The 54,519-nt window shown below is 63.4% G+C and carries 70 protein-coding genes, 1 tRNA gene, 1 other RNA gene and 1 pseudogene (1 of these 73 only partly in view); 14 read left to right on the top strand and 59 right to left on the bottom strand.

Annotation, left to right across the window (positions count from 1 at the left end):
• On the bottom strand, positions 1-398 hold the 5' portion of the coding sequence (locus VKT51_03030; protein ID HLJ83135.1) for a zinc-dependent metalloprotease. The gene continues 2,272 nt to the left of window position 1, outside the view; 398 of the gene's 2,670 nt are visible here — the first part of the coding sequence; the start codon lies at positions 396-398; its stop codon lies beyond the left edge, outside the window.
• Positions 399-492: 94 nt separating this feature from the next.
• Between VKT51_03030 and rnpB the strand changes: the two genes are divergently transcribed.
• An RNA gene (gene rnpB, locus VKT51_03025) (RNase P RNA component class A) lies at positions 493-872 on the top strand.
• Positions 873-1,207: 335 nt separating this feature from the next.
• Here rnpB and VKT51_03020 read toward each other — a convergent pair.
• Positions 1,208-1,606, bottom strand: a complete 399-nt coding sequence (locus tag VKT51_03020) for a DUF2203 domain-containing protein (GenBank protein HLJ83134.1) — start codon at positions 1,604-1,606, stop codon at positions 1,208-1,210.
• Between the two features lie 85 nt (positions 1,607-1,691).
• Between VKT51_03020 and rapZ the strand changes: the two genes are divergently transcribed.
• Both rapZ and VKT51_03010 read left to right on the top strand, forming a co-directional pair.
• Positions 1,692-2,567: an RNase adapter RapZ gene (rapZ, locus tag VKT51_03015; GenBank protein HLJ83133.1), complete on the top strand. Its 876-nt coding sequence runs from the start codon at positions 1,692-1,694 to the stop codon at positions 2,565-2,567.
• A complete protein-coding gene (locus tag VKT51_03010; protein HLJ83132.1) occupies positions 2,554-3,915 on the top strand; it encodes a gluconeogenesis factor YvcK family protein in 1,362 nt (453 codons plus the stop codon). The genes rapZ and VKT51_03010 overlap by 14 nt, the downstream gene beginning before the upstream one ends.
• Here the strand turns inward: VKT51_03010 and VKT51_03005 are convergent.
• The 5 genes from VKT51_03005 to VKT51_02985 form a co-directional block, all read right to left on the bottom strand.
• Positions 3,910-5,040, bottom strand: a complete 1,131-nt coding sequence (locus VKT51_03005; protein ID HLJ83131.1) for a glycerate kinase — start codon at positions 5,038-5,040, stop codon at positions 3,910-3,912. The two genes, VKT51_03010 and VKT51_03005, sit on opposite strands and share 6 nt — an antisense overlap.
• 26 nt (positions 5,041-5,066) lie before the next feature.
• The gene (locus tag VKT51_03000) at positions 5,067-5,897 is read right to left on the bottom strand and encodes an IclR family transcriptional regulator (protein HLJ83130.1); all 831 of its coding nucleotides are present in this window, start codon (positions 5,895-5,897) and stop codon (positions 5,067-5,069) included.
• Positions 5,898-6,001: 104 nt separating this feature from the next.
• A complete protein-coding gene (locus VKT51_02995) occupies positions 6,002-6,364 on the bottom strand; it encodes a carboxypeptidase-like regulatory domain-containing protein (GenBank protein HLJ83129.1) in 363 nt (120 codons plus the stop codon).
• Positions 6,365-6,447: 83 nt separating this feature from the next.
• Entirely contained in the window at positions 6,448-6,612 is a 165-nt protein-coding gene (locus tag VKT51_02990; protein ID HLJ83128.1) for a hypothetical protein, read from the bottom strand.
• A 28-nt stretch (positions 6,613-6,640) separates the two neighbouring features.
• Positions 6,641-7,477, bottom strand: a complete 837-nt coding sequence (locus VKT51_02985) for an SCO family protein (GenBank protein HLJ83127.1) — start codon at positions 7,475-7,477, stop codon at positions 6,641-6,643.
• Between VKT51_02985 and VKT51_02980 the strand changes: the two genes are divergently transcribed.
• Positions 7,470-8,072, top strand: coding sequence for a hypothetical protein (locus VKT51_02980; GenBank protein ID HLJ83126.1), 603 nt, complete (start codon positions 7,470-7,472; stop codon positions 8,070-8,072). The two genes, VKT51_02985 and VKT51_02980, sit on opposite strands and share 8 nt — an antisense overlap.
• Before the next feature lie 366 nt (positions 8,073-8,438).
• On the opposite strand, the gene VKT51_02975 is transcribed toward VKT51_02980, so the two are convergent.
• From VKT51_02975 to VKT51_02930, 10 genes are all read right to left on the bottom strand, one after another.
• Positions 8,439-8,621: a hypothetical protein gene (locus VKT51_02975; GenBank protein HLJ83125.1), complete on the bottom strand. Its 183-nt coding sequence runs from the start codon at positions 8,619-8,621 to the stop codon at positions 8,439-8,441.
• 9 nt (positions 8,622-8,630) lie between these two features.
• On the bottom strand, positions 8,631-8,831 hold the full coding sequence (locus tag VKT51_02970; protein ID HLJ83124.1) for a hypothetical protein: 201 nt from the start codon (positions 8,829-8,831) through the stop codon (positions 8,631-8,633).
• A gap of 11 nt (positions 8,832-8,842) precedes the next feature.
• The gene (locus VKT51_02965; protein HLJ83123.1) at positions 8,843-9,439 is read right to left on the bottom strand and encodes a heme-copper oxidase subunit III; all 597 of its coding nucleotides are present in this window, start codon (positions 9,437-9,439) and stop codon (positions 8,843-8,845) included.
• Positions 9,440-9,459: 20 nt separating this feature from the next.
• A complete protein-coding gene (gene ctaD, locus VKT51_02960; GenBank protein HLJ83122.1) occupies positions 9,460-11,118 on the bottom strand; it encodes a cytochrome c oxidase subunit I in 1,659 nt (552 codons plus the stop codon).
• 19 nt (positions 11,119-11,137) lie between these two features.
• Positions 11,138-12,223, bottom strand: coding sequence for a cytochrome c oxidase subunit II (gene coxB / locus VKT51_02955; protein HLJ83121.1), 1,086 nt, complete (start codon positions 12,221-12,223; stop codon positions 11,138-11,140).
• A gap of 113 nt (positions 12,224-12,336) precedes the next feature.
• A tRNA-Leu gene (locus tag VKT51_02950) sits at positions 12,337-12,421 on the bottom strand.
• 40 nt (positions 12,422-12,461) lie between these two features.
• Positions 12,462-14,444, bottom strand: coding sequence for a S9 family peptidase (locus VKT51_02945; GenBank protein ID HLJ83120.1), 1,983 nt, complete (start codon positions 14,442-14,444; stop codon positions 12,462-12,464).
• A complete protein-coding gene (locus VKT51_02940; protein ID HLJ83119.1) occupies positions 14,444-15,916 on the bottom strand; it encodes an MFS transporter in 1,473 nt (490 codons plus the stop codon). The genes VKT51_02945 and VKT51_02940 overlap by 1 nt, the downstream gene beginning before the upstream one ends.
• Positions 15,917-16,789 carry a heme o synthase gene (locus VKT51_02935; protein HLJ83118.1) on the bottom strand — a complete coding sequence of 291 codons (873 nt, stop codon included), beginning with the start codon at positions 16,787-16,789 and terminating at the stop codon, positions 15,917-15,919.
• Complete coding sequence (locus VKT51_02930; GenBank protein ID HLJ83117.1) at positions 16,786-17,682, bottom strand: COX15/CtaA family protein; 897 nt, start codon at positions 17,680-17,682, stop codon at positions 16,786-16,788. Before VKT51_02930 ends, VKT51_02935 begins: the two co-directional genes overlap by 4 nt.
• 200 nt (positions 17,683-17,882) lie before the next feature.
• Between VKT51_02930 and aroA the strand changes: the two genes are divergently transcribed.
• Positions 17,883-19,178, top strand: a complete 1,296-nt coding sequence (gene aroA / locus VKT51_02925; GenBank protein HLJ83116.1) for a 3-phosphoshikimate 1-carboxyvinyltransferase — start codon at positions 17,883-17,885, stop codon at positions 19,176-19,178.
• Here the strand turns inward: aroA and VKT51_02920 are convergent.
• Positions 19,175-19,525, bottom strand: a complete 351-nt coding sequence (locus VKT51_02920; protein ID HLJ83115.1) for a hypothetical protein — start codon at positions 19,523-19,525, stop codon at positions 19,175-19,177. The two genes, aroA and VKT51_02920, sit on opposite strands and share 4 nt — an antisense overlap.
• Between VKT51_02920 and VKT51_02915 the strand changes: the two genes are divergently transcribed.
• The gene (locus tag VKT51_02915; protein ID HLJ83114.1) at positions 19,526-19,720 is read left to right on the top strand and encodes a hypothetical protein; all 195 of its coding nucleotides are present in this window, start codon (positions 19,526-19,528) and stop codon (positions 19,718-19,720) included.
• Between the two features lie 177 nt (positions 19,721-19,897).
• Here VKT51_02915 and VKT51_02910 read toward each other — a convergent pair whose 3' ends face one another.
• A complete protein-coding gene (locus VKT51_02910; protein HLJ83113.1) occupies positions 19,898-20,443 on the bottom strand; it encodes an SRPBCC family protein in 546 nt (181 codons plus the stop codon).
• A gap of 142 nt (positions 20,444-20,585) precedes the next feature.
• On the opposite strand from VKT51_02910, the gene VKT51_02905 reads away from it, so the two are divergent.
• A complete protein-coding gene (locus VKT51_02905) occupies positions 20,586-21,035 on the top strand; it encodes an NUDIX domain-containing protein (GenBank protein HLJ83112.1) in 450 nt (149 codons plus the stop codon).
• Positions 21,036-21,074: 39 nt separating this feature from the next.
• Here VKT51_02905 and ftsZ read toward each other — a convergent pair whose 3' ends face one another.
• From ftsZ to VKT51_02880, 5 genes are all read right to left on the bottom strand, one after another.
• The gene (ftsZ, locus tag VKT51_02900) at positions 21,075-22,136 is read right to left on the bottom strand and encodes a cell division protein FtsZ (protein ID HLJ83111.1); all 1,062 of its coding nucleotides are present in this window, start codon (positions 22,134-22,136) and stop codon (positions 21,075-21,077) included.
• Positions 22,137-22,203: 67 nt separating this feature from the next.
• Positions 22,204-23,430 (bottom strand): cell division protein FtsA, encoded by a 1,227-nt coding sequence (gene ftsA / locus VKT51_02895; GenBank protein HLJ83110.1) that lies wholly within the window; start codon positions 23,428-23,430, stop codon positions 22,204-22,206.
• A gap of 132 nt (positions 23,431-23,562) precedes the next feature.
• Positions 23,563-24,309, bottom strand: a complete 747-nt coding sequence (locus tag VKT51_02890) for an FtsQ-type POTRA domain-containing protein (protein HLJ83109.1) — start codon at positions 24,307-24,309, stop codon at positions 23,563-23,565.
• 37 nt (positions 24,310-24,346) lie between these two features.
• Entirely contained in the window at positions 24,347-25,180 is an 834-nt protein-coding gene (locus tag VKT51_02885; GenBank protein HLJ83108.1) for a Cof-type HAD-IIB family hydrolase, read from the bottom strand.
• Positions 25,177-28,740: a DNA polymerase III subunit alpha gene (locus tag VKT51_02880; GenBank protein HLJ83107.1), complete on the bottom strand. Its 3,564-nt coding sequence runs from the start codon at positions 28,738-28,740 to the stop codon at positions 25,177-25,179. The genes VKT51_02885 and VKT51_02880 overlap by 4 nt, the downstream gene beginning before the upstream one ends.
• Before the next feature lie 283 nt (positions 28,741-29,023).
• Between VKT51_02880 and VKT51_02875 the strand changes: the two genes are divergently transcribed.
• Genes VKT51_02875 through VKT51_02860 form a run of 4 tightly spaced genes read left to right on the top strand, consistent with a single transcriptional unit; the run spans position 29,024 to position 33,668 of the window.
• On the top strand, positions 29,024-30,703 hold the full coding sequence (locus VKT51_02875; protein ID HLJ83106.1) for an FAD-binding protein: 1,680 nt from the start codon (positions 29,024-29,026) through the stop codon (positions 30,701-30,703).
• A gap of 9 nt (positions 30,704-30,712) precedes the next feature.
• Positions 30,713-31,828: a succinate dehydrogenase/fumarate reductase iron-sulfur subunit gene (locus VKT51_02870; GenBank protein ID HLJ83105.1), complete on the top strand. Its 1,116-nt coding sequence runs from the start codon at positions 30,713-30,715 to the stop codon at positions 31,826-31,828.
• Positions 31,828-32,721: a CoB--CoM heterodisulfide reductase iron-sulfur subunit B family protein gene (locus tag VKT51_02865; GenBank protein ID HLJ83104.1), complete on the top strand. Its 894-nt coding sequence runs from the start codon at positions 31,828-31,830 to the stop codon at positions 32,719-32,721. Before VKT51_02870 ends, VKT51_02865 begins: the two co-directional genes overlap by 1 nt.
• A complete protein-coding gene (locus tag VKT51_02860) occupies positions 32,718-33,668 on the top strand; it encodes a threonine/serine dehydratase (GenBank protein ID HLJ83103.1) in 951 nt (316 codons plus the stop codon). The genes VKT51_02865 and VKT51_02860 overlap by 4 nt, the downstream gene beginning before the upstream one ends.
• A 110-nt stretch (positions 33,669-33,778) precedes the next feature.
• On the opposite strand, the gene VKT51_02855 is transcribed toward VKT51_02860, so the two are convergent.
• Positions 33,779-33,964 carry a hypothetical protein gene (locus VKT51_02855; protein ID HLJ83102.1) on the bottom strand — a complete coding sequence of 62 codons (186 nt, stop codon included), beginning with the start codon at positions 33,962-33,964 and terminating at the stop codon, positions 33,779-33,781.
• Between the two features lie 156 nt (positions 33,965-34,120).
• Between VKT51_02855 and pckA the strand changes: the two genes are divergently transcribed.
• Entirely contained in the window at positions 34,121-35,716 is a 1,596-nt protein-coding gene (gene pckA / locus VKT51_02850) for a phosphoenolpyruvate carboxykinase (ATP) (protein HLJ83101.1), read from the top strand.
• Between the two features lie 121 nt (positions 35,717-35,837).
• Here pckA and VKT51_02845 read toward each other — a convergent pair whose 3' ends face one another.
• Both VKT51_02845 and VKT51_02840 read right to left on the bottom strand, forming a co-directional pair.
• Complete coding sequence (locus VKT51_02845) at positions 35,838-36,224, bottom strand: hypothetical protein (protein HLJ83100.1); 387 nt, start codon at positions 36,222-36,224, stop codon at positions 35,838-35,840.
• Positions 36,225-36,314: 90 nt separating this feature from the next.
• Entirely contained in the window at positions 36,315-37,127 is an 813-nt protein-coding gene (locus VKT51_02840) for a hypothetical protein (GenBank protein HLJ83099.1), read from the bottom strand.
• Here VKT51_02840 and VKT51_02835 point away from each other — a divergent pair.
• The gene (locus tag VKT51_02835; GenBank protein HLJ83098.1) at positions 37,126-37,821 is read left to right on the top strand and encodes a hypothetical protein; all 696 of its coding nucleotides are present in this window, start codon (positions 37,126-37,128) and stop codon (positions 37,819-37,821) included. The two genes, VKT51_02840 and VKT51_02835, sit on opposite strands and share 2 nt — an antisense overlap.
• Here VKT51_02835 and VKT51_02830 read toward each other — a convergent pair.
• Positions 37,743-38,723, bottom strand: coding sequence for a 2-hydroxyacid dehydrogenase (locus tag VKT51_02830; GenBank protein ID HLJ83097.1), 981 nt, complete (start codon positions 38,721-38,723; stop codon positions 37,743-37,745). The two genes, VKT51_02835 and VKT51_02830, sit on opposite strands and share 79 nt — an antisense overlap.
• 183 nt (positions 38,724-38,906) lie before the next feature.
• On the opposite strand from VKT51_02830, the gene VKT51_02825 reads away from it, so the two are divergent.
• Complete coding sequence (locus tag VKT51_02825) at positions 38,907-39,290, top strand: DUF4383 domain-containing protein (protein HLJ83096.1); 384 nt, start codon at positions 38,907-38,909, stop codon at positions 39,288-39,290.
• 143 nt (positions 39,291-39,433) lie between these two features.
• Here the strand turns inward: VKT51_02825 and rplQ are convergent, their stop codons facing one another.
• From rplQ to tuf, 31 genes and pseudogenes are all read right to left on the bottom strand, one after another.
• Entirely contained in the window at positions 39,434-39,790 is a 357-nt protein-coding gene (gene rplQ, locus VKT51_02820; protein ID HLJ83095.1) for a 50S ribosomal protein L17, read from the bottom strand.
• An 8-nt stretch (positions 39,791-39,798) separates the two neighbouring features.
• Positions 39,799-40,734, bottom strand: coding sequence for a DNA-directed RNA polymerase subunit alpha (locus VKT51_02815; GenBank protein ID HLJ83094.1), 936 nt, complete (start codon positions 40,732-40,734; stop codon positions 39,799-39,801).
• Between the two features lie 24 nt (positions 40,735-40,758).
• On the bottom strand, positions 40,759-41,418 hold the full coding sequence (gene rpsD, locus VKT51_02810) for a 30S ribosomal protein S4 (GenBank protein ID HLJ83093.1): 660 nt from the start codon (positions 41,416-41,418) through the stop codon (positions 40,759-40,761).
• An 18-nt stretch (positions 41,419-41,436) separates the two neighbouring features.
• On the bottom strand, positions 41,437-41,835 hold the full coding sequence (gene rpsK / locus VKT51_02805) for a 30S ribosomal protein S11 (GenBank protein HLJ83092.1): 399 nt from the start codon (positions 41,833-41,835) through the stop codon (positions 41,437-41,439).
• A gap of 4 nt (positions 41,836-41,839) precedes the next feature.
• The gene (rpsM, locus tag VKT51_02800) at positions 41,840-42,229 is read right to left on the bottom strand and encodes a 30S ribosomal protein S13 (protein ID HLJ83091.1); all 390 of its coding nucleotides are present in this window, start codon (positions 42,227-42,229) and stop codon (positions 41,840-41,842) included.
• Positions 42,230-42,233: 4 nt separating this feature from the next.
• Positions 42,234-42,347, bottom strand: coding sequence for a 50S ribosomal protein L36 (gene rpmJ / locus VKT51_02795; protein HLJ83090.1), 114 nt, complete (start codon positions 42,345-42,347; stop codon positions 42,234-42,236).
• On the bottom strand, positions 42,347-42,616 hold the full coding sequence (infA, locus tag VKT51_02790; GenBank protein HLJ83089.1) for a translation initiation factor IF-1: 270 nt from the start codon (positions 42,614-42,616) through the stop codon (positions 42,347-42,349). Before infA ends, rpmJ begins: the two co-directional genes overlap by 1 nt.
• Positions 42,597-43,409, bottom strand: a complete 813-nt coding sequence (map, locus tag VKT51_02785) for a type I methionyl aminopeptidase (protein HLJ83088.1) — start codon at positions 43,407-43,409, stop codon at positions 42,597-42,599. The genes infA and map overlap by 20 nt, the downstream gene beginning before the upstream one ends.
• Positions 43,406-44,086: an adenylate kinase gene (locus tag VKT51_02780; protein HLJ83087.1), complete on the bottom strand. Its 681-nt coding sequence runs from the start codon at positions 44,084-44,086 to the stop codon at positions 43,406-43,408. Before VKT51_02780 ends, map begins: the two co-directional genes overlap by 4 nt.
• On the bottom strand, positions 44,083-45,378 hold the full coding sequence (gene secY, locus VKT51_02775) for a preprotein translocase subunit SecY (protein HLJ83086.1): 1,296 nt from the start codon (positions 45,376-45,378) through the stop codon (positions 44,083-44,085). Before secY ends, VKT51_02780 begins: the two co-directional genes overlap by 4 nt.
• 10 nt (positions 45,379-45,388) lie before the next feature.
• A complete protein-coding gene (gene rplO, locus VKT51_02770; protein ID HLJ83085.1) occupies positions 45,389-45,847 on the bottom strand; it encodes a 50S ribosomal protein L15 in 459 nt (152 codons plus the stop codon).
• A complete protein-coding gene (gene rpsE / locus VKT51_02765; protein ID HLJ83084.1) occupies positions 45,828-46,355 on the bottom strand; it encodes a 30S ribosomal protein S5 in 528 nt (175 codons plus the stop codon). The genes rplO and rpsE overlap by 20 nt, the downstream gene beginning before the upstream one ends.
• Positions 46,356-46,358: 3 nt before the next feature.
• Positions 46,359-46,721, bottom strand: coding sequence for a 50S ribosomal protein L18 (gene rplR / locus VKT51_02760; GenBank protein ID HLJ83083.1), 363 nt, complete (start codon positions 46,719-46,721; stop codon positions 46,359-46,361).
• Entirely contained in the window at positions 46,721-47,272 is a 552-nt protein-coding gene (gene rplF / locus VKT51_02755) for a 50S ribosomal protein L6 (GenBank protein ID HLJ83082.1), read from the bottom strand. Before rplF ends, rplR begins: the two co-directional genes overlap by 1 nt.
• A 10-nt stretch (positions 47,273-47,282) precedes the next feature.
• The gene (gene rpsH, locus VKT51_02750; GenBank protein ID HLJ83081.1) at positions 47,283-47,678 is read right to left on the bottom strand and encodes a 30S ribosomal protein S8; all 396 of its coding nucleotides are present in this window, start codon (positions 47,676-47,678) and stop codon (positions 47,283-47,285) included.
• Positions 47,679-47,706: 28 nt separating this feature from the next.
• Positions 47,707-47,892: a type Z 30S ribosomal protein S14 gene (locus tag VKT51_02745; GenBank protein HLJ83080.1), complete on the bottom strand. Its 186-nt coding sequence runs from the start codon at positions 47,890-47,892 to the stop codon at positions 47,707-47,709.
• The gene (gene rplE, locus VKT51_02740; GenBank protein ID HLJ83079.1) at positions 47,892-48,446 is read right to left on the bottom strand and encodes a 50S ribosomal protein L5; all 555 of its coding nucleotides are present in this window, start codon (positions 48,444-48,446) and stop codon (positions 47,892-47,894) included. The genes VKT51_02745 and rplE overlap by 1 nt, the downstream gene beginning before the upstream one ends.
• A gap of 10 nt (positions 48,447-48,456) precedes the next feature.
• Positions 48,457-48,780, bottom strand: a complete 324-nt coding sequence (rplX, locus tag VKT51_02735) for a 50S ribosomal protein L24 (GenBank protein ID HLJ83078.1) — start codon at positions 48,778-48,780, stop codon at positions 48,457-48,459.
• A gap of 8 nt (positions 48,781-48,788) precedes the next feature.
• A complete protein-coding gene (rplN, locus tag VKT51_02730; GenBank protein ID HLJ83077.1) occupies positions 48,789-49,157 on the bottom strand; it encodes a 50S ribosomal protein L14 in 369 nt (122 codons plus the stop codon).
• On the bottom strand, positions 49,154-49,426 hold the full coding sequence (rpsQ, locus tag VKT51_02725; GenBank protein HLJ83076.1) for a 30S ribosomal protein S17: 273 nt from the start codon (positions 49,424-49,426) through the stop codon (positions 49,154-49,156). The genes rplN and rpsQ overlap by 4 nt, the downstream gene beginning before the upstream one ends.
• Before the next feature lie 3 nt (positions 49,427-49,429).
• Positions 49,430-49,618: a 50S ribosomal protein L29 gene (rpmC, locus tag VKT51_02720; protein ID HLJ83075.1), complete on the bottom strand. Its 189-nt coding sequence runs from the start codon at positions 49,616-49,618 to the stop codon at positions 49,430-49,432.
• A gap of 4 nt (positions 49,619-49,622) precedes the next feature.
• Positions 49,623-50,054: a 50S ribosomal protein L16 gene (gene rplP, locus VKT51_02715; protein HLJ83074.1), complete on the bottom strand. Its 432-nt coding sequence runs from the start codon at positions 50,052-50,054 to the stop codon at positions 49,623-49,625.
• A 339-nt stretch (positions 50,055-50,393) separates the two neighbouring features.
• A pseudogene (gene rpsC, locus VKT51_02710) lies at positions 50,394-51,020 on the bottom strand (30S ribosomal protein S3).
• 1 nt (position 51,021) lies between these two features.
• Complete coding sequence (rplV, locus tag VKT51_02705; protein HLJ83073.1) at positions 51,022-51,363, bottom strand: 50S ribosomal protein L22; 342 nt, start codon at positions 51,361-51,363, stop codon at positions 51,022-51,024.
• A 1-nt stretch (position 51,364) separates the two neighbouring features.
• Positions 51,365-51,646, bottom strand: coding sequence for a 30S ribosomal protein S19 (gene rpsS, locus VKT51_02700; GenBank protein ID HLJ83072.1), 282 nt, complete (start codon positions 51,644-51,646; stop codon positions 51,365-51,367).
• 3 nt (positions 51,647-51,649) lie between these two features.
• Entirely contained in the window at positions 51,650-52,474 is an 825-nt protein-coding gene (gene rplB / locus VKT51_02695; protein HLJ83071.1) for a 50S ribosomal protein L2, read from the bottom strand.
• 20 nt (positions 52,475-52,494) lie between these two features.
• Complete coding sequence (gene rplW / locus VKT51_02690; protein HLJ83070.1) at positions 52,495-52,809, bottom strand: 50S ribosomal protein L23; 315 nt, start codon at positions 52,807-52,809, stop codon at positions 52,495-52,497.
• A complete protein-coding gene (gene rplD / locus VKT51_02685) occupies positions 52,802-53,446 on the bottom strand; it encodes a 50S ribosomal protein L4 (protein ID HLJ83069.1) in 645 nt (214 codons plus the stop codon). The genes rplW and rplD overlap by 8 nt, the downstream gene beginning before the upstream one ends.
• A complete protein-coding gene (gene rplC, locus VKT51_02680; GenBank protein HLJ83068.1) occupies positions 53,436-54,071 on the bottom strand; it encodes a 50S ribosomal protein L3 in 636 nt (211 codons plus the stop codon). The genes rplD and rplC overlap by 11 nt, the downstream gene beginning before the upstream one ends.
• A 7-nt stretch (positions 54,072-54,078) precedes the next feature.
• The gene (rpsJ, locus tag VKT51_02675; GenBank protein ID HLJ83067.1) at positions 54,079-54,387 is read right to left on the bottom strand and encodes a 30S ribosomal protein S10; all 309 of its coding nucleotides are present in this window, start codon (positions 54,385-54,387) and stop codon (positions 54,079-54,081) included.
• 1 nt (position 54,388) lies between these two features.
• Positions 54,389-54,519: elongation factor Tu (gene tuf, locus VKT51_02670; protein HLJ83066.1), on the bottom strand; the 131-nt coding region annotated here is incomplete at its 5' end.

Below are 54,519 nucleotides of genomic sequence, written 5' to 3'. Positions count from 1 at the left end.
TGCAGAATCACGTTGTCGCCGACGCGACGGAAGCTGATGAGGATCGGGTCGAACTCGATGCCGGCAAAGAGCGCTTCGCCTAATCCGCTCGCCAGGATCGGTGCAATCATGTACGTGTGGTCGAGTTGGGTGGGGGCCAATTGCAGAAAGACGCGCCCGTGTTTGCGCCAGACGGTGAAGAGCCCCGACTGAGACGTCGCACCATCGGCGAACCGCTCGTACGGCATCTGGCCTTCGCTGGGCGGTCGTGTGGGCGCGGGTGTCGCGGTCGCGCTCGAGACCGGGGTCGGAGTCGCCTGCGGTACAGCGACTGCGGGAGCGCCGGCGGCTGCGCCGATGACGACTACCGACACAATAACGCCGGCAATGATCGCCGGCATGAGACGCGACGCGTGCATGCAAACCCTCCGGTTCGCCGTCCTACGACGGGCCGGCGAGAAACTCATTGAGACGGCGCGGCATAGCGCGAAAGTGTGCTATACTGCGATGTGCCGAGCGCGCCGGGTGATCGCGAGCCTTCGCAAGGAGGCTTGAGGAAAGTCCGGGCTCCATAGGGCAACGGTGCTGGCTAACGGCCTGTCGGGGTGACCCGAAGGAAAGTGCCACAGAAACAAACCGCCGCGCGCTTGCGCGCGGTAAGGGTGAAATGGTGCGGTAAGAGCGCACCGGCCGCGGTGAGAATCGCGGGCCGGGCAAACCCCACCGGGAGCAAGACGGAAAGGGATTCGCCGCGTTCGCGCGGCGCGAGCTGCCCGCTCGATTCCCAAACAGCGTCGCATCAGCCGCCTGGCGACAGGCGTCGCAGAGAGATGGTCGCCGCCGCACCCACGCGGTGCGTGCACAGAACCCGGCTTACAGGCGCGTCTCGGCAACATCGCTCGATCAAACAACTCACATCACGGCGTGCCCCGCGACACCGGCGATGTCTGCGCCGGGGACGCGGCGGAACATCGGGATAGTTGAGCTCCGCCGCTCGACTTAGGCGGCTCTCGCCGCCTCAGACGCCCCGGCTATCGACATCGCCGGTGTCGCCGTGTCGCTCCGTTCCGACTCGCCATGTCCGCACGGCATGCCCAAGCGAGGCGTTGAACGAGGAGCGAAGCCATGGATGGCGAGAGCGACGAAGTGAACCGAGCGACGGAGCGAGCTGGATGCGAGCGAGGGAGCGTCCTCGCGCGGCATGCCGTGCGGTATATTGGGGGGCCGACTAGCGGCGGCGGCGAGAGATGGGTTTGCGGGCGGCGAATCCTTCATCGACGCCGTGCCAAAACGTGATGGATTGTTCGCCGGCTTTCCAACACAGGTTCACGAGCTGACCGCTGCGCAGCGCCGGAAAATCGAGCAGACCCATCCCCACATCTTTGACGATGCAGCCATGCGACTCGATCCGTTCGATGAGCGCGACGAGCGCGGCTTGCAATTCATGCGCTTGACGTTCTTGCAGCGAAGCGCGATGCGCACCCGTCGCATCCGAAACCATCGTCTTCGCCGTCTGCGCCTCTAGCAATTTGATCGCGGCGTCGCGCCGCATGCAGATCAGCTCGTCGACCAGAGGCCGCACGACGTCGAGGAGCGCCGTGGCCTCGTCCAACCGGAAAACCTTCACGCGCGTGCCCCTTTACTGCTCGCTGTTGCGCCGCGCAGTTCGCCTGAGGCGGGGCAAACTCCGGCATTGGGCCAATATGTGGAGCGTGACACACACACAGGCGCCGGCGACGCAGTTCGTCATCGTCACGGGCCTCTCGGGAGCGGGCAAGAGCCAGGCCGCGAAGTGCCTCGAAGATCTCGGATATTTCTGCGTTGACAACTTGCCGCCTGGATTGATCCCGAAGTTCGCCGAGCTTGTCGGCGGCAGCCGGGGTCTGCGCAAGGCCGCGCTCGTGCTCGATATCCGCGGCGAAGAGATCTTCGGCGATCTCCTCGGCCAGCTTCAGCTGCTGAAGGATAACGGCGTCGGATACCGCCTCATCTTCCTCGATGCAAGCGATGAAGTGCTCGTGCGGCGATTTTCGGAGACGCGCCGGAAACATCCGTTGGCCGACGGCGGCCGCCTCATCGATAGCATCATCCATGAGCGCACGGAACTAAAACCGGTACGCGATGCGGCGGATGTCATCATCGACACGTCCGCGCTGACGCTCTCGGCCCTCAAAGAAAAACTCGGTCACGCGGTTGCCGGTTCGACCGGCGAGGGCTCGATGACCGTCTCCGTCGTCGCCTTCGGCTTCAAGCACGGCGTCCCGCTCGATGCGGATCTCGTCTTCGACGTGCGCTTTCTTCCGAATCCGAACTATGTCAATGAACTTCAGCCGCTCGATGGAACGCACCCGAAGGTGATAGCGTTCTTAGCGGACGTCGAAGAGGTGCGCGATTTCAAGCGCGAGCTCTACCGCTTTGTCGACTTTCTCCTGCCTCGTTTCATCCGCGAAGGAAAAGCGCATCTGACCATCGCCATCGGCTGCACGGGCGGACGACATCGTTCTGTCTACCTCGCCAATGAACTCGTCGCGCACCTGAGCCAGGCCGGAATCCAAGCGTTCGTGGAGCGGCGCGATGCAAAAGAGTAAGGCATCCGCAGCTCTAGGCCGGTTCGGTCGCTGGCTCTCGCCGGGCATGAAGCTCAAGCGCTGGCTCATACTGGCGATCATCGGCGGCTTCTTCTTTCTCGACGGATTTGGACGCGTCCTAAATGCCCACTTCTACAACTTTCACATCAATGAGACGATCGACCAAGTGCTGCTGCCGTGGCTCGGCGGCCCCGCACTGCAGTGGATCTTCATGTGCATCGGCATCGTGCTTGTCTACTACGGCCTGCGGCAATGGATGCGCTCCATCGTCGCCGCGCTCTCGCCCGAAGCCGGTACGCGTCTCATCGAGACTATCTATGAGGCACGCAGATTGGACCGCGGCCTTCGGATAGCGGTGGTGGGCGGAGGAACCGGTCTCTCGACCGTGCTCCGCGGCCTGAAACCGTACACGTCGAATCTCTCGGCGATCGTCACTGTGACCGACGACGGCGGCTCGAGCGGGCGCTTGCGCCAGGAACTGGGCGTCTTGCCGCCCGGCGATATCCGAAACTGCCTCGTGGCGCTCGCCGACAGCGAATCGATGATGGCCGATCTCTTCCAATACCGTTTCCACGAGGGCGACGGATTGTCGGGCCACTCGTTCGGCAATCTCTTCATCGCCGCCATGTGCGGTATCGCCGGCGATTTCGATCGCGCGATCAAAGAGAGCAGCCGCGTATTGGCGATCAAAGGGCGCGTTCTACCGGCAACACTTGCCAACGTGGGGCTTGAAGCCGATCTCGACGATGGCACCACAGTGCGCGGCGAGTCGTCGATATCTAGGGCGACCGCTCGAATCCAGCGAGTCCGCCTCGTTCCAGCCGGGTGCACCGGACTGCCGGAGGCGATCCAAGCGATCGAAGACGCGGATGCGATCATCCTCGGCCCGGGCAGTCTCTACACGAGCGTCATGCCGAACTTGCTGGTGCAGGGCATCACGGAAGCGATCGTCGCGTCCTCGGCTGTGAAAGTCTACGTCTGCAACATCATGACGCAGCCCGGAGAGACCGACGGCATGACGGCGAGCGAGCACGTCAATACGCTTTTGCGGGGGACTCACGCACGACTCGTCGACTATGCGCTTGTCAACGTCCAGCAGCCGCATAAGCTTGCGCGCGCGTACGAACGCGAGCGCGCTTTTGCCGTCTCGCCGGACTTCGATGCGATCGCGCCGCTCGGGGTCACGCCCGTGCCGGGAAGATTCCTGTCAGAGACTCACGTGCTGCGTCACGATCCCGAACGTCTCGGGCGCGCTATCGTCAAGCTGATCAACGACGTCCACGGCGCCTCGATGAACGGCTGGATCGAAGGCAGACAGAAGCCCGGCAACGCCGAGATCGGCTTATAGCGTCAGGGCGATCGCACGGCCCAAACGCTCGGCGGCATCTTCCGCCAGCGGCGCGGCACGCACCAACGCCTCCTCCAAGGTGATCGGAGCCACGACGATGCTCATCGCCGTCGCGAGGCCGAGTTCCGCGAGATCTGCCGCCGAACAGTCGAGAGATCCGGCGATGGCAACCGCCGGGATGTGCCGCTTGCCGGCGGCTCTCGCAACCGCGTAGGGCGCCTTCCCTTCGAGCGTCTGCCGGTCGATCCGCCCTTCGCCTGTGATCACGAGGTCTGCGCCGGCGACTCGTCCGGCAAAATTGATGGCATCCAGGACAAGATCCGCGCCCGGCTGCAGCCGCGCGCCGGCAAGCGCCAAGAATCCGAAGCCGATGCCGCCGGCTGCGCCCGCACCCGGCACATCGCGCATGCGGGCACCGGTATGGCGCTCGACGACGTCTGCGAACTTCGTGAGCGCGCCCTCCAGCGCCGCGACATCGGCCGGACTCGCGCCCTTCTGCGGCGCAAAGACTGCGGCCGCGCCCCGCCTGCCCAGAAGCGGGTTGTCGACATCTGAGGCGATGAGGATCTCGACATCCTTCAACCGTTGATCGAGCTCGGTCGTCTGAATCGTCTCCAGCTTCGTCAGCGCGGCGCCTCCCGAACCGATTTCCTTGCCGCTCGCGTCGAGGAAACGCGCTCCCAGCGCGGCGAGCGCGCCGGCTCCTCCGTCAGTCGTCGCAGAACCGCCGATCGCGAGGATCAGCCGCTTGCAGCCGCCCTCCAACGCTGCTGCGATCAGCTGCCCCGTGCCAAATGTGCTCGCCTGAAGCGCATCGTTCTTGCCTTGTGCCACGAGCGCGAGGCCGCTTGCGCGCGCCAGTTCGACGACTGCCCGGCCGTCCGGCAGCGCACCGTATGCCGCGCGGACATCCTTTCCGTCCGGGCCGCGGACCGTCGACTCGACGAAGTTCCCGCCGAGCGCATCAACAAGCGCCTGCGCGGTGCCATCTCCGCCGTCGGCGACCGGCACGACATCGATAGTCGCGCCCGGGAACGCGCGCGCGAGACCGCGCGCCATCGCGTTGCCGGCTTCGCGAGCGGTTAGCGAACCTTTGAATTTATCCGGAGCGATGACGATGCGCATGAGTCAGACGACTTCGCGACTTAGCGTCAGCCGATTGTGGACGTCTTCGGTCTGCCCGTGTAGCCAAGCTTTGCGGAGATCTCTTGCGCTGCTTGAACGACGTGCTTGACGATGCGATCGCGCTGCACGTTCTGTGCGCCGATCTTCGGCACGGATACGGAGATGGCTGCCACCGGCCGGCCCGAATAATTGAAGAGCGGCGCGCCGGCGCAGTAGAGACCTTCTTCTATCTCTTCGTTGTCTTCGGCGTAGCCCTGCCGGCGGATCTTCTCCAACTCTTGGCGCAGCAGATCCGGGTCGGTTATCGTGTTCTTCGTGTATCGAGCGAGGGGCTTTGCAGCGAGGATCCGATCCACGTCCGCGCGCTCCAAATGGGCGAGCAGCGCTTTGCCGATGCCCGTGCAGTGCAACGGACGCCGCGCGCCGATGTCGGCGTACATCCGCACCGACCGCCGGCCGTCGATCTTGTCGATGTAGACCAATTCAGCGTCGTCCAAAACGCCCAAGAACGCCGTCTCACCGAGCGCGTTGACGAGCTGCTCGAGATGCGGTTTCGCCACCGTATGGGCTTCCATCGATCGCAGGATACCGCAGCCGACCTCGAACGCGCGCATGCCGAGCGAATACCGAGCGTTGTCGGGATTCCATTTGACAAAGCCTCGTGCGCGGAGGGTCTGCAGAATGCGGTGGACGCTGCTCTTTGAGAGACCGATTGCTTGCCCGAGTTCCCGGACGCCGATCTCCTTGGTCTGCGTCCCCAAGTACTCCAGGATGACGAGGGCGCGGTCGACCGAGTTGACCTTGGATTCACCACGCTGCTTCGCGCCAGCGGGGATATCGCCGGAAGATAACGCCACGGTGTCCTCCATGCCAATTCCCAACGCTGTACGCGACGCGCCGGGTTCTAGGAACGGGACAGAGGTTCAGGGGTATTTGGAACGGTTCCTTCTGGCGAAACGCCTCACGGAGAGGGTTGGAGCTGGAAATCTGCCTCGTATTGCTGGCCGGCGAGGACGTGAACCGACTTGGGAGCAGGCAGCTGGAAGCCCGTCGCCTGGGTCACCGCTACCGTCTCATCGACACCCGGCGAATCGACGGGAACGTTCGTGATCCGATACTGGCCGTTCGCGTCTGTCGGCACGGAGACGACCACGGAAACCGTGACGATCGCGCCTTGGATAGGCTTACCGTTCGAAGCGTTCGTCACCGTTCCGAAAATGGTACCGTAATTGCCTTGGCCGACCGGACCGGGCCCCGTGCCGCACGCGGCTGCGGCGAGGCACGCCGCGACGAGAGCCGTACCGACAATTTTCTGACCTATCAAAATCGCGCTCCTAGACCGACTCTATCTGGATCATCTTGTTCAACGATTGAGGCTTCAGCAGCGTTCCGGGCAACCCTTCGCGGTCACTCCTTCCGGCGTCGGATGATCGCGATGTTATTGCTCTGGTTGTATGGCCCGAAGTGGACAAGTTCCCAGCCATCGTTCAGCACTTGTTGCAACTCGTCAAGCCAGGCTTTCGTCTTGCTCTCTCCGGCGAGCACGCCGTACTCCCACAGTGCTTCTGCCATGAGCTATGTCACCTCCCTCGAACGTGCATTAAGATCCGGTGGTAAAGAACTTGCGCGAAACCCAGACCATCGCCCAGGCGGACAGGCCGAAGATCGCGATCACGGCGACGAGGTCCGTAAGACCGGTTCTCCCGTTGACGACCCCGCCGCAGACGTATGCGACAGCTTGGCCAAGCGCTAAATCCATTCGATCCAGCGGGTTCGCCGCCAGGCCGGCGACGTTGCGTGCGTCCGAAGCGATGTCGTCCGGCGTCCATCCCGCTTCATCTATGACGTCCGCGATAGTCCCTTGTCCGTCGACGATAATCGTGCGATCGTTGTGCACGATCGTCCCACGGCCGTCGTCGATCGCCGAAACGCCGAGCGCGCGCTCGAAAAGTGCGATCGCCGTCGCGCTGCCGGTCAAGAGCGTCCAGCGCGCGGCGTCGACGTGGTGCGTCTTCGCGTACGCCGCCAGGACGCGGGGCGTATCCCGCTCCGGATCGACCGTGACTTCGATGAGATGAAAGCCCGCTTGCGGCAAACGCGATTCGAGGGCGCTGAACTTAGCGGTGACGAGCGGACACTCGTCTTTGCAGCTCGTGTAGATGAAACCGATCACGAGCGTATCGCCGCGAAAATCTCTGAGCGAGCGATGAGCGCCGGTCTGGTCGACGAGCGACGTGTCGGGGATGAGATCCCCGCGACCGAGCACGCGCTCGGGCGGTAAGCTGAACGGATTCGGCGGCGCCGCGAAAGCCGGCAGTGAAATGCCCGTAGCGGCGACGAACGATGCGAGCGCAAATGCCGCCAGGCCGCCTGGACGGGACGTAGCGCACTCCCGGGGAGTCTCGCGTCCCGCCCCGAATTTTACCATCGTGGACATCACGTTCACTCCCATCGCTCTGACTCCCGCCGAACGCCGCTCGACGCTCGTTCGCCGCGCATGGTTACCTTCGGAGCGCCGCGTCGTCGCGCGCGGGCTCGCCGGACGCGCCTTAACCGCTCTCGAGCCGGCCGCCATCGGCGCACTCTTGGCGTGGGCAGCCGTCGCGCTCGCGAATCGCGTGACGCCCAACGTCAGCCCGCCGGCTCACGATGCCCTGCCGATCGCCATCATCTTCGCGCCGGTCGCCGTCGCGTTCTTCGTCTACGCCGCGTGGCTCGTCCGCGATCCGATCATCGCGCTGCGCAAGACGTACGAACCTATCTTCATCGTAGACGGATACGTCCGCACTCGCGGCTGCGACGATCTCTCCGCGCGAGGATCCTGCGGCTATGTCGCCGTGCTAACCGCGGACGGCAGGATCGCCGGAGAGTGGCCCGCGATCGGTCCGGCGGAGTTCACGATGACCATGCGTCCGGCAATCGCCGAGTTCAGTGAGTTCGGCGGCATCCACGCGATCGACGGTCGATCCACCGGCATCCTCCCGCGCTCGTTCCCCGCGCTCGGCGTCGGCGCCAACCGCCCCCCAGCCTAACAGCCCCGCTCCGGCTCCGCAAACGCCGCACGCTACCGCCGCGCGGCACGCTCCGTCATCAGCGGTCGATGTCTGCGCCGGGGACGCGGCGGAACATCGGGATAGTTTAGCTCCGCCGCTCGACTTCGGCGGCTCTCGCCGCCTCAGACGCCCCGGCTATCGACATCGACCGCTGATGCCCTACGCGCGAGCCGCCCGATGACGTCCGCGCGGCATGTCCAAGCGAGGCGTTGAACGAGGAGCGGAGCCATGGATGGCGAGAGCGACGAAGTGAACCGAGCGACAGAGCGAGCCGGATGCGAGCGAAGGAGCGTCCTCGCTGGACATGCCGCGCGGCGGGGTAGTAGGGCGGCTGGCGTCGGGCCCTCAGTTATGGAGTTGGATCTTTGCCGAATCCGATGCCGGCCAGATGTGAAACTCCTTGGAATTGAACGCGGAAATCGCACCCATGAATAAGATCAAGAGAACACCGATCGCGAAGAAGATCTGCACCGTCACGGGCATGCCCCGGCTCTGTGGGATATCGCCATGCATCCAATCGTCCGCCATGCCGTTCTCCTATGCTATGCCGTGCAGGACACGCGTCGCCACGAGGATCACGATGCAGCAGCCAAGAGCCAGCAAACCCAACATGATCTTCGCCACATGATCGTCGAGCCCGGTCTTCGGCCACTCGAGCTTCAACGACCAGAGCGCGGCGGTTCCCACGACGATTGCGCCGACGAGAGCGATGGTCCGTTCGATGGCGGCTGCGTCCACGTCGTTCTCCTTTAGCGCCACACGTAGAGTATGCTGAACAACGCCACCCAGATCACGTCGACGAAGTGCCAATACAGCGACGCCGCGGTGAGACCGAAATAGCGAGTCTTCGTGTACGTGCCCGAGAGCGTCTGGTTCAGCACCACGACGAGGAAGCAGACGCCGATCAAAACGTGGAAACCGTGGAGCCCCGTCAGTGAGAAGAACGAGGATCCGTAGATGCTCGTCGTCCACATGGTGTTCTCATGGATGAGGTTGGTATACTCGATCGCTTGGCCGCCCAAGAACATCGAACCGAGCAGGATCGTGGCCATCATCCACCAGTAGAATCGCAGATGTTTGTCGTGCTTGAAAGATTCCATCGCGAAGTGCATCGTGGCACCGCTTCCGAACAGCACGATCGAGTTCACGCCGGCCATGTACAGGTCTGCCGGTGTCACGCCCGCGGGCGGCCATACCGGCGCCGCGCTTCGCAAATACAGATACGTGAAGATGAACGACGAAAATATGATGCAGTCGCTGATCAGGAAAAAAAGAAACCCGAGCAGCCGGTGATCCCGCTGTTCTTCGTACTGCGCGTCGTCAAGTGTGAGCGCGTGACTCGCCATCGTGCCTGTGCTCTTCTCCTTTAGAACCGAGGAACCGCAGCGAGATACTCGGGCGCCACTTCGCGATATGGCAGCGGTTGGCCATAGTCATAGGGCGCGGCGAGCACGATCGGTATGCGGTCGAAATTGTAGTACGGCGGAGGCGACGGTATCATCCATTCGAGCGTGCGCGCACCCCATGGGTTCGGACCCGCGAGCTCGCCGCGTCTCGCGCTGCGAAGCGCGTTATAGGCAAAGATCAGCATGGATGCGCCGAGCACGAACGCCGAGATCGAGATGAACAGATTTGTATCGCCGTAGACCGGATCGTACGTTGCGACGCGGCGCGGCATGCCGAACAATCCGATCCAGTGCATGGGCAAAAAGGTGGCGTTGAAGCTGATGAACATCGTCCAAAAATGCAGCTTCGCCAATCCCTCATCGAGCATGCGGCCCGTCATCTTGGGCCACCAATAATATAGGCCCGCGAATATCCCGAACACGCTGCCGCCGAACAACACGTAATGAAGATGGGCGACGACGAAATAGGTCGCGTGCTCGTGGATATCCGCCGGCACGGACGCCAAGAATATCCCTGTGATGCCGCCGAACGTGAACGTGCTCAGGAAGCCGAGGACGAAGAGCAGCGGCGATGCCAACCGGATCTTCCCGGCCCACAGCGTGGCCACCCAGCTGAACACCTTGACCCCGGTCGGTACGGCGATCGCCATGGTCAAGATCATGAACGGCAACTGGACCCACTGCGCGAGGCCGCTCGTGAACATGTGGTGCGCCCAGACCATGAACGACATCAATCCGATCGCGGTGGACGAATAGGCGATGGCCTTGTATCCGAAGATCGGCCTTCTCGCAAATGTCGGAATGATCTCCGATATGATGCCGAAGGCCGGCAAGACCATGATGTAGACGGCAGGGTGCGAGTAGAACCAGAAAACGTGTTGCCAGACGACTGGACTGCCGCCGCGCGACGGATCGTAGTACGGCACGTTGAACGTGCGTTCTATGAAGAGCGCCAGCAGGGCCGCGGACAGGTTCGCCGTTGCGATGAACGACAAGAACGCCGTGACCGCCGTGGCCCACACGAAGAGAGGCATACGCGTCCACGTCATGCCGGGCGCGCGCATCTTGATGATGGTGACCAAGAAGTTTAGTCCGGTGATCGTGCTCGACACACCCACGAGAAAGATGGCCGCGCACCACATGCTCGTTCCGGCCGGTTCTTGCAGGCTGATCGGGGGGTATTCGGTCCAACCGGCTTCTGGCGCTCCGAGGAGAAAACTTCCGAAGAGCAGGATGCCGGCCGGCGGGAACAGCCAGAAGCTGAACATGTTGAGCCACGGGAACGCGACGTCGCGAGCGCCGATCTGCAGCGGCATGATCAAGTTGCCGAACGCGCCCGTCAGCACCGGAATGATGACGAGCCACACCATCGCCGACCCGTGCACGCTGTACGCCTGATTGTACATCGTCACGCTCAGCACGTGATTGTTAGGGCCGGCGAGCTGCGCACGCATGAGCTCCGCGAGCAACCCGGCCAAGACGAAGAACAACCCGGTGGTGATGAAATACTGCACCGCGATCACTTTGTGATCGAAGCTGAACACGTATTTCTGGACGAACGTCTCCGGCGGCGGATGGATGTGGTCGCTCGTTGCGTGGGAGACTTCGACGACAGCCATGTACTTTAGTTCGTCCTCTTCATTTGTGAAGCGTCTTCAAGTAGGCTATGAGATTTGCGATGTCCGTGCTCGATAATCCGTTGGCCTGCATGTTCGGCATCGATCCCATGCTGCCCGTGTACCCCTTTTCCAAAATCTCGGCCACATCGGCGGGGTTAGCCTTCTTCGCGTCGACGAGCGTCGGGTGTTGCGGATCGTCGAAAATATCTGCCAGGCCCGGCCCGACTTTGCGCTGGTCGAACGGCGCCGCATTGTGACATACTGAGCACTTCTGTTGGAAAAGCGCTTGGCCGGCGCCGGCATCGCCGGTCGCGACGTTGATGCGCGGACCGCCGCTCGCACCCTGCTTCTGTTGCGCCGCGAACCAGGCGTCGAATTCCGCTTGCGAGACGATGTGAACGCTCCCCCACATATGCGAATGCCCGACCCCGCAGAACTCGGTGCAGATGATTCGGTACGTTCCGGGGCGATTGGGCGTGAAATGAATCGGCACGACCATGCCCGGCACCATGTCTTGTTTGATGCGGAATTCCGGAACCCAGAAGGAATGGATGACCGCGTCATCTGCGCGCGCTTCGGCCGACGTTATGTCGATGGTGACGGGGACGTTTATCGGAAGATAGAGATCGTTGTAGACCGATTGCGTGAGCCCAGGGTAGCGAAATTCGTAATCCCACTTGTGGCCGATCGCTTCCATCGTGACGGTTGCCGCCTGCGCGCCGTAGTATTTCGGCAGCACATTGTAGCTCAGCAGACCGAGCGCCAGCATGAGCGCCGCCGGAATGATGGTCCACCACGTCTCCAGACCGGCATGATCGTGGATCGGCGAGCCGGTCGCCTGAATCGAATCCGACGCCCGCTTGCGGTATCGGACCACGAAATAGATGATGAAACCGTTCACGTAGACGAGGATCGGCACGCTGAAGAACGCCATGAACTTGAACAGCCAATCGATGTCGGCGGCCTGCTGCGCGGCTTCCTTCAGATAGTCTTCAATAGGAAATACGACAATGCCCCACATCCCGAGGGCGCTGATGATTCCCATGACGATGACGGCTCGCCAAAAGCCGCCATCTAACTTGTTCTGATCCTGATCGTGACTCAAAGCTGCCGCTCTCTCTTCTCTCTCTTCGAACGCGCTCGTGCCGCGAACGTTATACGAGGCACGCGGTCACACCTCGGATTGCGAGTCGAAACGCCTGTTGAAATTGTCGCACTTGCCGAAGGTGGGAATCGAACCCACATGAGGGGTTGCCTCGCGCGATTTTGAGTCGCGTGCGTCTGCCAGTTCCGCCACTTCGGCCGAAGGAGTGTCAACGTATTCGCAGGCGCCCCTCAATACCCTAGTGCGCATACTTCGTCAGCCACTCGACCCAGCGCCGGTAGACATCGGACACGAGAACGGGGTCATCCGGGAAATGCGACTGCACCGGGTATGCGACGAACTGCACGGTCACGCCGTAGTCGGCCAGCGCGTGGTACATCATATACGAGTTCACGATCGGCACGTTCGCGTCGCCCGTATCGGCGAGGATCAGCGTGGGCGCCTTGACGTACTTCGCGTAGGTGAGCGGCGATTGTTCGATCCACATCGCCGCGGTTTTCGGATCGTACGGGCCGCCGCCGAAGAAATCTTGCGCGTCACCTCGCTGATACCAGGCGATCGTGTAGTCGAGCGGATAGTAGTCGAGTGCCGCTCCTTCTATCGCAGCCTTCCAGACCGGGTAGTGACCGCTCAGCCAAGAGGTCATGTATCCGCCGTAGGACCAGCCGGAGACCGATAGGCGGGTAGAATCCACAAATCCCAACCGCTCCACCGCTGCCACGCCGGCCATGACGTCCTTTCCAGGCCCGTCACCGCCGTCGCGATAGATCGCGTGCTGATACGCATCGCCGAGATTCGTGCTGCCGCGGTAGTTCGGCTGGAACACGACGAAGCCGCCGGCGGCCAAGAGCTGATCGAGCTCATCGAATGCAAGGCCGTCAGCGCCTTGAGGGCCGCCGTGTACGTTGACGACCATCGGATACCGCCTCGATGGTGAAAATCCCGGGGGCGTCGTCAAGATGCCATCTTCGGCAAATCCGTTCGGCCCCTTCCAGGTGATCTCTCGCATCGCACCAAGCGTGAGCGACGCGATCGGAGCGTTCAGCGCGGTCAATTTCCGCGGACGCGCACCTGCCGAAGAAAGGTAGTACAGTTCGACGGGATCGCGTGGTGTGGTCCCGACGAACGCTACCGCGCCGTTTGATGCCACGTCGGCATCGTTGCCGAAAACGACGTCGCCCAGATCTACCTTTCGAACACTCCCGCTCGACGATGCGAACCACAGCGAGACGCGCGGGCCGTCGTCGCCGCTCGCATAGAGCCCGCCGCCGGCTGCCGGCTGCCAGCGGTACCAATCGATGTTGCGGTCCACGGCCGGCATCAAGAGACGGCCGGCGCCGCCGCGGACCGGCATCGCGACGAGAGACGCATCGCTGTTGAACGTGCCGTGTCGATACCACTGCACGGCGAGCCGCGTGCCGTCGGGCGAGTACTCCGGCCCAACATCAAACGCGCGCTGGCCGGGCACGTCGCGTGTAGCGCCGGTTTTGGCGTCCACGAGTGCCACCGTCGCGGGATCGCTATCGCCGTACACAGCGTTCGGAAGGCGTGTGATCGCGATCGTCCGGCCATCCGGCGACCACGAGAACCCCGAACCCGCGCCGCCGTCGAGCGACGAGATGCTCCAGGTGCCGCTCGTCAGGCGCTTGCTCCAAGAGCCGTCGGGGGCGGCCAGCCAAAGATGCGACGGCGGCGAGCTCGATTTGATCATGTAATCGTTGTCACCGACGTCGAATGCATCGAGATGCGTCGTAGACGAATCGTTATCGGGCACGTCGCGCGTGACGAATGCGATGCGCGCGCCGTCCGGACGCCACGCGAACTGCTCGACGTCGTCGTGAGACTTGGTGACTTGGACGGCGTCGCCGCCGGCCATCGGCATCGCGTAGATCTGCGCCGTGCCGTCGGCGTCATCCGCGATGAATGCGATCCGGTCGCCGGATGGCGACCAGAGCGGTGACGAAACGCCTTCCCGATCGCGCGTCAGCGTGCGCTGCGCGCCGCTCGCCACGTCGAACAGCACGAGCGAGTCGTCCCGCCGGTCCTGCGACCAATTCACGCGGGCGACGACGGCGGCGATCTGAGCGCCGTTCGGAGAGAGAACAGGATTGGAGATGTCGACAACACGGCGCATATCGGTCAGCTCGAACGGACGCGCGACCGCCGGAGCGCCAAACGCGATCATGATGGCGAGACAGAACGCGCCGTTACGGACATTCATTAAGGATGCATTCCTCGGACAAATTCCACGCCACGGCTTCGGTTGTCCGGAGAGCCGGTTCTTTCCTCGACGTCGTCCGGCTCCGGCAGTGTCGCCGCAAGCGCCGCACAGAGTGCCGCGACAATCGCGCACGCATAAAGCGCCGCACGCATCGCGTCGATCGCGTCGCCGCTCCTCCAGTGCGCGAGGAACGTGCCGATGAGGGCCGGTGCTGTGATCGCTCCCGACGTCGCAAGCATGCTTGCAACGCCGGTCGCCGATCCCGCGCGATCGCGTTTCACATAACGCAAGAGCAGCGCATTCGGCGGCGCGGATGCAAGACCGAGACCGATGCCTCCTACAGCCATCGCGATGATCGCGATGAGCATCGACGTCGAGATCGCGAGCCAAAATACGCCGAGCGCGACGACGCACGCAGCGCAGACCAGGAGTGCGCGAAAATTCACACGCGATATCAGCGCTCCGCCGGCGATCGCGCTCGCCACATAGGCGGCGGCCAGGGCAAACAACGCCACGCCGGCCTGTTCGGGCGACGCGTTATAGCGCATGATGAGGAATGTGGCCGAATAGATGGTCAGCGTGAAGCTCGGTACGCCGAAGCCAAGCGCGATCCAATATACGAGTGCTGGTCCGCGCGAAGCGAAGAGCGCCGGATCGATCACCGGCGCGCGGCTGCGACGCTCTACGATGACGAACAAGGCGGCCAACGCAATCGTCGCGGCGATACCCCACGCCCCGATTCCGTCGGGATTCGTCGCGGCGACCATCAATGCTGCGGCGATGGCGACGATGAGCGCGATGCCGGAAGGGTCGTTACCGCGTGGTCGGAGGTCTGCGCGAGGGCGATCGCCCGGCAGGGAGCGTGCCAGCGCGGCGGCAGCGATCGCGAGCAGCACGTTCAGCCAGAAGACGAGGTGCCACGGAAAACCGCGCAGGTCATCCGAGATCCAACCCGTCGTCCGCGGTGCGAGGGCGACCGCAGCGGCCACGAGCCCGCCGCCGCAGAGCGCGCCGGCCATCGTGCCGAGTCCGAATGCGCCGTAGAGCGCGCCGATCGCGCCGCCCTGGCGCTGCGGCTCGAGCCGGCTCGCGATGATCGCGGTTGCAACCGGTTGGATTCCACCCGCACCGAGCGCCTGGACGATGCGGCCGATGATCAGCAATGGAAGCGATGTGGCAAGGGCGCTCGCGAGCGATCCCGCGCCGAACAGCGCTATGCACACGAAGAAAATGCGTTTTCTGCCGCGCTCGTCCGCCAAACGGCCCATGATCGGCTGGGCTATCAGAGAACCGGTCGCGTACGTGGCGACGATCCAGCCGACTTGCGCAAGCGTCGCTCCGAGCGATGTCGCGATGCCCGGCAGAAGCGGACCGAGCATCGTCAGCGGCAGAGCCCGCGCGAAGACGCCGAAGAGGAGCGGCCGCATGAGCGGTGCGCGCGCCTGCGTCGCGGCGCGGGCCGCGTCGCTCATCTAAAGGCCTGGTCCGTGGCCGAACCGGTCCGCCGCCATCGCGACGAAAAGCAGCGCGAGGTAGAGCATCGAGAAGCGATACATGAGGCCCTCGCTCTGTCGTGACCCCGTCCTCGCGACCCAGACGGCAAAGGCGAAAAAGATAGCGTCCAATACGAGGGCGCAGGCCAGATACAGAAGCCCCATCACGTGCATCGGCACAAGGATCAGCGTGATGACGGTCAACGCCGCGGTATAGAGCAATATCTGTTTCTTCGTCTCGGCATCGCCGCGCACCGACGGCAGCATCGGAATCCCGACGCGCGCGTACTCGTCCTTCTTCATCAGCGCGAGCGCCCAGAAATGGGGCGGAGTCCAGACGAAGACGATGAGGAAAAGGAGCAACGCTGTGAGGCCGAGATGATTGGTCACGGCTGCCCACCCGACGACCGGCGGAATGGCGCCCGCCGCACCGCCGATGACGATATTATTCGGCGTCGAGCGCTTGAGCCACATCGTATAGACGAAGACATAGTAAAGGATACCGATCGCCGACAGAGTTGCTGCGAGGATGTTCACGGTCACGCTGAGTTCGACAAACGCGCAGATGCCGAGGATGATCCCGAAGACGAGCGCATTTCGCGGGGCTATGCGGCCGCTGGGAATAGGTCGCTTCATCGTGCGCTTCATCACCGCATCGATATCGCGATCGAAATACATGTTGATCGCCGCCGATGAGGCGGATGCCAGCGCGCCGCCGAGCAGCGTCCACAACGCCAGACCTATCGTCGGCCAACCGCCGACCGCCATCATCATGGCGGTGAACGTCGTGAACAACAGCAGCGACATCACGTTCGGCTTGGTGAGGCCGAGATAGTCGCGAATCGTGTTCATGCGAGCACCGGCCTACGTAAAGCGCCGTACGTCAGCAGCACGAGCGACCCGGCAAGCAACGCGCCGTTCGCCTCATGCGCGACGCGCACGAGGGGGTCGAGTCGCGTTGCGACCGCGCCGACGCCGAGCGCCACTTGGAGAATGACGAGCGCAAAGGCGGCGGAGGACAGTGCCTTGATGCTGCGCGGCGTCCAGCTTCCGATCTGCGCCGCGATGAACGTCACGGTCACCGCGATCGCGGTGGCGTACGCGGCAAAACGATGATCCATGTGGATCATTTGCGCGGCGCTCGCGGCTCCGGCCCACCCGTTGCACAGCGGAAATCCGATGCAGGCAAGGCCGTCATTCGCCGCGCTCATGAGTCCGGCTGCGAAGATCGCGGCGAACGCCAATACCGTGGTGAGCAGTGCGAGCGTCGCAAAGCTCGCCGGTGCTTTCTGCATGCCCTCGCGTTCGCTCATGGCGGCGGGCGTCTGCGATGCGAGGACCGCCACGACGAGTAGGCTTATGAATGTCAGGAAACCGAGCACGAGGTGGATCGCGACGCTGGGCGGGTTGTTGTGCAGGACGATCGTCAGCGCCCCGGCGCCGATCTGCGCGACGATCAGCCCGAGGCTGCCGCACGAAACGGCGAATGCCGCGGGCGCTTGCTTGCGCGCGATGAGCGCTGTCACGAACGTCGCGATGATGATCGCGGTGACCGCGAGCGCACCCAGTCGGTGCGACCATTCGTACAACGTCGGATTGTTGAGCGCGGGCAGCCAGCTTCCTTGGCACCGCGGCCAATCCGGACAGGTCATACCCGCGCCATTGACGCGCACGACCGCTCCCCAGACCACCAGGGCAAAAGCCATGATGGCGGAGACGAGGCTGACGCGTCTCAGTGCGACCAACGTGACGTGACCTTTCGATTAACTAACCGCAAGGGGCAAGCGCTGCTTGCCCGCGCTTTTCGTTTGCGTTGGGGTACGCGTACCCGTTCTCCTGTCCCGTCGTTTTCTGCGCGCGCCGCCCCGTGGATTCCGGTCGTGCGACTATAGTCGGCCGGCGTCGTAAAGGTGGCGTGCGCGGGAGACGCGCATCGAGATTTGAGATGAGCGTTCTTCGATTGGGCGCGCCCACCGCTTTTGGTAAGAACTTCCGCGTGCCGGGCGACAAATCGATCTCGCATCGCGCCGTGATGTTGGCGGCCGGCGCGCGCGGCACGACGACGATCCGCGGCCTCAATCGAGGAGAGGATGTGGCGGCTACCATCGCCGCGATGCGCTCGGTCGGCGCTGCCATTGAAGAAAGCGCGGACGTTGTTCGCGTCACCGGCCGACCGTTTGCACGCGAAGCCGGGAACGTCGACTGCGGCAATTCCGGCACGACCATCCGCCTCGCCATGGGACTGCTCGCCGGGCGCACCACGTGCACGCTTGACGGCGACGTCAGCCTTCGCCGCCGGCCGATGGAACGAGCGGCGCAACCCCTCCGCTTGATGGGCGCTGCGATCGAGACGACCGCCGGAACTCCGCCAGTCCGGATCACGCGCTCTGAGGGGCGATTGCGCGGAATCGACTACCGTCTGCCGATCGCGTCGGCTCAAGTGAAGTCGGCATTGCTCTTGGCCGGTCTTCGGGCCGGCGGCGCGACGACCGTGCAAAGCCCGCACCCGTCACGCGACCATACGGAGCGGATGCTTTCCGCGATGGGTGTGAAGATCGACTCGCGAGGGGACACCGTGCGAATCGAACCGGGCGAACTGACGGCGATCGAAGAGCTCCTCATTCCGGGCGATCTCTCCGCCGCCGTCTACTTCATCACCGTCATCGCGATGTCGTCGCGCGCGAACGCCGATCTTATCGATGTCGGCGTCAATCCTTCGCGCGTCGCCGCACTCGATGTGATGCGGCGGATGGGCGTCGAGTTCGCAACGCTCGACGAGGAAATTCTCTCCAATGAACCGCGAGCGCATATCTCGGTGGCCGGCGGCGCGCCGCTGCGTTCTGTCCAGATCGGCGCCGACGATGTGCCGAACTGCATCGATGAGATCCCGGCGCTCTGCGCCCTTGCTGCGCTCGCCGGCGTACGCCTCGAGGTTCGCGGCGCCGCCGAATTGCGCGTCAAGGAATCCGACCGCATCGCCGCAACCGCCGGACTTCTGCGCGCCTTTGGCGCTCGCGTCGACGAGCTCGACGACGGTCTCATCGTAGGTGAAGGTCGTTCGCTGCGCGCGCCGGGGCGCGTCGGCACGCTCGGCGATCACCGGATCGGACTCACGGCAGCGACTCTCGCAGCAGCCCTGGCTTCGCCGATCGAGATCGATGACGCCGATTGCATCGCGACGTCGTTCCCATCGTTCGCCGCGCATTGGTCCGCCGCGTTCGGCTGCCGGATCGAGCGTTAGATCTCTTGCGTGGGGCCGCGCAGCGTCGGCACGAACACGTCCAGCAAGTCTTCGATGCTTTTCGCGATAGCACTCACGAAACCGGCGTATGCAGCGACAGCGCCGAGCGATTCACCGATTGTTCGAAACGCCTCGCCGAGTTTGCGCATGGCGTCGGTCAAGTTCTGGGCTGCGTGGCCCATCTGAGCGCCTGAGGCTTCTGCTGAACGCAGCGTGGCGAACAGCGGATGCTCGGCGAGCTGCCCGATCGCCGCCGCCAGCACCGATAATCTTCTCGCGAAGGCGAGAGCGGCGAGTGTCATGCTGACCACGCTTATCAGCGCGCAAATCCAGAAGAACGCGATCACTTGTCGCTCTTGGGAGCCGGCGTAGACGTGGATTCCGACTTCTTTGCCGGCGCCGGCTTGGAGTCCGATGATGAGGAGGAGGCTGCGCCGGAATCGCTCAACGGCGAAGGCGTTGACGACGTCTCGCCAGCCTTGGATTCTGTCGACTTGCTGCCGTCGGATGCAGGCGCCGGCTTCACGCCGCTCTTCGCGTAGTCTGTCTTGTGGAATCCGCTGCCTTTGAACACGACCCCGATCGGATGAAAGACCCTGACGAGTTCTCCGCCGCAGGCCGGGCACTTTGTCGGCCGCTCATCGTTGTAACCGTGTTCGATCTCGTGAGTGGTACCGCACGACTTGCAGCGGTATTCGTAAACGGGCATACGCGGCGCGCTATGCCACCTGGACTGGTTCGGCGACGACTGAAACTCGGTGTTCGTCTGCCAGCGGCCTATCCATATCGTGCGTCGAGCCCGTCCGAACTTGTGCGATGTCGGCAGCGTCGTCAAGCGCGCCGCGCACGTGGATCAACGATTCCCGAACCGCGCGCCGCACCATGGGCCGGACGAAAAGTGCATCCCAGATCTCTGGAAAAACTCCGCCGAACACCGGATAACCAACGGCGAGCGACAAGCGCGACATCGCTCCGCGCTGCTCGAAGCGGAAGTCGATGCGACGGGCTGCGGAAAGATCGCTCTCAAACGACAAGAACGCATTCCCGACGTGCCGCGTCACCTCGAAGATCTCTTGGCGGCGCCGCTTGCCGGCTGCCATGCAGATGCGCAATTCCGAACCGAGATGGATCTTCTCTTCGTCAAGCGGATGAACGTTCACGACAAACGCGAGCCACATCGGCCAGCGCGCCGTGTCGCTCACGAATTCGTACGCCTGCTCGACCGGTACTCTCAGATCGACATGATCTTGGCAGACCGACTTCATCCACTATCCTCCTTACGCCGCCGGATCACGGGCAAAGGCCACGGTGACGATGGCGCGAAGTCATCAAGTCCTCCGTTCAATTGGAATCGCGAAGTGAAAAACCTCCTCGCGAGCCCCGCGCGAACTGGAAAGTGATCGCCGCATGCCTCGAATCCGCGTCGCTGCGCTTGCAGTGCGTGGCGATGAAATACTTCTCGCGCGTCACGTCAAAGACGAAACGACGAGTTATCTGCTTCCTGGCGGCGGACTCGATGACGGTGAGAACGCGCACGCCGCGCTCGCTCGCGAGATGCGAGAGGAAGCGTCGGTGAACAGCGTGATCGGCGATCTGCGCTATGTCATCGAGGTGCTAGCACCGGACCGTTCACGGCATCTCATTCAGCTCGTCTTCGACGTGCGCATCGACCGGGACATCGGAGATTCTGCCGATCCGCGCGTCGCGCGCTGCGAATGGCATCCTGTCGCCGCGCTTCTTTCCTTGCCGATGCACCCCGCTATCGGCGCGATCATCGCAGACGATCTTGCGCGTGCGGAGCAATCGCGGTGCAGATATGTCCTTGCGGAATGGGTAGAGAAGAAAAGGGCCGACTAGCGTCGGCCCCTTCGGCGTGGTCGAGCGATGCTCGCCGTACTACTTGTTGTAGCGCAGGAACGCCGGGACTTCGATCTCGTCCATGTTGATCGGCTTGACCTTCTCCATATCCCCGACGCCGAGGACGCGCTGCCGTTCGCGAGCGCGCGAGCCGAACCCGGTGGCGAGCACCGTCACGCGGACCTCGTTCCCAAGTTTCTCGTCGATCGTGGCGCCGAATATGACCTCGGCATCCGGATCCACGGACTTCGCGATCGCATCGGCCGCTTCGTTGACTTCGTACATCGAGAGATCCGGGCCGCCGTAGATGTTGAAGATGACGCCGCGAGCGCCGTCGATCGTGGCTTCGAGCAGCGGGCTCGAGACGGCTTTTTGCGCGGCATCCGCAGCACGCCGCTCGCCTGTCCCGATGCCGATGCCCATGAGGGCTGAGCCCGCATCGGTCATGACCCGTCGCACGTCGGCGAAGTCGAGATTGATCAAGCCCGGATTGGTGATGAGGTCCGTGATGCCTTGGATGCCCTGGCGCAAGACGTCATCGGCCGAACGGAACGCTTCGATCAGCGGCGTCCGCTTCTCGATGATCGACAGCAGCCGATCGTTCGGGATGACGATCAGCGTGTCGACTTTCTGTTCGAGTTCGGCTATCCCGCGTTCGGCGATCTGCGCACGCTTGCGCAATTCGAACCCGAACGGCTTGGTCACGACGCCGACCGTCAGCGCTCCGGCGGCGCGGGCGAGCTCGGCGACGATCGGCGCAGCGCCCGTGCCGGTCCCGCCGCCCATTCCGGCGGTGATGAACACGAGGTCCGTGCCCTCGACCAGCATGGCCAGGTCTTCTTTGGATTCTTCCGCCGCCTGCCGCCCGATCTCCGGATCCGCGCCGGCGCCAAGTCCGCGCGTGAGATTCTGGCCGATCTGCACGCGATTTTCCGTGCGCGAATTCTTGAGGGCTTGGATGTCGCAGTTGACCGCGAAGAATTCGGCGCCGTTGATGCCTGCGTCAACCATTCGGTTTATGGCGTTGCAACCGCCGCCTCCGACGCCGATCACTTTGATGTTCGCCATATGTTCGGGCACGTAGCGACGTTGTTCGGTCATGAGACTCTCCTTCTGCCGGACGAGGCCGGTCTGCAACTTGTCGTGGCCGGCGCGGCGTGAGCCGCGCTCAGCTCAAATGCTCTCGCCACCATTTAGCTATGCGCCCTCCCATGCCATGACCGCCTGAGCGCGAAGGCGCAGCGCCCGCATCCGATCGAGCTCCGAAGAGCACGAGTCCGACCGCGGTCGCGTATGCCGGGTGTTTTATCGTCTCCGTCAGCCCGCCGACGTGCATGGGCACGCCGACACGTGACGGCAAATCGAAAAAGTCGGCAGCGAGCGAATCGAGCCCGGCTAGCTCGCCGCCGCCTCCCGTGAGCACGAGTTCGGCGAGCATGACCTCCGCCGGACAATTCTGCGCCAAGTTGGCGCGTACGAGTTTGAAGATCTCGGTCATGCGCGCGACGATGATCTGGCGCAGAAACGATTTCGACGCCGCCCGCGACGTGCGCCCCGACAGGGCTTTGACTTCGAAGGTCTCATCGCCCAGATCGAGCGCAAGGTTCGCCGTGCCGTACGCGTGCTTGATATTCTCCGCCTCTTGAAAACTGGTCTTCAACCCGAGCGCTATGTCGTTCGTGACGATATTGCCGCCGACCGGCACGGTCCAGGTGTGGTACACACCGCCGCCCCAGTAGACGGCGACGTCTGTCGTGCCCCCGCCGATATCCAGCAGCACGACGCCCGCGTTCCTCTCCTCCGGCAGAAGAACGGCTGCGCCGGCAGCGAGCGGCTCGAACACGATTGCGGTCGGCTCGATGCCTGCTCGATGCACGCATTTCAAGACGTTCGCGACGAACGACGTGCCCGCGGTGACGACGTGGGTGTCGACTTCGAGACGCGACCCGGACATGCCGACCGGATCGGTGATCCCGTTCTGACCATCCACGGAATACTCGCGCGGAAGCGTGTGGATGATCTGACGTTCGGCCGGCAGCGTGATGATCGTGCTGGCATCCACGACTCGCTTGACATCTCCCGCTGCGACTTCGCGCTCATCGCTGCCGACCGCGACGATGCCGTGCGCGTTCTGGGAGCGGACGTGTTCGCCCGTGATGCCGACGAACGCAGATTCGATATGCGTGCCGGCCATGCGCTCGGCGCTCTCGGTGGCCGCTTCGATCGACCGCACCGTCTCTTCGAGGTCGGTGACCACGCCTTTTCGCAGACCGAGCGACGGCGCGACGCCGAATCCGATGATATCCATCGCACCATCGCGCCCGATGCTCGCGATCACCGCGGCTGTCTTGGTCGTGCCGATATCCAATCCGGCAACCACGTCGCTACGAGCCAATGACGACCCCTAAAATTGTCCACAGCCTGTGGATAGATTCCCGGCAAGAACGCAACGAGCGACCGTGTGAGGTCGCCGCTTCATCCGCGAATTGCAATTCCAACTGCGACGGGACTTCCCTCTTTGCGTCTGTCACTTGAAAAGCACCGTCGGTGCGCGCAGACTGCGGACGTCGACGTAGCGCACGTCTCGCGGCCGGTTGATCTTTTTCTCGATCGACAAGAACAACGCGATCTTGCGCGCAAGATCATCGGGCGCTCCGAACAAGACGTGGATGCCGCTCGCGCTCTGCGCCGCGATGCCGGTCACGTCGTCCAGCTGCACGCTGACGACGGCCAGTCCGCCCGCTTGCAAGGATTGCAGCGCGCGGAGCGCCGGAGCGGCGGCTGTGGCGTGGAGATCGGCCCCTGGCCGAACGGCGTTGGAGCTGAGGCTGTTGACGGTGAGGGTTGGTAACTGGAGGTCGCGTGGGTCCGGCGGCCCGACTGCAAGGACGCGCAGCCGCTCGTCGAGCAGCGCCTCGCTTGCGCTTGGTTCCTCGCCGCCCCCAGACGGCAGGACAAGTCGAGCCACAGGCACCCGCTCGACGATATCGATCGCGACGTGATTCGGCCACGTGCGCCGGACGACGGTCGTACCCACCCAGGGCAGCGCTTCGATGCGGTTCTTCGCGCCGGCCACGTCGAGCAGCCAGATGTTCTGACCCACTGGAAATGCCGCGGCAGAAATCACGTCCTCCGGCGCCGATCTGTCGCAACCGGTGACATTGACCGCGACGAGGGCTAAACGCGGATCTTGCGACGCGCGCACGGCCGCATAACCAATGCCGACCACGATTGCCACGATCAAGAGCGGGCCGAGGATGCGAGCTGCAAGCACACGCGGTCGCGGCCGCGGCCGTCGAGCGGCAGATCGCTTACGGGATGCCACAGGCATCCGCATCGCACAGCGCGTCGATAGCGTCGGCGACGCCGATGCCTTGAGCGCCGACCATTCGCGCGGCGGCCTGACGCGCGGCCGCGGTCGCGCCCGCCACCGCGAACGACGCGCCCGCGATCCGCAGCATCGGCGCATCGTTGTCCGAGTCCCCGATCGCCGCCGTCTCCGCGAGCGAAATCCCCAGGCTCTCAGCGATCGAGCGTAGAGCGCTTCCTTTATCCGCACGGGAATCGGTGACTTCGAGATAGGTCGGCTGGCTCTTCATCACGTTCGCTTCGTGCGCGCCGAGAACGTCGGAGAGCCGGACGACATCGCGCTCGACGTCTGCCGCAGCGCCGATGCCCAAGACTTTGAGGAGCGTGCCTGAGGCGCGCCCCGGTTCGACGAGCAGCGATCGCAGGTCCGGCACGATCGTGGGTTCGATGCGCGATCGGCGCAAGTACTCTTCGGTACGTTCGTCGACGCTGTCCACGAAGAGCGTATCGCCGAAGTAGAGTTGAGTCTGGTAGCCGCCATCTTTCATGAAGTCGTAGGCGCGTATCGCGGTTTTCGCGGCGAGCGGCCACGACCGTGTGAGGCCTCCCGTCTGCAGATCGTAGATCGCGGCGCCTTGCAGGCATGCGAGCGGTCCTCGAAGTCCAATATCATCTGCAAAGCGCCTGGACGCACTAAAAAGACGGCCGGTGACAAGGCATACCTTTATGCCGCCGCTTATCGCGCGGCGGATCGCCGCGCGATCCCTGGTCGAGATCGTCAGGTCGTCGCCGACAAGCGTTCCGTCGAGGTCGATCGCGATCAATCGGGCGTTCAACGCGGCTCCGCTTCCCAGACGTTGTCGAAGCCGAAGACGGCGGCAAGTTCGTCACGCAGTGCGCCGGTGATGACGACCGACGTCTTCAACGATCGCGTATCGCCTCGCGCTCCGGCGTGCAGGACGATCTTGCCGTCGCCCGCGCGCGCCGCAGTCACGATGTCTCGAAGACGGCCCAGCCGCTGCGCGTCCTCGGGTTCCCCGTTCAGACGCACGTTCAGCATCGCGATCGGCGAGATGACCGGCGGTTGTACCGTCAGAGGCTCGGCCGCGGGCTGACGCACCGCTTCTTCGCGTCGCGCGAGCCTTTCGCGTGCCACGGCCGGAGCGCTCGCGAGCGGCCACGCTTCCATCACCTGTAACGTCAGATCTTTCCGCTCGTCCTCCGCTGCCGCCGCCGGATCCGCCGCGTCTTGCGCGAGGCCGACGGTCCGGCCCGGTCCGTTCGGACGCCGCTCCTTCACTCGCGCCTTCACGACGATAATGGCTTCGTCCGCGAACACCGGCGACAGTTGTGCATACCATTTGGGGAAGACGACGGCTTCGATCGTGCCGGTCTGATCCTCCAGCACTCCAACGAGCATCTGCCCGCCTGCTTTTGTGACGACGCGTCGCGCCGATGTCACGACGCCGCCCACGCTCACGATCTCGTCCTCGGGCAAGTCGCGCACCTCCCGGATGGTGCACGTCGCGCGCGTGGCGAGCTGTGCCGCTTTATCGGCGAGCGGATGCCCCGACAGGTAGAGGCCGATCGCTTCTTTCTCTTGCGCGAGCCGCAGCTGCATCGGCACGTCGGGCATCTCTGGGAGCGGCGGAGGCGGAAGGTCGGAGCCAGCGGACGTGAAGAGCGAGGTCTGGCCAAGGGCGCGCTCCTCGCTGAGCTTCTGGCCGTAATCGAGGGCGGCATCCAGCGCTGCGAGCTTCTGCGCGCGGTTGCCCGGAAGGCCGTCGAGCGCGCCGGCTTTCACGAGCCCTTCGAGCACGCGGCGGTTGACGATGCGGCAATCGAGACGCGTGCAGAGATCCGCGAGCGACGTGAGCGGTCCGCTCGAGCGGCGTTCGAGCAGCTCTTCGATTGCCGCGCCGCCGACGTTGCGAACGGCGGCCAATCCAAATCGGATCGCGCCGCTCACAACGGTGAAGTCGGTGCCGCTTTCGTTGACGTCGGGTGGCAGGATGCGCAGTCCCGAGCGAGCGCATTCGGCGAGATACTCAACGAGTTTGTCGGTGTTGCCCTTCACTGACGTCAGGAGCGCCGCCATAAACGCAAGGGGATGATTCGCTTTGAGCCACGCCGTGCGGTACGCGAGCAGCCCGTAGCAGACTGAGTGCGCTTTCGGGAAGCCGTATCCGGCGAACGGCTCGATGAACTGCCAAATGCGAACCGCGAGCGGCGCATCGATGCCGTGCGCCACGCAGCCGTCCACGAACTTGGCGCGCTCTTTGGGGATCTGCTCTTTTATCTTCTTGCCGATGACCTTGCGCAGTTGATCGGCTTCGCCGGCCGTGTAGCCCGCCAGGTCGCGGCAGATCTGCATGATCTGTTCCTGGTACACGGCGACGGCGTACGTCTCCGCGAGTATGGGCTCGAGCTTCGGATGGAGGTAGGCGATCTTACGGCGGCCGTGTTTGCCTGCGATGAAGTCGCCGATCCAGTTCATCGGTCCAGGACGGTAGAGAGCCACCATCGCGATGACGTCCTCGATCCGGGTCGGTTTGAGCTCGGCGATGTAGCGCCGCATGCCGGCGCTCTCGAGCTGGAAAACGCCGCTCGTCTGCCCTGCAGACAACAGCGCGTAGGTCTTTTCGTCGTCGAGCGGGATGCCCTCGAGCGTGAAGGCGGGGTCGGCGGTGCGGCGGATCTCCTGCGCAGCGGACTCCATCACGGTCAGCGTGCGCAGTCCGAGGAAGTCCATCTTCAGCAGGCCGACCTTTTCAACCCACTCCATGGAATACTGCGTGTTGACGTCATCGTCGCCGAGCTTGACGAGCGGCGCAAAATCAGTCACCGGGCCGGGCGCGATGACGACGCCGGCCGCATGGGTCGAGGCATGACGCGCGAGCCCTTCGACGCGCATCGCCGTGTCCAGCAGGCCGCGTGCTTGCGCATCGCGCTGGTAGATCGCGCTCAGGTCCGGCACCTGATCGATCGCCTGTTGGATGCTCACCGGATTGGCCGGCACGTTCGGGATCAGCTTCGCGATGCGGTCCACATCGGCGAGCGGCACGCCCATGACGCGGCCGACGTCGCGCACCGCCGCGCGAGCCGCCATGGTGCCGAAGGTGACGATCTGAGCGACGCGGTCCACACCATACTTCTCGGTGACGTACTTGATGACTTCGCCGCGCCGTTCGAAACAAAAATCCGTATCGATGTCGGGCATCGAGATCCGCTCTGGATTCAAGAATCGCTCGAAGAAAAGGTTGTAACGCAGCGGATCGATGTCGGCGATGCGCAGCGCGAACGCCACGATGCTGCCTGCGGCGGAGCCCCGGCCGGGCCCGACCGGTATCCCGCGCTCGCGAGCGTAGCGGATAAAATCCCAGACGATCAGGAAGTACGAAGCGTACCCCATGCGCTCGATGATGCCCAGCTCGTATTCCATGCGCTCGATGTGCGCCGGCGTTGGGTCGCCGTAGCGTTCGCGCAACCCGGTCGCGCAGAGCGAGCGCAAGTACGCGCGATCGTCGCCGAAGTCTTTCGGCACGTCGAACGAGGGCAGCGCGAACGTTTTCGTCTCGAGATCGATGTCCACCATGTCGGCGATCGCGAGCGTTGCGTCGCAAGCTTCCGGCGCATCCGCCATGAGCTCGCGCATCTCTTCCGACGATTTGAAGTAGAAATCGTCGCCCTCGAACTTCAACCGGTCGGTATCGGCGACCATCTTCCCGGTACCGATGCACAGCAGGACGTCATGCGCGGCGCTGTCGGACTTGCGCAGGTAATGAAAGTCGTTCGTCGCGACGGAGCGGACGTCCAATTCTTGCCCGAGCCGCAGCAAATGGGAGCGGACCTTGTCCTCGAGCGGATTGTGATGATGATGCAGCTCGAGGAAGAACCGCTCTGCGAATATCGCCTTATAGTCGGCTATCAGCGCGCGCGCCGCATCGACCTCATCGTGCATCAGCTTCTGTTGGATTCCGCCGCCGAGACATCCCGAGAGCACGATCAATCCCTGGCTGTGCTTCGCCAACAACTCGAGATCCACGCGCGGCTTGTAGTAGTAGCCATCCATGAAGCCCGCGGAGACCAGCTTCATCAGATTTCGATAGCCGCGCGCGTCCTGCGCCAGTACGGTGAGATGATACTCGTCGCGGACGGAGCGATCGCGATGGCCGCGCGGTGCCACGTACATCTCGCAGCCCAGAATCGGTTTGACGCCCTTGGCTTTTGCCTCGAAGTAGAACTCCATGGCTCCGTACAGCACACCGTGGTCGGTCAACGCCACTGCCGGCATGCCGAATTCGGCCGCGGTCGCGACGATGTCGGGGATCCGGCATGCGCCATCCAGCAGCGAATACTCGCTGTGAACGTGCAAATGGACGAAGTTCTTGGCCAACCCTCACCTGGAACGAGGACGAACGTACGTTTGGAGCGTATTTCCGCCATCATTCGCTTCGACCTTGTGGATTCGCTTGTGGGCTTGTTGTGCACACGCTGTCGATAAGGCGAAGAATCTGTGCATCAACATCGCGATGTCGCCGCCGAACGCATCGTGCGACAAAAGTTGTACGTCCGAGGCCCGGTCCAGGGGCGTTCCGAAGCGAACTCGAAAATCGAAGCACCCTTGGCCTCGCGCCATTTGCACCGAGCTATACTAAGGAAGACAGCGAAAGCGATCCATGCTCCAGCACGACATCCTCGTCGTCGGCGGTGGCCTCGCCGGCATGCGCGCCGCGGTGGAAGCGGCCGAACTCGGCCTCGACGTGGGCATGCTTTCGAAGATCCACCCGGTCCGCAGCCACAGCGGTGCTGCTCAAGGCGGCATCAATGCCGCCCTCGGCAATCGCGAAGACGACACGACCGAAGCGCACGCCTTTGACACGGTCAAGGGTTCCGACTATATCGGCGACCAGGACGCCATCGAGCTCTTCGCCGACGAAGCCCCGCAGGCGATCATCTGGCTCGAGCACATGGGATGCATCTTCTCCCGCATGGACGATGGCCGGATCGCCCAGCGCCCATTCGGCGGCGCATCGTTCCCGCGCACGTGCTACTGCGCGGACGTCACGGGCCTCGTCATTCTGCACACGCTGTGGGAACAGTGCCAGCGCCTCAACGTGAAAGTCTACGAGGAATGGTTCGCCACCGCGCTCTCCGTCCAAAATGGCGTCGGCTCGGGCGTGGTAGCGTTGAACGTCACCAACGGCTCCATCGAAGCGATCCGCGCCAAAGCCACGATCTTCGCCACCGGCGGAGCCGGCCGCTCGTATTACAAGACCACCAATGGTTTATCCAGCACGGGCGACGGCATGTCCATGGCCTACCGCGCCGGTATCCCGCTGCTCGACATGGAGTTCGTGCAATTCCACCCGACGACGCTCAAGAGCAATGGCGTGCTCATGACTGAAGGCGCGCGCGGCGAAGGCGCCTATCTGATCAACGCGCTCGGCGAGCGGTTCATGTTCAAATATGCCCCGACGAAAGGCGAACTCGCCTCGCGCGATGTCGTGTCGCGCGCCGAGCAGACCGAGATCAACGAAGGGCGCGGCGTTGACGGCTGCGTCTTCCTCGACTTGCGGCACTTGGGCAAGCAGAAGATCATGGAGCGCTTGCCGCAGATCCGCGAACTTGCGCTCGATGCCACGGGCATCGATGCGATCGACGAACCCGTGCCGATCACGCCCGGCATGCACTACTGGATGGGCGGCATCCAGACGGACAAGCATGGAGCCACACCGGTGCCCGGCGTCTACGCGGCAGGCGAATGCGCGTGCGTCTCCGTGCACGGCGCGAATCGCCTGGGCGGCAATTCATTGCTCGAGACCATCGTCTTCGGCAAGCTGGCGGCGCGTCATGCGGCCGACTACGCAGCGCGCATGTCGGCGCCCGATTTCAACGTGCGGCAGCTCGAATCAGAACGATCGCGTATCGGCGCGATGCTTGCGAACAAGGGTGGCGAACGCGTCAACGTCGTCCGCGATGAGATGGGCAAGGCGATGATGGAAGGCGCAGGCATCTATCGCCTCCCAGCTTCCATCCAGGTGGGTATCGACCGGATCCGCGAGCTCAAGCAACGCTACAAACAGATCTCGCTGGACGATAAAGGCCCCGTCTTCAACACCGATCTCACCGGCCTGCTCGAGCTGGGTTTCTTGCTCGACGTCGCAGAAACGACGTTGGCCGGAGCGCTTCGCCGCGAGGAAAGCCGCGGCGCACACACGCGACTGGATTTTCCCGAACGCGACGACGAGAAATGGATGAAACACACGCAAGCACGATTCCGCCCGGATGCGGACCCCGAACTCGGCGACAAGCAAGTCACGGTCACGAAATGGCAACCGCAGGCGCGGGTCTATTAGGGAAACTGCATGTTAGTCAATCTCGAGGTTCAGCGGTTCAACCCAGAACTTGACGCAGCGCCGCACGTCGAGTCCTTCGAGGTCGAAGTTCCCGACGGCTCGACAGTCCTCGAAGCGCTGATGCACATCAAGGACGAGCGCGACGGCACGCTCTCGTTCCGCCGTTCGTGCCGCTCGGCGATCTGCGGTTCGTGCACGATGAGCATGAACGGTCTCGACGGCCTCGCGTGCAAGACGCCGATCCGCCAACTGCTCTCACAATTCGGCAAATCCGGCGTGGCCGACGCGAAACCGCACGAAGCGATCAGCTCGCACGCGGGCCAGGCGCACTTCGGCGAGGCCGCAACCGCTGCGCCGGTCACGGGCGCTCAGGCTGCTCCAGCCGCTGATTCGTCGCCGAAGGCCGCCAACGGCAGCGGCACTCCGGTCGGAACCGTCCGCGTCGGACCGATGCACAATCTTCCGATCGTCAAAGACCTCGTCGTGGACATGAAGCGCTTTTGGGAGAAGAACAAGTCTCTCAAGCCGTGGCTCGTCCCCAAGAACGCGCCGCCGGCGCGCGAGTACCCGCAGTCGCCCGAAGAGATGGAGCGGCTCTGGCGCCCCGCCAACTGCATCTTCTGCGGCACGTGCTATAGCCTGTGTCCGGTCGTCTCGGTCGACGACACGTTCGTCGGCCCCGCGGCGATCGCGCGCGTGGGATATCGCTTTCTTGAAGACACCCGCGACGGCGCGCGCAACGAACGCGCGAAGACGATCGTCGATCAGAATCTCTGGCTGTGTGCGCACTGCTACGCGTGCTCGTACTGTCCGAAGCACGTCGACCCGCACGAGCTCATCGCGCTCTCCTGCGTCGCAACGATCGAAGAAGGCGTCACCGATAACACGGGCGCCCGGCATGCGATGGTCGTCGCGGACACGATCAAGAAAACGGGATTCCTCGAGGAGTCTCAAGTCATCCCGGGCACGCTCGGATATTTCAATCTCATCGGTCTCAGTTCGGTGATGCCGCTCGGCTTGCGTCTGCTGCTGAAAGGCAAGATGCCGCCGCTGCTCATGCGGCCCGTGCCGCGCGTGACGGAGATCCGCGAGATATTCAAGGCAGCAGAGGCGAAAAGATACTGATGGCGCTCAAGCAATACGGCTACTTCCCGGGCTGCGTGGCGCAGGAGTCGTGCAAAGAGCTCGACTTGGCCACCCATGTGGTGGCCGAGAAGCTCGACTGGGAGCTGATCAAGCTCGATGCGGCGTCGTGCTGCGGCGCGAGCGTCGTGAACGACATGAATCGGCATCTCGCGCGCATGCTGAACGCGCGGACGTTCGCCGAAGCCGAAGCGCTTGGTCTGGACACCGTGCTGACGATCTGCTCCACCTGCACCGGTCACATGCGTCAAGCGAATCACGAGCTGCTGCACAACGAACGTTACATGAAGGACGCCAACGACGTTCTAGCGCGTTTCGGCAAGAAGTACAGCGGCAAAGTCGAGACCAAGCACATGGCGTGGATCTTGCGCGACGATATCGGCATCGCCAACATCAAGAAGATGGTCGTCCGCCCATTGACCGGCATGAAGATCGGTGCGTTCTACGGCTGTCATGTGCTCCGACCCGAGGAGTACGCCGCCTCCGGCGAAGACCCGCGCAATCCGCACAACATGGAGGACCTCATCCTCGCGCTGGGCGCCGAACCGATCGTGTACGAAGGGCGGACGCGCTGCTGCGGCTTTCATATACAGCTGGAGAAGGAAGAGGTCACGGTCAACATGGTCGGCCAGAACATGGCCATGGCGCGCGATCAAGGAGCCGAGAGCATCGTCACGGGCTGCCCGCTCTGCCATCTCGCGCTCGACGCCTACCAGACGAAGTCGCTCGATACCGCTTTCGGCAAGACCGACCTGCCTGTCTTCCATCTGCCGCAGCTCATCGCGCTTGCGTTCGGCGTCGCGCCCGAAAAGCTCGGCATCCAAAAGCACCTCACCGATGCGTCGAAGGTGCTCGTGAGCGCGGGAATAGCCTGATCAACGTCAGGGCGCTCGTCGATGCCGCGCTCCCGCGCATTCGGGAGCACGTGCGCGAGACGCCGCTCGAACCGTCGGCCTACTTCAGCGAACGGGCCGGCGCACCGGTGCATCTCAAGCTCGAAAATCTCCAAGTAACCGGGTCGTTCAAGGCGCGCGGGGCGTTCAACAAACTTCTCTCGCTTTCCGCATCCGAGCTCGCGCGCGGTATCGTCGCCGCGTCGACCGGTAATCACGGCGCGGCCGTCGCCTATAGCGCGAAGCGTCTTGGTCTGAGCGCGCTCGTCTTTGTGCCGGAGAACGCGTCGCCCGCGAAGGTCGAAAACATCCGGCGCTACGGCGCCTCGATCATCACGCATGGTCCGGAAGGCGGCGTTACAGAGGCGTTCGCGCGCGCGTACGCAGCCGAACGCGGAATGACGTACGTATCTCCGTACAATGACGCAGATGTCATCGGAGGGCAGGGGACGATAGGGCATGAGATCGCGGCAAGCATGCCGGAGGTAGATGCGGTCGTGGTTCCGCTCGGCGGCGGCGGTATGATCTCTGGTATCGCCGGCTACTTGAAAGCGGTTCGACCGGCGGTCCGCATCGTTGCGGCTTCGCCGCGGAACTCGATGTCTATGATCGAGTCGGTTCGCGCCGGATCCATCATCGAAACCGAGCATCGCCCGACGCTTTCCGACGGTACGGCCGGCGGCGTCGAGGCCGGCTCGATCACCTTTGAACTTTGCCGGTCGCTCGTCGACGACTTCATCGTTGTCGATGAATCGGAGATCGCGGAAGCCATGAAGGCCTTCATCGAGACGCATCATATGCTCTGTGAGGGCAGCGCAGGTGTTGCGCTCGCCGCATTGGGGTCACTGCGCGATCGAGGTCTTGCGAATGTCGCTGCGATCGTGTCCGGTGCGAACATCTCCGCTGCAACGCTGAAAACCGCGCTCTAACGCAGTAGGTCTTCTGTAGGGCGGACCTTTACGGTCCGCCGGCGGGCCATAAAGGCCCGCCCTACATCGCGCGACTTACTCGCGTCGGCCCCTCCGGAACATCGCGCGACTTACGGCAGCAATTTCGGCGGCGACGTTGTGTTGCGCGGACCGAACATCGCCTTCCATACCGCCATCAGGAATATCGCCCCAGCCACAACGACAGCGACGCCGAGCACGAGGTGGGCGAGGGGAATAAGAATCGCAAGCGCGACGCACGCTGCAAAAATCAAGAACAAAAGCCACAAAAATCGCACAGCTGATGACCTCCCATCGAGGTGTACTACCGCGTCAGCAAGCAGAGAGTTACAGCAGGCCTAACGCGTTAGCCCGTCGGTCCCGCAGGAAGGCCTTTTTCTGCGCCTAAGTCGCTCTGACCGCACATCGTCTAATCCCCAAGGAGACGCCTGTCAATGGCATTGCTCGCTGGCGAGTCGTTCGGCCTCGAATCATTCGGCTTCGGACCCGTACGGCGCGTCTGGAGCAATCTGAACGCTCCGCAGCTCTATGAAGAGGCGATTCGCCGGCGTGAGGGCCTCGCGGCCATAGCGGGGCCTCTTGTCGTCCGCACGGGCAAACACACCGGCCGTTCGCCGCAAGACAAGTTCTTCGTCGACGAACCGTCGAGCCGAGAGCAGATCGACTGGGGCAAGACCAACAAGCCGTTCGACGCCGCCCGCTTTACCGCGCTGCTCGGCAGAGTCGACGAATATCTGCGCGATCGCGAGGTCTTCGTGCTCGACGCCTTCGCCGGAGCGGATCCGTCGTTCCGGCTGCCCATCCGCGTCGTGACCGAACGCGCATGGCACAACCTCTTCGCGCATCATCTCTTCATTCCGACGAAGCCCGCCGAACGTGAAGCGTTCCGGCCCGAATTCGCCGTGGTCGATGCGTGCGATTTCCTCGCCGTACCCGATCGAGACGGCACGCGCTCGGAGACGTTCATCATCTGCGATTTCTCGCGCAAGCTCGTGCTCATCGGCGGCACGACCTACGGCGGCGAAATCAAGAAGTCCATCTTCACCGTCATGAACTATCTCTTGCCGTTGCGCGGCGCGATGCCCATGCATTGCTCGGCAAACGTCGGCAAAGCGGGCGACACCGCGATTTTCTTCGGTCTATCGGGAACAGGGAAGACCACGCTGTCAGCCGACCCGGAGCGCGCGCTCATCGGCGACGACGAACACGGCTGGACAGACCAGGGCATCTTCAATTTTGAGGGCGGCTGCTACGCGAAGGCGATCAATCTGTCAGCGACGCTCGAGCCTCAGATCTATCCGACCACGCGGACGTTCGCTTCGGTTCTGGAAAACGTCGTCATGGACGAACAGACGCGCGAACTCGATCTCGACGACGCTTCGCTCACCGAGAACACGCGCGTCGCGTATCCGTTGACGTCCGTGACCAACACCGTGCCTTCCGGACGCGGCGGCCACCCGCAGAATCTCGTCATGCTCACGTGTGACGCGTTCGGCGTTCTGCCGCCTATCGCGCGCATGACGCCCGCGCAAGCGATGTACCATTTCTTGTCGGGGTACACGGCGAAAGTCGCCGGCACCGAAAAGGGCGTCACCGAACCGCAGACCACCTTCTCCCACTGCTTTGGTGCGCCGTTCATGGTGCACCATCCGGTCGTCTATGCCAAGCAGCTTGGCGAACTCATCGCCAAACACAAGGTGCGCTGCTGGCTCGTGAACACCGGCTGGAGCGGCGGAGCGTACGGGACCGGCAAGCGGATGAAATTGCCGTTCACACGCGCGATGGTCGCGGCCGCCCTATCGGGCGCTCTCGATCAGGCGACGTTCGTACCCGATCCGATATTCAAGGTCGAAGTGCCCACGGCCGTACCGGGCGTGCCGAGCGACGTGCTCAATGCGCGCGGCACGTGGCCCGATGCTGCGGCATACGATGCAAAGGCGCACGAGCTTGCTGCGAAATTCGCGGAGAACTTCAAGCGCTTCGACGACGCCGCTACTCCGGAGATCAAAGCCGCCGCCCCAGTCGTCTAACTGTAGGGCGGACCTTTATGGTCCGCCTACGCGATGTTCGCTGTAGGGCGGACCTTTATGGTCCGCCTACACGATGTTCGCTGTAGGGCGGACCTATATGGTCCGCCGCACACGATATTCCTTAAACGCGCAGCTTGAAACTCTCGACGCCGCCGTGGCAATCGATATCGTCTCCGCTCCGTCCGTTGAGATCAAGCGTGAAGATGAGGTTTGTCGTTCCCTCGCCCGCATCGGCTGAGCGATCGAATCCATACGTGACCTTTTGTGTTTGGTTCGGCCGGAGCGGCTGCAGTCCGATGCGGTCGACGGGCTGATCGTCTTGCAGCACGTCGATCGACTGGAGCAGATTGCTCGGCTGACGGACGCTGCCGATATTCTGGACGGTGATGGATATCGTATAGTGGTTCAACGCGCCGTTTGCCGTGACCGGCTGTGCGACGGCGGAAAGTATGCTTGGATTCGCGCACGAGGCTCCGCTTAGCGCGGCGGCAAGGATCAAGGCGTGCATGTCATAGTCCTCACAAATCAATCCGTATACAGGAACGATATTCCCAATCTGCGATTCGTCCAATCAGGATTTCGGCAAGCGACGCTTGCCCTACGACAGGGAGAGCGCGGGGCGCGGGACTTGCAGCGCGCGGTACCAGTGCAGCTGAGCGATCGCGTGCATCTGATACGTCAGACAGATCGCAAGCGTGTAGAGCAGCACGCCCGCGCCGAACAGCGCGCTCATGATAGGTGAGAAACTCGACCAGCCCGTGAACTCGGTGGACGGGAATCCGGTCGAAACGAGCGCGACAAGGCCGAGCAGAATCGCGTAGCCCGCGACGGTGACGCCCAGCATCGCGAGCCAGACGACCACGTTAAAGCCCAGTGTGGTCCAAAACTGACCCTCGATAGCGCGCCAAGAACGGTCGAACGCCAACCCCAGCGGCAAGTCGTCGAGGACTGCCGCGATCGCCGTCATCGAAAGCTTGTTGCCGATCCATATTCCCGGCACGACAAAAAGAAAGAGGCCGAATTCGGTCGCCAGGCCGCCGAAGAAGGATGCCGCGATGAGCGTTAGGACAGTCGACGCGTTCATCCGATACTCGGGGCGCTCGAGGCGTGCGGCGTTGGCATAGGCTGCGCACGACCAGTACACCGCAATGACCGCGGCCGGCACGAAGGCCGCGAGCGGGGATAGAGCCCCGCCAAGAGCACCGGCCGCAAGCGCCACCACCCACAATATCCAATTCCGCACGAAAATCACCACGGCTTTGTCGAGCGACGCGGCGACGAGCGGGCCGACCGGCGGCACCCGGCGTTGGTCAAGCACCGGCACGCGGTTCAGCGCAAATGCGGGCAACTCCGCTGGCACTTTCTTGTGGCGGAATGAAGCATGCCGGGGCGAAACTCTCTGCTCGGTCATGAATGTGGTGATAGTGGGTGGTCCGCACTCGGGCGTCGGCAAGACGCTTGCAGCTGAGCGCGCGCTTCAGGCTCTCGCCGGCTTGCGGTATGGCGCCATAAAGCTGACGGTCGCGGATGGTGAGTTCGATAAGCCGCACGACCGGGGAGTCTGCGGCCGCGGCGCATCGTGCGGGGTCTGCGAGACTGTCTCGACAGCCCTTCCGGCGCGGATCGTGACCGCGCCGGGCGCGATCAACAAGCCGAACACCGACACGCGAAGACTTGCCAATGCCGGCGCGATCGCGGTCGCATGGGTCATAGCACTCCGCGAGCAAGCGCCGGCAGCTTTAGCTGCGGCGCTCGACTGGTTGAACGAAAAAGGCGCTCATGCTGCAGTGATCGAGGGCACGACGGCGATCGAATGGCTCCGGCCTTCCGCGTCGGTGCTCGTGGCGACGGATCCGGGGAAGCGATGGAAGCGCGTGGCCGTCGAGCATCTGGACAGATTTGACATCATCCTGCATAACCTGATCGAAGGATTGCGAGGCGATGTCTCACCCCCGCCCGCATTTCAAGCGGCCGCTCCCATCCGCTGCGACCTTGCGGATACGGAGAACGAAGGTACGCGCGACTATCAGCGCGCGCTGCGCGCCCGCTGCGCGGCGGATGACGGCGTATTGACGGCGAAGCGCGGCGCCTCGCCGCGCGCGTAACGCTTCACGTTGTCCGCGACGACCTGGGCGATGCCGACGTACGAGGCGTCCGTGACGCCCGCGATGTGCGGCGTCGCTATGACGTTTTCTTTGAAAAGCGGATGACGCGGGTCCGGCGGCTCCTCCCAAAACACATCTAAGCCCGCGCCCGCGACGTGGCCCGACCGCAACGCGCTCAGCAGCGCGTCCGGATCGACGAGTCCGCCGCGCGCGACGTTGATCACGAACGCCCCGCGCTTCATGGCCTGCAGCGCAGCGCCGTCGATAAGATTGCGCGACGCCTGGTCGTAGTTGACGCAGAGGATCACGTAGTCTGCCAAGGCGAGCGCCGCGTGAAGTTCCTCCGGACCGAAGACGCGCTCGACGCCCAGTTCGGGCGCACCGCCCGCTTGCGGCCGCCGGCGGACGGCGATCAGCCGCATGCCGAGGGCCTGCAGGCGAAGCGCAAGCGCGCTGCCGATGTCACCCAAGCCGACGATACACGCAGTCTTGCCCCACAACGCAAGCCCGGCCGGTTCGCCTACCTCTCCGGCGGCAAGCGCAGCCCGGGTCTGCGGAAGCCGTCGCGAAAGAGCCAGCATCAGCAGCAGCGCGTGCTCCGCGACTGACTCGGCGTTGCCCGTGCCCGCACTTGGAACCCGCGCTACCCAGACGCCGGCGGAGGTCGCCGCCTCGAGATCGACACCGTCAAGCCCGACGCCGAACTGCTGCACGAGCCCGAATCTTCCGCCACTGATGATCGCGCGGTCGATACGGCTCACGTACGGCACGATGACGTCGACGCCGTCGAGCGACTGGAGCACGCGATCGGCGCGACACGTCGCTAACTCGGTATTCGTCAGCAGCGGAGCTAAGCGGCGGCGCGACTCGGAAAAACCTTCACCGCAGAATAAGATTCGCACGAGCGTGCGTTCGTCGGGCTCGCACCAAGGGCATTTCTCTGTTCCGCCGGCACGCGCACGCGTGTTGTTGTGCGATTCCGAAACCGAAAGGAATCAGCCGAAAAGGATGGTACGTTGGCGCAAGCGGTCGGCCTCTTTTGCCGGCGGCTGCTTTCATTGCTCCGCTCGGGAGGCGACAAAACCATGGCAAAGACCCTCGCGACTCTCTTCGGCGCCATATATCTTATCGTAGGCATCGCGGGCTTCATCCCTGCGTTCGGCGGCACGATGAGCATGACTCCGAGCATGCTGTTCGGGATCGCCGACGTCAATCTGCTGCATAACCTCGTCCACGTCATCATCGGTCTGGCCGGACTTGCGGGCGGCCGCACGGAATCCGGCGGTATTTCGTTCTGCAAGACGTTTGGTATCATTTTGCTGCTCATCGGCGTCGTCGGATTCCTGACGCCGAACCTGCTCGGCATCTTGCCGATCGGCGGCGGCGATATCTGGATCCACCTCACCACCGGTGCGATCTTGCTGATCGCCGGGCTCACGGCTGCTGCGCCTTCGAAGGCGGCCGCGTAGCTGACAAATAGACGAAGGGGGCCGATTTCATATAGGCCCCCTTTTTGTTCGCGCGGGCGAGGCGGACCATAAAGGTCCGCCCCACATTTTAATGCCTACGATTGCAGAGGCGGACCATAAAGGTCCGCCCTACATCTTGGTGCCTACGATTGCAGCAGTTCCAGTTGAGCCATCTCGGCGGCGTCACCCTTGCGGATGCGCGTGCGTATGACGCGCGTGTAGCCGCCTTTGCGAGCGGCAAGGCTTGGCGCGATCACCTCGACGACTTTCTTCGCGACGTCCTCCGATGTGAGATAGGCGGCGATCAGTCGGCGGCTTTGCAGATCGCCCTTCTTCGCTCGGGTGATCAGGCGAGACGCTACGCGCGACACTTCTTTCGCGCGCACGATCGTGGTCTCGATCTTGCCGTGGGTGAAGAGCGACGTGGCGAGATTGCGCAGCATCGAGCGACGATGGTCGTCGTTGCGCCCTAGCCGTTTGGTAGCAAGTTTATGCCGCATCGCCGCTCCTACTGCGCTTTCAAGGAGAGGTTGCGCTCTTGCAGCTTCTCCTTGATCTCGTCCACTGATTTCTTGCCGAGGTTGCGCATGTTCATGATCTCTTCTTCTGTCTTCTGCAACAGCTCCGAGATCTTCGTGATACCCGCCCGCTTCAAGCAGTTGTACGATCGCACGGAGAGGTCCAACTCGTCGACCGGAATATCCCAGCCGGCGAACGGCTTGGCCTCTTCCACCGGCGCTTCGATCTCCGGCCGGCCACTGAACGTGACGAACATGCCGAGCTGGTCTTGCAAGATGCCGGCCGCGGTGCTGAGCGCCTCGTCGGGCGTGAGACTGCCGTTCGTCTCGATCTCGATGATGAGACGGTCGTAATCCGTGACCTGTCCGACGCGCGTGTCCTCGATCTGATATGCGACCTTGCGGATGGGCGTGAAGATCGAATCAACCGGAATAAGCCCGATCACGTGCTCCACGTTGCGCTGCTTGTCGGCCGTGACGTAGCCGCGCCATTTCTCGACGCCGATCTCCATAAAGAGACGGGCCTTTTTGTCCGATAGCGTCGCGATGTGATAGTCGGGCTCCAAGAGCTCGATGTCGGCGTCCGGCACGATGTCCGAGGCCGTGACTTCGCGTTCGCCCGTTGCCTCTATGCGCAGCACTTTCGGCTCATCGACGCTCAGCTTCAACGGCAAGCCCTTGAGATTGAGGATGATGTTCGTCGTGTCTTCGACGACCCCCGGAATGGTGGAGAACTCGTGCAGCACGCCGTCGATCTTGACATACGTCACCGCCGCGCCGGGCAACGATGAGAGCAAGATCCGTCGCAAGCTGTTGCCGAGCGTTATCCCAAACCCGCGCTCCAGCGGCTCGATCGCGAACTTGGCATAGTTATCGCGGCGCTCCCGCACCTCGATCGATGCCCGTTGAAATTCCAAAACTGCCATGGTTTCCTTCCGATGCCTTCGGTGCTATCGCGAGTAGTACTCGACGATCAATTGTTCTTCGACGTTCGTGTCGATATCCGCGCGCGCGGGCCTGGCCAGCACCTTCGCCTTGAGCTCTTGCTCGTTGAATTCGAGCCAGCCGGGCACGCGGCGTCCCTTCGCGTACTCCGTGAGGGCTCCGAACAGCGGCGACTTGGTGCTGGTCTCCACGACGGCGACGCCGTCACCCGGCCTGACCTGCATGGACGGGATGTTGACGCGTTTACCGTTGAGGGTGAAGTGGCGGTGCCTGACCAGCTGGCGGGCCTGGGCACGCGACGTGGCCAGGTTCAACCTGTACACCACGTTGTCGAGCCGGGTTTCCAGCAACGCGAGCAGCGATGCTCCGGTCTGGCCTTTTGAACGGCTCGCCTTCTCGAAATAGTTCTCGAACTGCTTCTCCAATACCCCGTAGATGCGGCGCATTTTCTGCTTTTCGCGCAGCTGTTTGCCGTACTCTGAGACCTTGGGCCGGTTCTTCGTATTCGCTTTCTGGCCGGGGGCTGCCGTGCGGCGCTCGACCGCGCACTTTTTGCTCAAGCAGCGCTCGCCCTTGAGGAAGAGTTTGACTTTCTCGCCCGGTTTGGACCCGCTTGCGCTTTCGCGCCGGCAAAGCCGGCAGACGGGCCCCGTATAGCGTGCCATGCGTGTTTCTTGCTCCTCCTAGACCCGGCGCCGTTTCGGCGGCCGGCATCCGTTGTGCGGGATCGGCGTGACATCTTTGATCAAGACGACCTCCAGGCCGGCGGCCTGCAGCGCGCGGATCGCGGCTTCGCGTCCGGCGCCCGGCCCTTTGACGTAGACCTCCACCTGCCGCATGCCGTGCTCCATGGACTTGCGCGCCGCGCTCTCCGCCGCCATCTGCGCGGCGAACGGCGTCGACTTCTTCGATCCCTTGAAGCCCATGTTGCCTGAGCTCGCCCACGCCACTGAACCACCCTGCGTATCCGTGATCGTGACGATCGTGTTGTTGAAGCTCGACCGGATGTGCGCGACGCCCTGCGAGACGTTCTTGATGACGCGCTTCTTGCGAGTCCGTTCTTTTTTCGGTGCTGCGGGCATCTATTTATTTACCTCCCGGTCCTTTGGCTTTCTTCTTGCCTGCGACGGTCTTCTTCGGACCTTTGCGCGTGCGGGCGTTCGTCTTCGTGCGCTGCCCGCGAACGGGCAGGCCGCGGCGATGGCGCAGGCCGCGGTAGCAGCCGATGTCCATCAGCCGCTTGATCGCACCGCCGACCTCGCGCCGGAGGTCGCCTTCGACTTTGAGATTCTTTTCGATCTGCTCGCGAAGCTTTTGGATGTCTTCGTCTTTGAGGTCTTTGACGCGGATATCCGGATCGACGCCGGTGACGCCCAGCAGCCGTACGGCAGTGGGCCGGCCGATGCCGAAGATATACGTCAGAGCGATCTCGATGCGTTTTTCACGCGGCAGGTCGATGCCCGCGATTCTTGCCATAGTCCTATCCTTGCGCCTGCTTGTGCTTAGGGTTCTCGCAGATCACACGCGTGCGACCCGCCCGCTTGATGATCTTGCATTTGTCACAGATCTTCTTGACCGATGGTCTGACTTTCATCACTTATACCTGTACGTTATACGCCCTTGGCTGAGGTCGTACGGAGAGAGTTCGACGAGCACGCGATCGCCCGGCAAGATGCGGATGAAGTTCATGCGGATCTTGCCCGAGACGCGGGCGAGCACGCGGTGGCCGTTCTGCAGCTCGACGCGGAAGAAGGCGTTGGGCAGCGGTTCGACGACCACGCCCTCTACTTCAATGGCCTCTTCTTTGGGCGATGCCGTGGTCGCGGCGCGCGCCTCTTTTTTCTTAGCCGAGCGCCTCTGCATGCCGCCGCGTCTGCGTGCCAACCGAGCCTCCTTTCGCCATCGACCCGTCAATAACCGTCAAAATCTCGTAGCCGTCCTGCGTGACCGCGACCGTGTGCTCGAAGTGCGCCGACAGCTTGCCGTCGGCCGTGACCACAGTCCATTTGTCGGGCTTCGTGTAGACCTGCCAGCCGCCTTGGTTCACCATCGGCTCGATTGCGAGGACCATGCCCGGTTTGAGTTTGGCCCCCGCGCCGCGCTTGCCGAAATTCGGCACTTGGGGCTCTTCGTGCAGCTTCTGTCCGATGCCGTGGCCGACAAGCTGACGCACGACCGAATAGCCGCGCGCTTCGACAAAGGTCTGCACCGCGTGTCCGATGTCCGAGACGTGCGCCCCGGGCCGAACTTCGCGGATTCCCACGTTGAGCGATTCTTCGGTCGCTTCGAGCAGCGCTGCCGCTTCGGCCGAGATCTCGCCCACGCCGACCGTGCAGGCCATGTCGGAGTACCAGCCGTCCACGATCGACCCGATATCCATCTTCAAAAGATCGCCGTCACGCAAGACCCGGTCGCCCGGAATCCCGTGAACCACTTCTTCGTTCAGCGAAAGGCAGATCGACCCGGTGAAACCGTTGTAGCCCAAGAATGCCGGCTCGCCGCCAAGCGCGCGGATCGTCTCCTCGGCGAAGCGGTCGATCTCGCGCGTCGTGATTCCGGGCGCGACGCGAGCGCGAAGCGCCGCGAGCGCCTGCGCGTTCACTCGTCCGCTGGCCCGCATCTTGGCGAGCTCTTGTTCCGATCTGCAGGCGATCATGACGCCGGAGCCTCGACGCACGAGGCTAAGCCGCGCATGACGGCCCCGTGAACGGCTTCAACCGACTGAGTGCCGTCGACGGTGATCAGCGAGCCGGCGCCGCGATAGTATGCGAGCAGCGGTGCGGTCTGCCGCTCGTACACGTCGAGGCGGATCGCGACGGTGGCTTCGCTATCGTCTGCGCGCTGGACAAGGGCCGAGGCGCAACGGTCGCAGATGCCGGGGACGCGCGGCCGCGCCGAATCGAGGTTATAGGTCACACCGCAGCTCGGGCACGTCCATCGGGCGGTGAGCCTGCGCAGAAGCTCGATGCGCGGCACCGCGAACTCGATCGCGGCATCGAGCTTCCATCCTAACTTCGCGAGCAGAGCGTCGAAAGCCGTGGCTTGCTGTGCCGTGCGCGGAAAGCCGTCCATGACGAAGCCGCGACGGGCGTCTGATATGCGCAGCCGTTCCTCCACGACACCGATCGTGACGTCGTCAGGAACGAGTTCGCCGCGCTCCATGAAGCTGGCAGCCGCAAGACCCACGGCGGAGCCGGCGGTGACGGCGTGACGGAACATGTCGCCCGTGGAGATGTGGGGCACGCCTGCGGCCGCTGCGAGCAGCTCCGCCTGGGTGCCCTTGCCGGCACCAGGCGAGCCGAGCAAGATGACGCGCAGCTGTTTGCTGGTCATTGCTTGATGAACCCGCGATAGTCGCGCATCGCCAGGCGCGCCTCGATCTGATTCATGGTGTCGAGCGCGACGCCGACCACGATGAGCAGCGACGTGCTGCCCAATGTGAAGGTGGTGATGTGCGTGAAGCCTTGCGTGACGTTAGGGGCGATCGCAAGGCAGCCGAGATAGACCGCGGCCACGATCGTGATCCGGTTGAGGATCTTGTTCAGATAGTCGGTCGTGGGTTTACCCGGTCTGATACCCGGGATGAATCCGCCTTGCTTCTTCAACGAGTCGCCGATGTCTTGGATGTTGACGACGACTTCGCTGTAGAAGAACGTGAACAGCACGACGAGCACGAAGTAGACGAAATTATAGAGGAAGCTTCCGTAGTTGAAATACAGCGTCATGAAGTTCGCGAACGGCTGCATCCACGCCACTCCGCTCTGCTGCGCCCACGTGGAGATCTGCTGCGGGAAGAGCAGGATCGAAATCGCGAAGATGATCGAGATGACGCCGGCGTTGTTGAGGCGCAGCGGGATGTAGGTGCTGCGGCCGCCGTAGACTTTTCGCCCGATGACGCGCCGCGCGTACTGGACCGGAACGCGCCGCTGGCCTTGATACATGAAGACGATGGAGATGAGCGAGATGATCGCGATCGCGATGAAGATCGCAAGCCCGGTGTACTGCAGCGCACCCTTCTCGCCGAGCGCGAGCGTCTGGCTGAAGTACGTGGGATAGCGCAGGATGATGCCGACGAAGATGATCAGCGAGACGCCGTTGCCGATGCCGCGGTCGGTGATCTGCTCGCCGAGCCACATCAGCCAGATCGTCCCGGCGGTCAGCGTCAAGATGACCATGACGAGATAAAACGGGTCGGAGCGCATGAACACGCCGGAACGGTTCAGCGCGATGACCATGGTCGTGCCCTGCAGCAACGCGAGCGCCACCGTCAGCCAACGAGTCCACAAGCCGACGCGCTTGCGGCCTTCCTCACCGCCGTGCTGCATGAGCTCTTTGACTTCCGGGAATACGACCGTGAGCAGCTGCATGATGATGCTGGCGTTGATGTACGGCGTGATTCCCATGGCGAGCACCGAAAAGCGCTGCAGCGCGCCGCCCGAGAGGAACCCGAGGAAATTCAGGAACTGACCGTTTTGCAGAATGGTCTGCCATTTGGCGATGTCGACATAGGGGACTTGGACGTGCACCATCAGCACGAACAGCGCGAACGCACCGAACACGAAGAAAATGCGGTTCCGGATCTCCGGCACCACGAGCGCGTTTGCGAGGTTCCTCCAGATCGTCATCGCTGTACGATTATTCCTCGAACTTCGAACCGGCGGCTTCGAGCTTGGCCCGAGCCGGCGCGGAAAAACTGACGTCGCGGAACGTGAGACCCTTCGGCGCGTCGCCGACAGCGAGGATCTTCACGCCGTCTTTGCGTTTGCCGAGCAACCCGGCCGCATCGAGCGACTCGGGGCTCACCACTTCCGACGCATCCCAGCCTTCAAGATCGCACAGATTGATCACGCAGAACTCCGTGCGGAAGACGGACGTTGACCGCGATTTCTGCGAGTAGCCGCGCCGATGCGGCAGCCGCCGATGCCACGGCGTCTGGCCGCCCTCGAAATTCGGTCCTTTGCCGCCGCCCGAGCGTGCCGTCTGACCCTTACCGCCCTTGCCGGACGTCTTGACCATGCCGCTGCCATGCCCGCGTCCGACGCGCGTGCGTTTCGGCCGCGATCCCGGCGCCGGCTTAAGCTCCGACAGTTTCACTTTCCACTACCCTTCCGAGAATCTCGTCCACGGTTCTGCCGCGCATTTTCGCCACTTCTTCGATCGTGCGCAGGCTCTTCAGCCCCGCGATGGTGGCCATGATCACGTTGATCGGATTGTTCGTGCCGAGCGACTTGGTGAGGATGTCATGCACGCCCGCAAGTTCGAGCACCGCGCGCATCGCGCCGCCCGCGATCACGCCCGTTCCTTTGCTCGCCGGCTTCATGATGACATGACCTGCTCCGACATGGATCTCGACCGGATGCGGGATCGTCCGCTCCACCATCGGCACGCTGACCAGCGCTTTGCGCGCCGCTTCCACGCCTTTGCGGATCGCCTCCGGCACTTCGCGCGCCTTGCCGATGCCGTACCCGACCCTGCCCTGCCGGTCGCCCACGACGACGAGCGCAGAGAACGAGAACCGCTTGCCGCCCTTGACGACTTTCGCGACGCGGTTGACGCGTACGACCGTCTCTTCAAGGCCGGAACCATCTGTGATGCGAGCCATCCGTTAGAACTCCAGCCCGGCGCCGCGCGCCGCGTCGGCCAGAGCTTTGATCCGGCCGTGATACTTGTAGCCGCCGCGGTCGAACACGACGGCGACGATGCCCTTTGCTTTCGCGCGCTCGGCGATCGCCGCGCCCACTTTTTCCGCCGCGCCGCAATTCGCGCACGCCTTGTCGCCGGCCACGCTCTTCTCGCGCGTGGACGCCGACGCAAGCGTGGCGCCGCTGCGATCGTCGATCAGCTGGGCGTAGATGTGGTGCAGGCTTCGGAACACGGAGAGCCTGGGCCGCGAATCGGTGCCGTTCACGCGTTTCCGCACGCGCACGTGACGCCGCACGCGCAGGCTGTTGCGACTCGTCGAACTCATTATTTCTTCGCTCCCGTCTTGCCGGCTTTGCCGAGCTTGCGGCGCACGCGTTCGCCTTCGTGGCGGATGCCTTTGCCCTTGTACGGCTCGGGGGGCCGGATCGCACGGATCTGCGCCGTGAGCTGGCCCACGGCTTGCCGATCGGCGCCGGTCACCGTGATCTTGTTCGTGCCGGCGACGGAAATCGTTATCCCCTTCGGCGGCTCGACGACGACCGGGTGCGAGAAGCCGAGCTGGAGATTCAGATTCGAGCCCTGCATCTGCGCGCGGTAGCCGACGCCCTGGATCTCGAGCGTCTTCGCATAACCTTTCGTCACGCCGACCACATTGTTGGCGATCAGCGTGCGCGTGAGGCCGTGCAGCTGACGATTGCGCTGCAAGTCGTCGGGACGCATGACCGTCACGACCGAACCATCGATCCGGACTTCGATCGGTTCCGCCAAGCGCAGCGTGAGCTCGCCCTTGGGGCCTTTCACCGTCACGACGCGTTCGGCCAGACCGACCGTTACGCCGGCGGGAACGTTGATGGGCGATCGCCCGATTCTGCTCATCGTCTCTTTCCTACCACACGAATGCCATGACTTCGCCGCCGCAACCGCTGCGCTTGGCCTGTCTGCCGCTCATGACGCCTTTCGACGTGGAGAGGATGACGAGGCCGAGCCCGCCCATGCACTTCGGTATCTCGCCCTTCGGCGAATAGATCCGCAGGCCGGGCTTGCTGATGCGCTGCAATCCGTTGATCACGCGCTCGCGGTTCTGCCCGTATTTGAGCGTGATGCGGATGACGTCGCGCGGCACGCCTGCGACGAGCTCGTAGCTCTTGATAAACCCCTCGGTTTTGAGAAGTTTAGCAATCTCGGTCTTCAAGCGCGACGCGGGCACATCCACGCGCTCGTGAAACGCCGTGTTCGCGTTTTTGATCCGCGCGAGCATGTCCGCGACGGGATCCGTTACCATTGCCATAGTTACCGTCTGTCTCCGCTCTTCACCACGACGCCTTGGTGACGCCGGGCAGGTTGCCTTTGTGCGCTTGTTCTCTGAAGCAGATGCGGCACATCGCGAATTTGCGCAGATAGCCGCGCGACCGGCCGCACTTGAGGCAACGGTTATGCTGCCGCACTTTGAACTTCGGCTTGCGCTTGCTCTTCTCGATCAGGCTGGTCTTAGCCATCAGGCCGCGCTCCCTTCCTTGCGAAGCGGCATGCCCATCTCTTCCAGGAATGCCAACGCTTCTTCGTCGGTGTGCGCCGACGTGACGATCACGATGTCCATGCCGCGCACCGCGTCCACCTTATCGTAGTTGATCTCCGGGAACACGAGCTGCTCTTTCAGTCCGAGCGCGTAATTGCCGCGGCCGTCGAGCGACGAGCGCGACATGCCGCGAAAATCGCGGATGCGCGGCAGCACGATGTTGACGAGCTTGTCGAAGAACGCGTACATGCGCTCGCCGCGGAGCGTGACCTTCGCGCCGATCTGCATGCCTTCGCGCAGCTTGTAGACGGCGATCGATTTCGTGGCGCGCGTGACGAGCGGCTTCTGGCCGGTGATCGCGGTCAAGTCGGACACCGCCCCGTCGATCGCCTTCGGATTTGCCACCGCTTCCCCGACGCCCATGTTCACGACGATCTTCCGCAATCTCGGCAGGCGCATGGGATTCGTGATGCCGAGCCGCTTGCGCAGCGCCGGCACGACGGCTTTCACGTATCGTTCTCTCAATCGGTTCATCGTGCGTGACCTACGCCTTCACTGGTCGGTCGGCGGGCTCGCCGCAGCGGCGGCACAGCCGCTCGCGCGACTGGCCCTTCACCGCGAACGCCACCTTGGACGGCTTGTTGCATTTCGGGCAGACGTACATGACTTTGCTGACCGGCATCGGCAGTTCTTTCTCGAGTATGCCGCCCTTCGAGTTCTTGGCGGTCGGCTTCGAATGCCGCTTCACGACGTTGACGCCTTCGACTTCGATCTTGCCAAGACTGCGCTGCACGAGCTTGATCTTGCCGCGTTTGCCTTTGTCTTTGCCGGTGAGCACGACGACTGTGTCGCCGGCGGCCAATCTCATCTTCGCCATTACAGGACCTCCGGCGCAAGCGAGACGATCTTCATGAAGTCGCGATCGCGCAGCTCGCGCGCGACCGGTCCGAAGATCCGCGTGCCGCGCGGATTCTTCTGATCGTTGATGAGCACAGCGGCGTTCTCGTCGAAGCGGATGAACGAACCGTCCGGACGTCGCAGTTTTTTCGTCTGGCGGACGATCACGGCTTTGACGACGTTGCCCTTCTTCACCGCGGCGCCTGGAATTGCGCTCTTCACCGACGCGACGACGATATCGCCGACGTACGCGTACGGATGGCGCGAGCCGCCGGACACGTGGAAGACCATCAGTTCGCGCGCGCCTGAATTATCGGCTACCTTGAGGCGTGTCTGCGCTTGGATCACTTGGCCTTCTCCACGACTTCGACAAGACGCCAACGCTTGCGCGCGCTCATCGGGCGAGTTTCCATGATGCGCACCGTGTCGCCGACCGCCGCCTCGCCGTTCTCGTCATGCGCGAGAAAGCGCGTCGAACGATGCTGGATCTTGCCGTACGCCGGATGAGGCGTGCGCGTCCCCGACACCACGACGATCGTCTTCTTCATCGAATTGGACGCCACTCGGCCCACCTTCGTGCGCCGCCGAGCGCGCTCGTCCGTCTTTGTCTCGTTCATCGCCTATCCCGCCAGTCGCCGTTCGGCAAGGATGGTGTGCACGCGCGCGATGTCACGGCGCAGCTTCTCCACCATCGTGTGATTTTCGAGGTGACCGGTCACAAGCTGGAAGCGAAGGTTGAAAAGTTCTTCCTTCGTCGCCGCGAGTTTCTCGGCGAGCTCGCCATCGGTCAGTTCTCGCAGACTCCGCAATGCGCTAGACTTCACTTGCGTCACCCGCCCCTTCGCGCGTCACGATCTTCGTTCGGATCGGCAGTTTGAAAGCCGCAAGCCGCAGCGCCTGGCGCGCGACCAGCGAATCCACGCCGGACAATTCGAACATCACGCGGCCCGGCCGCACCACAGCGACCCAACCCTCAGGCGCGCCCTTACCCGAGCCCTGACGAGTCTCGGCGGGTTTCTTCGTGAACGACTTGTCCGGAAAGATCGTGATCCAGACTTTGCCGCCGCGCTTGATGTGGCGCGTCATCGCGATACGTGCCGCTTCTATCTGTCTGTTCGTGATCCAGCACGGCTCGAGCGACTGCAATCCGTACTCACCGAAATGCAGCGAATTGCCGCTCTGCGCCCGGCCCTTCATGCGCCCGCGCTGGACTTTGCGGTGTTTGACCCTTTTCGGCATCAACATGTGTTATGCGCCCTCCGGTGTGCCGGTGTCGGGCGTTTCCGGCGCGGCTTCCGCCGTCGCCGCTACTGGCTCCGTCGCCGGCGTTGTTGTCGCCGTAGGCGCGGTCGGCGGGGCTGCTGCCGCTGTAGGTGCCGTCGCCGTGGTTGTCGCCGCTGTCTCGACCGGAACCGTCGCGGGAGCCGCTTCGACCGGCGTTGCCGCCGGCGTTGCCGCTCCCGCTGGAACCGCAGCGGGCGCTGCCGTCGGCACTGCGCCTGCAACCGCAGGTCTCATCGGGCGAGCCGGCCGCGGCCGGCGTACGGGTCTGATGTCGCGGGCGTCGGGCTTCGGCTTGCCGTCCGGGAGCACTTCGCCGAGATAGATCCAGACCTTCACACCGATGCGGCCAAATGTCGTGTACGCTTCCGACGTCGCGTAGTCGATGTTCGCGCGCAACGTATGCAGCGGAACCTTGCCTTCGAACGTCCGCTCAACGCGCGCGATCTCCGCGCCCCCCAAGCGGCCGCCGCATTGGACTTTGATGCCGCGCGCGCCGGCTTTCGTGGTGCGCTGCAGCGCTTGCCGCATGGCGCGGCGGAACGCGATCCGCTTCTCCAGCTGGTCCACGATGTTGTTGGCGACGAGTTTCGCGTCGAGCTCCGGATGCTTTATCTCGACGACGTTGACTTGGACTTGCTTGCCGGAGGCAAGCTTTTCCAGCCGCTTCTTCAATTCGTCGATGCCGGCGCCGCGCTTGCCGATGATGATGCCCGGTTTGCCCGTGTGCACGATGACGCGCACGGTGTTGGCTCGCCGTTCGATCTCGACTTTTGCCACCGCCGCCGAACGCGACATGCCCTCCACGAGACCGCGCATCGCGCGATCCTCGTGCACCCACTTCGCGTACTGCTTGTTCTCGTACCAGCGCGAGTCCCACGTGCGCGTGATGCCGAGCCGGAAACCGACCGGATGGATCTTCTGCCCCATGCTATTCGGCCTCTCCGTCGGAGACGATGATGGTCACGTGCGACATGCGTTTCTTCTTTATTCCGGCCTGCCCGCGCGCGCGCGCCTCGACGCGCTTGAACGACGGGCCGCCGTCAACGGTGGCCTTAGCGATGACGAGGCCTTCCGGCCGCATCGAAAAATTGTTCTCCGCGTTTGCCGCTGCCGCGCGCACGATCTTCTCGATCGCTTTGGCCGCGGCAAGCGGCGTGAACGCGAGCATGGTCAACGCCCGATCGACGCGCTGGCCGCGGATCACGTCCACGACGCGGCGCGCTTTGCGGGGCGGTACGCGCAGAAAGCGCGCGATAGCTTTCGCCTGCATGTTATTTCACAACCGCCTTGTCGCCGCCGCTGCCGTGGCCGCGGAAGATACGCGTCGGTGCGAACTCGCCGAGTTTGTGCCCCACCATGTTCTCCTGAACGTAGACCGGGATGTGCTTGCGACCGTCATAGACCGCGATCGTGTGCCCGACCATGGCCGGCACGACCGTGGAGGCTCGCGACCACGTCTTGATCACTCGCTTCTCGCGCGTCGAATTCATGCGCTCCACTTTTTCCAACAGATGCTCCGCGATGAATGCGCCCTTTTTGGCAGATCGTGTCATGTGCTATTTGCTCCGCCGCTTGACGATGAATTTGTCGGTGCGCTTGTTGCGACGCGTCTTCTTGCCCATGGTCATCTCGCCCCAAGGCGTTGTGGGCGGCCTGCCGGCCGTGGACCGGGCCTCGCCGCCGCCGTGCGGGTGATCCACCGGATTCATCGCGATGCCGCGCACGTGCGGCCGCCGTCCGAGCCAGCGCGTGCGGCCCGCTTTGCCCACCACTTGATTCTCGTGCTCGATGTTGCCGATCTGCCCGATCGTGGCGCGGCAGACCACGGCGATGCGCCGCACTTCGCCTGACGGCATGCGCACCTGCGCGTACTCGCCTTCCTTTGCCATGAGCTGTGCCGAGCCGCCTGCCGTGCGCACGAGCTTAGCGCCCTGGCCTGGCGAAAGTTCGAGATTGTGGATCACGGTGCCGACCGGGATGCTCGAAAGCGGCAGCGCGTTGCCGGTCTTGATGTCGGCGTTCGGACCCGATTCAAGCACGTCGCCGACTTTCACGCCGAGCGGCGCGACGATGTAGCGCTTTTCGCCGTCGCGATAGTGCAGCAGCGCGATGCGCGCCGAGCGGTTAGGATCGTACTCTATGGAAGCGACCTTGGCCGGCACGCCGTCCTTCGAACGCTTGAAATCGATGCGGCGATACATGACCTTATGCCCGCCGCCGCGATGGCGCACGGTGATGTGACCGACGAAGTTTCTGCCGGCGTTCTTCTTGCGCGGTTCCAGCAGCGATTCTTCCGGACTCTTCTTCGTGATCTCCTCAAACGAAGAGATCGCCATGAAGCGCCGCCCGGGCGATGTGGGTTTGAATTTCTTTACTGCCATCTGCGTTCGATCCGTCTCACCTATGACTCGAAGTAGTTGACGCCGCCGAGTTCGATCTTATCTCCCTCGCGCAGCGTGACGACGGCCTTTTTCCAATCCGGCCGCTGCACCGTGGGCCGCTGGCTGCGCTTGCGCATGTCGCGCTTGCGCTTGCCATGGACGGTCACCGTGTTGACCCGCAGGACTTTGACCTTGAACAGACCTTCAACGGCGGCTTTGACATGATGTTTGCTCGCGTCCGTGCGGACGCGGAACGAATACTGCGATGTCGCCGTCTGCACGACCGACTTCTCGGTGACGAGCGGCCGGACGATAACATGCCGTGGATCAGCCACCGCACACCTCCGCGAGGCCGTCGTAGGCGGCCTGTGTCATGATGATCCGTTCGTGGCCGAACAAAGCATGCACCGACAGCTCGTCGTGCGCGATGACTTTCACGTGCGGGATGTTGCGCGCCGCGAGCGCGATCGCGCCGGCGCCCGCGTCCGCGCCTTTGTGCAGCACGAAGAGCGTGCACTTGTGCTCGCCCGCCGCGAACAGCACGGCGAGCATCTCCTTGGTCTTGACCGGCGCGAACCCGGTCACATCGATGATCGAAAGGCCGTGCTCCGTGCAGCGCTGCGCGATGCCTTGCGCGAGGGCGATGCGACGTTGTCTCTTGTTCATGTCGATGACATACGAGCGCGGATGCGGGCCGAACACGACGCCGCCTTTGCGCCATTGCGGTGACCGGATGCTGCCCTGACGAGCGCGGCCGGTGCCCTTCTGGCGCCACGGTTTGCGGCCGCCGCCGCGGACGTCGTCGCGCGTCTTCGTGTCGGCGGTGCCGGCGCGTCGGTTGCTCAGGTGCCGCAGCACGGATTGATGCAGCAATGCGGTGTTCGGCGCGACCGAGAACGCCGGCGCGGGCGCTACCGTGCCGACCTTCTTCCCGGTCGCGTCTAAGAGATCGATATTCACCTCATCTGCCATGGCTGCGATCCTTCACCGACGCGCGCACGATGACGACGCCATTGCGGCCGCCCGGCACGGAGCCTTTGACGAGCAGCAAGTTGTGCGCTTCATCGGCCTGCACCACTTCGACGTTGAGCGCGGTGACGCGGTCGTTGCCGAACTGCCCCGGTCTATGCGCGCCCTTCACGGTCTTCGCGGCGTTCGTATCGCCTGCCGACCCGGGCTGACGATGGATCATCGAGCCGTGGCTCGCGCCGCCGCCGCTGCCGTTCCAGCGTTTGATGATGCCGGTGAAGCCTTTGCCTTTGCTCGTGCCGATGACGTCCACGCGATCGCCGGGCGCAAAACCCGCGACGGTCACGGCATCGCCGGCCGCGGCTTCGCCGAAGCCGGTGCGAAATTCGCGGAGCACGGTTTTCGGTGCGAGCTTCAGCGTCTCGAAACGCCCGCGCATCGGTTTGGTGAGCTGCTTGACCTTGGCGTCTTCGAAACCCAGGACCACGGCATCGTAACCGTGCTTGTCCGCGGTCTTGCGCTCCACCACCGTGTTCGCGGTCGCGGAGATCACGGTGACCGGCACGTACGTGCCGTCCGGTGCGAAGACGTTGGTCATTCCTACTTTGCGACCTATGATGTTCTTCATGATGCGGTCAGGCTTTCAGCTCGATGTCGACGCCGGCCGGAAGATCGAGGTGCATCAGCGCGTCCATCGTCTTCGCGGTGGCCTGCAGTATGTCGATCAGGCGCTTGTGCGTCCGGATCTCGAAGTGCTCGCGGCTCTTCTTGTCGACGTGCGGCGAACGGTTGACGCACGCGCGGTGGATCTCGGTCGGCAGCGGCACGGGTCCGCTGACGAACGCGCCCGTCCGCTTCACCGTGTCCACGATGCGCTCGGCCGACTGGTCGAGTATCTTGTGGTCGTAGGCGCGCAGCCGGATGCGGATCTTCTGTTTCGCCATCTTACTCGATCACCTTAGTGACGACGCCGGCGCCCACCGTGCGGCCGCCCTCGCGGATCGCAAAGCGAAGACCCTCTTCGCACGCGATCGGCGTGATCAGCTCCACCGTCATGCGCACGTTGTCGCCCGGCA

The sequence above is a fragment of the Candidatus Eremiobacteraceae bacterium genome (assembly GCA_035295225.1).
In the GTDB taxonomy this organism is placed as follows: Bacteria; Vulcanimicrobiota; Vulcanimicrobiia; order Eremiobacterales; family Eremiobacteraceae; genus JABCYQ01.
The sequence above is the reverse complement of the archived record's forward strand: the minus strand, read 5'-3'. Positions and strand labels throughout refer to the sequence as shown.

Coding starts and splice junctions, on each gene's coding strand:
- VKT51_03010 (HLJ83132.1), top strand. CDS start 2,554: ATGCAAAAGAGTAAGGCATCCGCAGCTCTAGGCCGGTTCGGTCGCTGG.
- VKT51_03005 (HLJ83131.1), bottom strand. CDS start 5,040: ATGCGCATCGTCATCGCTCCGGATAAATTCAAAGGTTCGCTAACCGCT.
- VKT51_02990 (HLJ83128.1), bottom strand. CDS start 6,612: ATGGCAGAAGCACTGTGGGAGTACGGCGTGCTCGCCGGAGAGAGCAAG.
- VKT51_02985 (HLJ83127.1), bottom strand. CDS start 7,477: ATGTCCACGATGGTAAAATTCGGGGCGGGACGCGAGACTCCCCGGGAG.
- VKT51_02975 (HLJ83125.1), bottom strand. CDS start 8,621: ATGGCGGACGATTGGATGCATGGCGATATCCCACAGAGCCGGGGCATG.
- VKT51_02965 (HLJ83123.1), bottom strand. CDS start 9,439: ATGGCGAGTCACGCGCTCACACTTGACGACGCGCAGTACGAAGAACAG.
- ctaD (HLJ83122.1), bottom strand. CDS start 11,118: ATGGCTGTCGTCGAAGTCTCCCACGCAACGAGCGACCACATCCATCCG.
- VKT51_02945 (HLJ83120.1), bottom strand. CDS start 14,444: ATGAATGTCCGTAACGGCGCGTTCTGTCTCGCCATCATGATCGCGTTT.
- VKT51_02940 (HLJ83119.1), bottom strand. CDS start 15,916: ATGAGCGACGCGGCCCGCGCCGCGACGCAGGCGCGCGCACCGCTCATG.
- VKT51_02935 (HLJ83118.1), bottom strand. CDS start 16,789: ATGAACACGATTCGCGACTATCTCGGCCTCACCAAGCCGAACGTGATG.
- aroA (HLJ83116.1), top strand. CDS start 17,883: ATGAGCGTTCTTCGATTGGGCGCGCCCACCGCTTTTGGTAAGAACTTC.
- VKT51_02910 (HLJ83113.1), bottom strand. CDS start 20,443: ATGAAGTCGGTCTGCCAAGATCATGTCGATCTGAGAGTACCGGTCGAG.
- VKT51_02905 (HLJ83112.1), top strand. CDS start 20,586: ATGCCTCGAATCCGCGTCGCTGCGCTTGCAGTGCGTGGCGATGAAATA.
- ftsZ (HLJ83111.1), bottom strand. CDS start 22,136: ATGACCGAACAACGTCGCTACGTGCCCGAACATATGGCGAACATCAAA.
- VKT51_02875 (HLJ83106.1), top strand. CDS start 29,024: ATGCTCCAGCACGACATCCTCGTCGTCGGCGGTGGCCTCGCCGGCATG.
- VKT51_02870 (HLJ83105.1), top strand. CDS start 30,713: ATGTTAGTCAATCTCGAGGTTCAGCGGTTCAACCCAGAACTTGACGCA.
- VKT51_02865 (HLJ83104.1), top strand. CDS start 31,828: ATGGCGCTCAAGCAATACGGCTACTTCCCGGGCTGCGTGGCGCAGGAG.
- pckA (HLJ83101.1), top strand. CDS start 34,121: ATGGCATTGCTCGCTGGCGAGTCGTTCGGCCTCGAATCATTCGGCTTC.
- VKT51_02845 (HLJ83100.1), bottom strand. CDS start 36,224: ATGCACGCCTTGATCCTTGCCGCCGCGCTAAGCGGAGCCTCGTGCGCG.
- VKT51_02835 (HLJ83098.1), top strand. CDS start 37,126: ATGAATGTGGTGATAGTGGGTGGTCCGCACTCGGGCGTCGGCAAGACG.
- VKT51_02840 (HLJ83099.1), bottom strand. CDS start 37,127: ATGACCGAGCAGAGAGTTTCGCCCCGGCATGCTTCATTCCGCCACAAG.
- VKT51_02825 (HLJ83096.1), top strand. CDS start 38,907: ATGGCAAAGACCCTCGCGACTCTCTTCGGCGCCATATATCTTATCGTA.
- rplQ (HLJ83095.1), bottom strand. CDS start 39,790: ATGCGGCATAAACTTGCTACCAAACGGCTAGGGCGCAACGACGACCAT.
- VKT51_02815 (HLJ83094.1), bottom strand. CDS start 40,734: ATGGCAGTTTTGGAATTTCAACGGGCATCGATCGAGGTGCGGGAGCGC.
- rpsD (HLJ83093.1), bottom strand. CDS start 41,418: ATGGCACGCTATACGGGGCCCGTCTGCCGGCTTTGCCGGCGCGAAAGC.
- rpsK (HLJ83092.1), bottom strand. CDS start 41,835: ATGCCCGCAGCACCGAAAAAAGAACGGACTCGCAAGAAGCGCGTCATC.
- rpsM (HLJ83091.1), bottom strand. CDS start 42,229: ATGGCAAGAATCGCGGGCATCGACCTGCCGCGTGAAAAACGCATCGAG.
- rpmJ (HLJ83090.1), bottom strand. CDS start 42,347: ATGAAAGTCAGACCATCGGTCAAGAAGATCTGTGACAAATGCAAGATC.
- infA (HLJ83089.1), bottom strand. CDS start 42,616: ATGCAGAGGCGCTCGGCTAAGAAAAAAGAGGCGCGCGCCGCGACCACG.
- map (HLJ83088.1), bottom strand. CDS start 43,409: ATGATCGCCTGCAGATCGGAACAAGAGCTCGCCAAGATGCGGGCCAGC.
- VKT51_02780 (HLJ83087.1), bottom strand. CDS start 44,086: ATGACCAGCAAACAGCTGCGCGTCATCTTGCTCGGCTCGCCTGGTGCC.
- secY (HLJ83086.1), bottom strand. CDS start 45,378: ATGACGATCTGGAGGAACCTCGCAAACGCGCTCGTGGTGCCGGAGATC.
- rpsE (HLJ83084.1), bottom strand. CDS start 46,355: ATGGCTCGCATCACAGATGGTTCCGGCCTTGAAGAGACGGTCGTACGC.
- rplR (HLJ83083.1), bottom strand. CDS start 46,721: ATGAGTTCGACGAGTCGCAACAGCCTGCGCGTGCGGCGTCACGTGCGC.
- rplF (HLJ83082.1), bottom strand. CDS start 47,272: ATGAGCAGAATCGGGCGATCGCCCATCAACGTTCCCGCCGGCGTAACG.
- rpsH (HLJ83081.1), bottom strand. CDS start 47,678: ATGGTAACGGATCCCGTCGCGGACATGCTCGCGCGGATCAAAAACGCG.
- VKT51_02745 (HLJ83080.1), bottom strand. CDS start 47,892: ATGGCTAAGACCAGCCTGATCGAGAAGAGCAAGCGCAAGCCGAAGTTC.
- rplE (HLJ83079.1), bottom strand. CDS start 48,446: ATGAACCGATTGAGAGAACGATACGTGAAAGCCGTCGTGCCGGCGCTG.
- rplX (HLJ83078.1), bottom strand. CDS start 48,780: ATGAGATTGGCCGCCGGCGACACAGTCGTCGTGCTCACCGGCAAAGAC.
- rpsQ (HLJ83076.1), bottom strand. CDS start 49,426: ATGAACGAGACAAAGACGGACGAGCGCGCTCGGCGGCGCACGAAGGTG.
- rplP (HLJ83074.1), bottom strand. CDS start 50,054: ATGTTGATGCCGAAAAGGGTCAAACACCGCAAAGTCCAGCGCGGGCGC.
- rplV (HLJ83073.1), bottom strand. CDS start 51,363: ATGCAGGCGAAAGCTATCGCGCGCTTTCTGCGCGTACCGCCCCGCAAA.
- rpsS (HLJ83072.1), bottom strand. CDS start 51,646: ATGACACGATCTGCCAAAAAGGGCGCATTCATCGCGGAGCATCTGTTG.
- rplB (HLJ83071.1), bottom strand. CDS start 52,474: ATGGCAGTAAAGAAATTCAAACCCACATCGCCCGGGCGGCGCTTCATG.
- rplD (HLJ83069.1), bottom strand. CDS start 53,446: ATGGCAGATGAGGTGAATATCGATCTCTTAGACGCGACCGGGAAGAAG.
- rplC (HLJ83068.1), bottom strand. CDS start 54,071: ATGAAGAACATCATAGGTCGCAAAGTAGGAATGACCAACGTCTTCGCA.
- rpsJ (HLJ83067.1), bottom strand. CDS start 54,387: ATGGCGAAACAGAAGATCCGCATCCGGCTGCGCGCCTACGACCACAAG.